Genomic DNA, 57,671 nt, shown 5'->3' with positions numbered 1-57,671 from the left:
ACCAGCCAGTGCCAATCACGGCAAAGAGTGCCAGGGTTATTGCCAGGGCGGTGCCCAGAGTGAGTTTCCAGCGTAGCGACCAGGTTTGCAACGTCGTGCCCTCTGATACAACAGCCCGATCCAACCACCGGGATCGGGCTTTCAGTTTCAGTATAGGCCGATAAACAGAGGATGCGCCTGAATTTTATGCATCGCTCCAAAGCACTGGCTCAGTCGGCTAACTGACCTCTGATCTCGTCCAGAATCGCCGGGTCATCTATGGTGGAAGGCACTTGCAGCTCTTCACCATTGACCATCTGACGCAGGGTCTTGCGCAGAATTTTTCCGGAACGGGTTTTCGGCAATCGTTCAACGATCAGCGACTGGTTAAAACAGGCCAGCGCCCCAATTTGCTGGCGAACCGCGGCGACCAGTTCCGCCTTCAGGGCGTCTTCATCGCCAACAAAGCCATCTTTCAGCACCACCATGGCCAGCGGCAATTCGCCTTTCAGCTCATCATAGACACCAAAGACTGCGCATTCGGCAACTGCCGGGTGCGCGGCGACAATTTCTTCCATCTCGCCGGTAGAAAGCCGGTGCCCGGCGACGTTGATCACATCGTCCAGTCGGCCCATCACGAACAGATAGCCCTCTTCGTCGCGGTAACCGCCGTCTCCTGAGAGATAGTAACCCGGGTATTGGGCCAGGTAGCCCGAAATGAAACGGTCGCTGTCGCGCCAGATGGTCGGCAGGCAGCCGGGCGGCATCGGCAACCGTATCGCCACCGCTCCCTGCTGGTTGGCACCGCACGGCTCGCCATAGGCATCGAGTATTTCGACTTGAAAGCCCGGCGTTGGCAAAGTCGCCGAACCGGCTTTGACCGGCATCTGCTCAATACCCACCGGGTTGCAGGCAATCGCCCAGCCCGTTTCGGTTTGCCACCAGTGGTCGAGTACCGGCAGGCCGGTTTTCTCAACCAGCCAGTCATAGGTAGGCGGGTCGAGACGCTCACCCGCGAGAAAGAGTTTTTGCAAACTGGAGGTGTCGTACTGGGCCATCAACGCGGCTTCGGGGTCTTCTTTTCTGACCGCCCTAAAGGCTGTCGGTGCGGTAAACAGTGCCGCCACTTTATGCTCGGCGACCACCCGCCAGAATGCTCCGGCATCCGGCGTCTTAACCGGTTTGCCCTCGTACAGCACCGTAGTGCAACCGAATATCAGCGGCGCATAGACGATGTAGGAATGTCCGACTACCCAGCCAACATCGGAAGCCGCCCAGAAAACGTCACCCGGCGTCATGCCATAAACCACTTCCATACTGTAATGCATGGCCACGGCATGACCGCCGTTATCGCGCACGACGCCCTTTGGCTTACCGGTGGTTCCGGAGGTGTACAGGACGTAGAGCGGGTCGGTGGCTTTTACCGGCACCGGGTCCGCCGGTTCGGCCATCGACAGGGCCTCGTCCCAGTCGAGGTCGCGCCCGGTTTGCATCTGTGCGACGGCTTGCGGACGCTGCAGAATCAGCGTTGCTGCTGGCTTGTGGTGTGCTTCAGAGAGGGCGGCATCCAGAATCGGCTTGTATTCGATCACCCGGTTGACCTCAATGCCGCACGAAGCAGAAATCACCACCGTCGGTTCGGCGTCATCGATGCGCACGGCCAGTTCATGGGCGGCAAAACCACCGAATACGACAGAATGCACAGCCCCAAGCCGGGCGCAGGCCAGCATGGCCATCACCGTTTCAGGCACCATGGGCATATAAATCACGACGCGATCGCCCTTGCCCACGCCCAACCCACGCAATACCCCGGCTACCCGGGCCGTAGCATCGCGCAATTCCAGGTAGGTAAAGCGTTTAACGCTCCCGGTTACCGGTGAATCATAAATCAGGGCCAACTGCTCACCCCGGCCCGCTTCGATCTGCGCATCCAGTGCGAGATAGGCGGTATTGAGTTCGCCATCTGCAAACCAGCGATACAATCCTTCTTTATCGAGGCTGGAACCCTGTGTCGGTTCTTTATACCAGGCGACGCGTTTGCTTTGCGTCAGCCAGAAGGCATCCGGGTCGGCCACACTGGCCTGGTATTCAGTAAAATAATCGAGAACAGCGGGCGTCTGGGACATGTGATCACCGTATTGTTTTGGCGTTCAGGTTTTGTGTTGGCGGGAAGTCGTGCGGACCACCGGGTAGGTCTATCCACCAGACCAGACACGTCGCGTTCTCACCACCGAACCTTTTGTACGAAAACTATGCGCTGATAAACCCCTTTGGCCCATTAGACATTGGGCGTAAAACAATCGGTAAAAAACCAGCAGAGAAACGCTCGAAGAAACTTGGAAGGAATTATTTTTTTGACACTTTATTTTGTTGCCGTTGGCTGCGGCCATAGACCATCAACCCCAGAGTACAGAGTGCAATGGCAGCCCACTGCAGAGTTCCGGGCCATTCACTCAAAACGGGTATCGCTAATAATGCTGCACTGGCCGGTACAAAGGCCATAAACAATGAACTGGTCATCGACCCCAATTCGCGAATCACGAAACCAAGCAGAAACAAGGCCAACACACTGACTATGATGCCCTGGTAAACGACCTGTAACAGCACATCGTTCAAGGGCGCTGCGGGAAGAACATGCGGCATCAGCCACCAGATGGGAATAAACATCAGGCCGTTGATCCAGGGCACCCAAACCAGAATATCGCGAGTACTGACCTGCCAGGCCTTTACGGCGGTCATGTAAATTGACATGACCCAGGCAGCAGCAAACAACAATAACAACCCGCTGACCGGAACCGAGTGATGCAGCAGTGTCGGCCCCACCATCAGGCCATTGGCAAGGACGACCAGGGCTACACCCAGCCAGGCACCGGCCCGAAAACGCTGCTTTAACAACAGGATGGCCAGCAAACCACTGATGACCGGCAAGCTGCCATTCACCAACACACCCGCCTGAGCTGCCGGGCTCAGTTTCAGGCCATAAAAGCTAAGCAGGGTATAGGGAAAACCACAGCCCAGTGCCACTACCAGAGCCCGCCCCCAGCGAACGCTGCGCCACGGGTAAGTCAGCGCCCAGGGCAGAGTGCACAGCGCTGCCGTTACATAACGCAACAGGGTAATGTCGGCCGGGGTCAGTACGGTTTGCACACCCAGTCGCGACATCACCAGCCAGCCGGACCAGATGGCAATCACGGCCAGGCCTCCCAACAGAGCGAGGCCGGTTTTGGGCGTGACCGGGGCAATTGGCTTTGCGTTGCTGGACGTCGACATTCAGATTCAACTAACCCTGTTTGAGTGCCCGGGAGATTACCGGTTTACCTCCTGGCAAGCTAGGGAGCCTGCCGCGCATACGGGTCCTTGTAGCGTGTTCTGGACACTGCGGCCCACATCGAATGCCTCAGAACCCCGGCGATGACCCGGCAAATTCTGTATGATCGGTCATCTTTATCGGCAGGCTAGCCAAACGCTTTGCCTGCAGCACAGCCCCAACAGACAGGTTCGCATGAAATCCACTCTTCAATTTTCCATTCTTCTGGCAGCCACCATGGCTCTGGGCCCGCTGGCCATTGACGCCTATTTGCCGGCTTTTCCGGTAATTGCCGATGATCTGGGCGTTAGCCAGAATCAGGTGTCACTGACGCTGAGTCTGTATGTGTTTGGCCTGGCGCTGGGCCTGATCATCGGCGGGCCGCTATCGGACCGTTACGGCCGGGCGCCGGTGTTACTGACCGGGCTTGGCATCTATGCCATCAGCGCCATTGCCATTGGCCAAAGTACCGACGTGCAATGGATGATCGTCTGGCGACTGATTCAAGCCTTCGGTGGCGGCTGGATTGCCGTCAGCGTACCCGCACTGGTGCGGGATACCGCTCGTGGGCGTGATGCGGCCCGGCTGTTTTCGCTGATTGCGCTGATCATGTTCATTGCGCCGGCTATTGCCCCCTCGCTCGGTTCCATTCTGCTGTGGATCGGCAGTTGGCCGCTGATTTTCTATTTCTTGTCGGTCTATGCCGTCGGGGTTGGGGTGCTGATGTGGTTCCGCCTGCTGCGCCACCAGCCTCGCAAGACCGGAGCCAAAGAGCCGGTGTCGAAATTACTGACCAATTACATGGCTGTACTGCGCCACCCCATGGCCTGGCGGCACGTGGTGATTCAGTCGCTGGCATTCAGCACCGTCATGCTGTTCGTGACTCACGCCTCCTTCATGTACCAGACCTGGTTTGGGCTGAACAATGCGCAGTTTTCCATTGCGTTCGCGTCGGGCGTGGTCTGTATGGGCGTACTGGGTACGCTGAACCGGCGCCTGCTGCTTAGCTATTCGCCGGTGCTGCTGTTGAAAATTGCGCTGATCACTCAGGCCGGTGCCTTGTTGGTGATGAATCTGTTTCTGGGCATTAACAGCCAGAGCCTCTGGGCTTTCCTGCCGATGATGATACTGGTAGGCGGCACCATCGGCGCCATTGCCCCCAATAACCAATCGGCCTATCTCGAACACTTTGGCCGGCTCAGCGGCACCGCCAGCGCGTTGATCGGCGCCTCCCAGTTTATTGTGGCCGGCACCGTCAGCACTGCCTCTACATGGATCGTCGATGGCTCTATTCAGCGCATTGCCCTGGCCATGTTTGTCTGCTCCCTGCTGGCAACCCTGAGTGGTTTGTCACTGGCCAACCACCCGGCCCCTTCAGAGGAGGCTGAAGCCTCTTAAAAACCGAGTTCCGGGGGTTCAATTTACTACATTGTCATGGGCCCGCGACGGATGACACGGCTGCTCTTGCGGGGGCGCCGTGAAAACACCGAAGCGTCGGACCGCCCTGTTGGCTTAACTTCGGCATCCATGCCTCAGATACCCCCGCAAAAGCAGCCCTGCCACCCTTCGCTAGTATGTTGCAAACCTAGTTAAACCAATTTGAAGCACTAGCCAATTGCCGTCAGACTAGAAATACCCCTGGCAATCAGATGAGTTCGCTTCATGACCTGGCAAACCGCACAACTGACGCCCCCTGCCGATCGCATTGATCTTGGCATTGGCCAACCCGACCCGGCCCTGTTACCGGCAGACCTGTTTAACAAGACCATCATTGACGCACCCGTTCTGGCCTATGGAACCGAGGCGGGCGACGAACGTTTTCGCCGTGCACTGGCCGCCTGGCTAAACAAGCGCCAGAGTCAGCCCGCGAGCCCCGATAACCTCATGGTGACCACGGGCTCCTCCAACGCGCTCGACATGATCTGCACCCGCTTCAGCCACCCCGGCGATACGGTTCTGGTGGAAGACCCAACCTATTTCATCGCCCGCAAACAACTGGCCGAGCATGGGCTCACTGCTGTTGCGGTACCGATGGATGATGACGGAGTCGATATTCTGGAGTTGGCGGCACTGATCGAACAGCACAAGCCTGCCTTCTTTTACACGGTTCCGACCTTTCACAACCCAACCGGGATTACCCAAAGCGCTGAGCGCAGAGCGCAACTGGTCGCGCTCGCGCGCGATACCGCTTGCCCGGTGGTCGCCGATGAGGTTTATCAGTATCTGTATTACGCCAAGCCACCGCCCGACCCACTGGCAAGCCTCGACGAGCGGGCGCCGGTTTTGTCGATTGGTTCGTTTTCCAAACTGCTGGCGCCGGGCCTGCGCCTCGGCTGGATCCAGGGGCAGCCGGAGATGCTGACCCGCCTGATTGGCAGCGCGCTGCTGTCGAGCGGCGGTGGCCTGGCACCGGTGACGTCCAGCCTTGTCCGGCCCTTGCTCGAAGACGGTCGTTTCGATCAGCACCTGGCACGGCTAACCGAGATTTATCGAAAGCGACTGGCAACACTGCTGCGGGGGCTTGAGGACAATCTGGGAGATCGGCTGGCCTGGAGGGCGCCTGAAGGGGGGTATTTTATCTGGACGCACTGGCACAACGGAGCCAATACCGACGCCATGCTGCCCCGGGCCCATAAAGCGGGTGTGGGCTATCAGCCCGGGAGCAAATTTTCAGACTCGCCCGACCAGGCCAGTGCCATGCGGTTGTGCTTCGCCTTTTACAATGAAGCACAACTGACGGAGGCTTGTGTCAGGCTGAGCCAGCTCTGAGGGGTTCCGTCTAACCCGCCTTTACAGCGGGCAGACTGCGCCGGTGCCCTTGAGGCCACAGTAGCCGTTCGGGTTTTTCAGCAAGTACTGCTGGTGGTATGTCTCGGCAAAATAGAACGTCGGTTTTGGGCCGATTTCGGTGGTAATAGCGCCTTTACCCTGGGCTTGCAGCGCCTGTTCAAAGACGTTGCGTGTCTGTTCAGCCACCGCGAGCTGCTCGTTCGAGCCGTAAATTGCTGAGCGGTACTGGGTGCCGATGTCGTTGCCCTGGCGCATGCCCTGCGTTGGGTCGTGTGCCTCCCAGAACGACTTCAGCAAAGCAGCCAGCGATACCTGGCCCGGGTCGTACACTACTCGCACCGCCTCGGTATGACCGGTCAGGCCCGAGCAGACTTCTTCATAGGTAGGGTTCGGCGTGAGGCCGCCCGCGTAACCTACGGCCGTGTTACGGACACCGGGCAGGGTCCAGAAATGGCGTTCAGCCCCCCAGAAGCACCCCATGGCGAGTATGATTTCCTCGCAACCTTCGGGTGTGTCACGCATGTCGATATCGAATACCGCATGTTGAAAGTCGACCGGCAACGGCATTTCCCGTCCGGGCAGCGCAGCGCTGGCGGCGGGCAGTTCAGTGGATCTGGCCATGGAGCTCTCCTTAATGATTGCACCCTAAATGAGCGCCAACTATAGTGAATTCAATGGGGGCTGATCACCCATTTACTTTTAGCTGCCTCAGCCGATAACCGGAAAGGTCCTGTCATCTGGAGACTTTGATGTCTGACAACCATAGACGCTTTCAACGCATTGAATTCAATGCACGCATCGAATTGCGCCTGGGTGACCCGGCCCAACCCGACCTCTACCCCGGCATCTTACGCGACATCAGCCTGAAAGGGGCTCTGGTTGTTCTCGGCGATACCGGCCATATTCCCGGGGTTAACGGCACCGGGCAGCTTGTGGTCCAGCTAGACCAAAGCGATGTCGTGCTGACCATGGAAGTCGAAGTTTCCTATTACCACGCTGAACGCCATGCCTGTGGCCTGAACATACTGTCCATGGATGTCGACACCGCTTCCCATCTGCGCCGGCTGGTAGAAGTCAACCTGGGCGACGATGCAGCCCTGCAACGGGAACTGAGCAATCTGATTGAAGTGATGGAAGCCGAACACGGCTGACAGTGTGAACTGATCCCTGTTTTTAGCCCCGCTACTTACAGCATTGCGTAATGTATGGCGTTTTATCGTTTCGTTCGTTGAAGTTTGCTCACCTCTGTGACAATTTCTGCGCCGCTCGCTGTCTGATCCCAATACGCCAGGTTAATCAACCTGCCACCCAACCTGGCTGGCAGGGTACCTGTGGTTCGATCAGATGTAGACGGCATTACTCACACAGGGAGAATACCCATGATAAAACCCATCACAATGGACTTGCGCCTGACTCTGGCCGCCACTCTCATCACCGGCGTCACGCTGGCCGGTTGTTCACAGGGCCCGGAAGACACGGCCTCGCAATCGTCATCCAGTGAACCGGCCGAATCGTCGCAAAGCCAGGCTTCCTCCGGTAAGGCTCACCCGGTTACCGGTGAGACACTTGCCGAGGAGCAAGTGTTTACTTACCGCGCGCTCGATGAATCATCGTCTCTGGACCCTCAGTTGGTCGAAGATGTGGATGGTTCCTACATCGTACGGGATTTGTTCGAAGGCCTGCTTAACTCCAATGAGCAAGGCGAATTGATTCCGGGTGTTGCCGAACGCTACGAGACCGAAGACAACCAGACCTGGACTTTCCACCTGCGCGATAACGCACAGTGGTCCGACGGCGAGCCAGTCACCGCGAACGACTTCGTCTACGCCTGGCGTCGCGCTGTCGACCCGGACCTGGCATCACCCTATGCCTGGTACATGAGCCTGATGGCGCTGGAAAACGTTGAAGCCATTCTCGAAGGCGAGTTACCCCCTTCCGAACTGGGCGTCGAAGCGATTGACGAATCCACTTTACGTGTCAGTCTGAGCCGGCCTCTGCCCTATTTCGCACAAATGGTCGTTCACGGCACGACCTTTCCCGCCCCGCAATGGGTCATCGAGGAACACGGTGATGACTGGACCAAACCCGGCAATCTGGTCGGCAATGGTGCCTTCGTACTGACTGAACATGTGGTCAATGAGCGGCTGGTGCGCGAACGCAACGAACGCTACTGGGACAACGAAAACAACCTGATGGACCGCGTCGTCACCCTGGTCATCAACGATGAAAACCAGGCCCTGAACCGCTACGATGCAGGCGAGCTCGATAAAACCGACGTTCCCGCTGGCCAGTATCCGCGTCTTGAGTCCGAGCTCCCGGATGAAGCCCACGTCTTCCCGCAGCTGTGCAACTATTACTACATATTCAATAACGAGGTTGAGCCGTTCGATGATCCGCGCGTGCGCCAGGCTCTGTCTTACGCCATCGACCGTAATGTCATTGTTAACAATGTCTTGCAGGGCGGCCAATACCCGGCCTACACCTTTACCCCGGCACTGACAGCCGGCTTTACCACGCCCGATGTGGAATGGGGCCAGTGGACGCAGGAAGAGCGGGATGCGCGTGCCGTTGAGTTGTTGGCAGAAGCCGGTTACGGCCCGGAAAATCCGCTGGAAACCAGCTTGCTGTACAACACCGATGAAGCCCACCGTAAAGTGGCCATCGCCGTCAGCAGCATGTGGCAGGAAAAGCTGGGCGTAACCGCCACTCTGGAAAACCAGGAATGGACCACCTTCCTGACCACACGCAGCGAAGGCGACTTCGACATTGCCCGTGGCGCCTGGTGTGGCGATTACAACGAAGCGTCCACCTTCCTGGACCTGATGCAATCTGACTCGGGTTACAACGATGCGGGCTACGCATCGGAAGAATACGACCGGTTGGCGGCCGAAGCCCAGACAGAACTGGACCCGGGCACCCAATATACTGCCATGGAAGAACTGATTGCCGCGGATATGCCCAACGCACCGGTCTACCACTACACCGAGGTGATCATGCTGAAGCCGGATGTCAAAGGCTGGCCCTTCGATGATATTCAGCAAAACATCTACAGCCGCAACCTCTATAAAGTTGCCAACTAAGTCGTAACGTGCCAACTGGTTACGCGCCGGGGCCCAGCCCCGGCTTTCTACCTTTCCAAACTCTGTTTCTAACTTCGTTCAACGGCCTGGAATTGCATAACCCAGCGTCGATAAACTCCCTTCACAACGGTCATTCCCAAGGCTGTGTCACAGATTCGCCAGTAAAGTGAACCATACAGTCATTTTTTTTGGCGCACTGATTGATGTTTGTTGCAGGATGTGAAAGTTTACATGCCTTGTTTCGCATCAGGCTAAGACCTGGAAACAGACACTGTTGTGAGCTATCCCTACCCGGGCACTGGCTTGTCATATGTCATCTACTAAAAAATAGAACGATTCAAAAGAGGGTTAATCATGAAAACTCTGCACAAAACGCTGGCAGCGGCGCTGGTTTCAGCTTCGCTGGCAGGCACTCCCGTACTTGCTGAAGACACCCACCCGGTTACCGGTGAACAATTGGCCGATGAGCAGGTATTCACTTACCGCGCACTGGACGAGTCCTCCTCCCTGGACCCGCAGGTCGTTGAAGACGTCGATGGCTCTTACATTGTTCGCGACCTCTTTGAAGGCCTGCTGAACTCCGACCCTGAAGGCAACATCGTACCGGGCGTCGCAGAGCGCTGGGAAACCGACGACAACCAGACCTGGACGTTCTACCTGCGTGATGACGCAAAATGGTCTGACGGCGAGCCGGTCACTGCGAACGACTTCGTTTACGCCTGGCGTCGCGCTGTAGACCCTGAACTGGCCTCTCCCTATGCCTGGTACATGAGCCTGATGGCGCTGGAAAACGTCGATGCCGTGCTCGAAGGCGAGATGGAAGACACCACTCTGGGTGTCGAAGCTGTCGATGAACATACCCTGAAAGTCAGCCTGACCCGCCCCATGCCCTACTTTGACCAGATGGTCACCCACGCCACCACCTTCCCATCGCCCCAGTGGGTGATTGAAGAGCACGGTGACGACTGGACCAAGCCCGGCAACCTGGTCGGTAACGGTGCTTTCATACTGACCGAGCACGTCATCAACGAGCGTCTGGTGCGTGAACGCAATGAGATGTACTGGGACAACGAAAACAACCTGATGGACAAGGTGGTCACCCTGGTCATCAACGATGAAAACCAGGCACTGAACCGCTACGACGCCGGCGAGCTGGACAAAACCGACATTCCTGCCGGCCAGTACCCTGCTCAGGAAGCCGAACGTCCGGATGAAGCCCACGTTTTCCCGCGTCTGTGTAACTACTACTACTCGTTCAACAACGAAGTAGCTCCGTTCGACGATGCCCGTGTTCGTAAGGCGTTGTCCTACGCGATCGACCGCAACGTCGTTGTCGACAACGTACTGCAAGGTGGCCAGTTCCCGGCTTACACATTTACCCCGGCTCTGACTGCAGGCTTCACCACGCCCGACGTCGATTGGGGACAGTGGACTCAGGCTCAGCGTGACGAGCGCGCCCGGGAACTGCTGGCTGAAGCGGGTTACGGCCCAGACAACCCACTGCGCACCACCCTGCTGTACAACACCGATGAAGCTCACCGCAAAGTCGCCATTGCAGTCACCGCAATGTGGAAGCAAAAGCTTGGCGTAGAAGCCACACTGGAAAATCAGGAATGGACAACCTTCCTGACGACTCGTGGTGAAGGGGATTTCGAGATTGCCCGTGGCGCCTGGTGTGGTGACTACAACGAAGCCTCTACCTTCCTCGACCTGATGCAGTCTGGCTCTGGCTACAACGATGCCAACTACGACTCAGCCGAGTACGATCGCCTGGCTGCCGAAGCCCAGACCATGTCTGACCCGAGCGCCAACTACACCAAGATGGAAGAATTGGCCGCGGAAGACATGCCTAATGCACCGGTTTACCACTACACCGGCATTATCATGGTCAAACCTGACCTGAAAGGCTGGCCTTATGAAGATGTTCAGCAAAACATCTACAGCCGCAACCTGTACAAAGTCGAGCAATAATCGACCCGTAACGTACAGAAAAACAGCGGCCTTCGGGCCGCTGACTATTGAGAACACCCTCCTGTACACTGAAACATTCCGCTGCTTCTCTTTTGTTATCAAAGGTTTACGGATTGTTACCGAATAAAGTCGGATTTCTGTTCCGGCTTGATCTTCAGGTTGGGTAGAATCGCCGGTCATCATTTTGCAGGCATCTTCACTATGTTCAATTTCGTGCTCCGCCGGATCGCTGTGGCGATACCGACCCTGCTCATTCTGGTCTCTATTTCATTCTTTCTGATGTTTTCCGCCCCTGGTGGCCCGTTCACTTCTGAACGCCCCATTCCTCAGGCCGTCATGGAGAACATTGAAGCCAAATACAATCTCGACAAACCGGTCTACCAGCAATTGGGGATCTACATCTGGAACATCGTGACCGATTTCGATTTTGGGCCCTCATTCCGGTACCAGGACAGAACCGTACTCGATCTGATTGAGAGTGGCTTCCCGGTCACCCTGACCTACGGTTTCTGGGCCTTTGTCTTTGCCGTCACCATTGGTGTGGGGCTCGGCGTTATCGCCGCACTGAAGCACAACACCGCCGCTGATTACACCGCCGTCAGCGTTGCCATTGTCGGCCAGGTACTGCCCAACTTTGTCATGGCGCCGATACTGGTCCTTATCTTCGTTCTCTGGCTCGGTTGGTTGCCGGGCGGCGGTTGGCAGGGTGGTCAGATCGAGTACATCATTTTGCCCGCCATTGCATTGGGCACCAGTTTCCTGGCCAGCATTGCCCGGATCACCCGATCCAGCATGCTCGAGGTACTGAACTCGAACTACATTCGCACCGCCCGCGCCAAAGGCCTGCCGTTCCGCTACATCGTCTGGCGTCATGCTCTGAAGCCTGCCATGTTGCCAGTCGTGTCCTATCTAGGCCCGGCTTTCGTGGGCATGATCACAGGCTCTGTCATCATCGATTCCTACTTCACCACCGGTGGCATCGGCGTGCATTTCATCAACGGCGCCCTAAACCGGGATTACGCCGTCATCATGGGGTTCACCATTCTGCTTGGCACCCTGACCATCGTTTTTAACATGCTGGTCGACATTCTTTACGCCTGGATTGACCCCAAGATTCGTTACTAAGGTTCACCATCATGCTGACGCACAAGAAAACCAACGTAGAAGAACTGGCCGAAAACCTCGGCAATGAGACCCCCGTGGGGCGCAGCCTCTGGCGCGATGCCATGCACCGTTTTTCCCGGAACAAAGCCGCTATGGCCGGCCTTGTTGTCATGCTGCTGATTGTACTGTTCGCCGCCATCGGCCCGTTTGTCGCCGCCTGGCATTATTCGGACATCGACTGGGGCTTGATGGGCAACGCCGCCAGCGCTGGCCAGCCCTCCATTGAAAACGGCCATTATTTCGGTGTAGACGATCTGGGCCGGGACTTGTTTGCCCGAACCGTCCAGGGTAGCCAGATTTCCCTGCTGGTCGGCACCATCGGTGCACTGATTGCCGTGGTTATTGGAACGCTTTACGGCGCCACAGCCGGCTACTTCGGCGGCCGGATTGACAGCATCATGATGCGCACGGTCGACATTCTGATGTCGATTCCTTACATGCTCTTCCTGATTCTGCTGCTGGTGATGTTCGGTCGTTCCATACTGCTGATCTTCATTGGCATTGGCGCCATTTCCTGGCTGGAGATGGCTCGGATTGTTCGCGGGCAGACGCTGTCGATCAAAAACAAGGAATACATTGAAGCCGCCGTTGCGTCCGGAGTAAGACCCTTCAAGATCGTCCTGCGCCACGTTGTACCCAACTTGCTGGGCGTGGTCATTGTGTACGCGACGCTGCTGGTTCCGCAGATGATTCTGACCGAATCGTTCATCTCCTTCCTCGGCCTGGGTGTGCAAGAGCCACAAACCTCCTGGGGCGCCCTGATCAATGATGGTGCCGGTACGATGCGTTACGGCACACTCTGGCAACTGATGTTCCCACTCGGTTTCTTCATCGCCACCCTATTAAGCTTTTTCTTTGTCGGTGACGGCCTGCGCGACGCGCTAGACCCGAAAGACCGTTGAGACACAGGAGCCACTGAATCATGAGTTTATTATCAGTCAATGACCTCGGCGTCAGCTTCGACACGCTCGACGGCCAGGTGAACGCCGTCAACGGCGTCAGTTTCGATTTGGCCAAGGGCGAAACCCTGGCCATTGTCGGGGAATCCGGTTCCGGTAAAAGCCAAACGGCGTTTTCCATCATGGGCCTGCTGGCCCGCAACGGCCACGCCAGCGGCAGCGTCAAATTCGACGGCATTGAAATCCTGAACCTGCCCGAACAGGGCATGAATCGCATTCGTGCCGATAAAATCGGCATGATCTTTCAGGACCCGATGACCTCACTGAACCCCTTTATGAAAGTCAGCAACCAGATGACCGAAGTGCTGATGCATCACAAAGGCATGTCCCGCAAAGATGCCCTCGAAGAATCCGTTAAAATGCTCGATGCGGTGCGCATTCCCGAGGCCCGCAACCGCATTCACATGTACCCGCATGAATTCTCCGGCGGCATGCGCCAGCGTGTCATGATCGCCATGTCGCTGCTGCTGCGCCCGCAATTACTGATTGCCGATGAACCAACCACGGCACTGGACGTCACCGTTCAGGCACAGATCATGAAATTGCTCAAAGACCTGCAAGGCGAGTTCAACACCGCCATTATTCTGATCACCCACGATTTGGGGGTGGTCGCCGGGTCCTGCGAAAATACATTGGTGATGTATGGCGGCCGGGTCATGGAATATGGCAGTACCGAAGCCCTGTTCGAGAACCCGAGCCATCCCTACACCAAGGGTCTGTTGCGCGCTATCCCGAGGCTCGACCAGGACGGCGAGGAGTTGCTGACCATACCGGGCAACCCGCCCAACATGCTCAAGTTGCCGCAAGGCTGTCCGTTCCAGCCACGATGCAGTTATGCCCATGATCGCTGCATTACCGAGGAACCGGCCCTCACCACCAACAACAGCCTGCAGCGTGAACGCGCCTGCCATGCCGATCCGGAGGCCCTGGTATGACCGAGCACATCCAAGCTGACCACCCAAACACCATTGCCACAGACGATTCGCGCAAGAAGCTGTTGTCGGTGCGTGACCTCAAAGTCTATTTCGACATCTTCCCCAAAGGGGCGATGCCGTGGACCAAGCCCCGCAAACTGAAAGCCGTCAACGGCGTCAGTTTTGATCTGTACGAAGGCGAAACGCTGGGCGTGGTTGGCGAGTCCGGTTGTGGCAAATCGACCCTGGCGCGGGCGGTCATCCGCATGCTGCCGGTTGAAGGCGGTGAAGTCGTCTGGCTGGGGCAGGACCTGGCGCCGCTCAAAGACAAGGCGATGCGCAACCATCGCAAAGACATCCAGATGATCTTTCAGGATCCGCTGGCGTCATTGAACCCGCGCATGACCATCGGCCAGATCATCGCCGAGCCTCTGCAAACCCACTACCCGGAACTGGGCAAAGCGGAAGTGAAAGAACGCGTCGCCGAGATGATGAAAACCGTCGGCTTGTTGCCCAACCAGATCAACCGTTACCCGCATGAATTCTCGGGCGGCCAGTGCCAGCGTATCGGCATTGCGCGGGCGCTGATTCTCAAGCCCAAACTGATCATTTGCGACGAACCTGTCTCCGCTCTGGATGTGTCCATTCAGGCGCAGGTCATCAACTTGCTGATGTCGTTGCAAAAGAAAATGGGGTTATCGCTGATCTTCATCGCGCACGACCTGAGCGTGGTCAAACACATCTCGACCCGCATCATGGTTCTGTATCTGGGCAATGTGATGGAAGTCGCCGACGCCGCCGATATTTATCGGCAGCCACGCCACCCCTACACCCAGGCACTGATTTCAGCGGTCCCGATTCCGGACCCGAAAATCGAGCGCAACAAAGAAGTGATTCTGATCGAGGGCGACTTGCCCAGCCCGATCAACCCGCCTTCAGGCTGCGTTTTTCGCACGCGTTGCCCGAAAGCCGATGCCAAATGCGCCGAGCACAAGCCAGAGCTGGTGTATTCCAAAGGCACGCATCAGGTGGCCTGTCACTATCACGACTGAGCAATAAACGCTCAACAAAAAGGGCTGGCGATGAGCCAGCCCTTTTTTGCATTCCTGAATCAACCGTTTAAAAGTTCAGCGGAACTTCCAAACCAATGTTAAAGGATGAGGCGTCGTAGGTTTCCGACTCGTAGTCGTAATCCAGGCTTGAGTACCCGACAACGATGAACTCCCACCCAGCGCGAAGCACCAGACCGGTTGAACTGTCAAAATCTACCGAATCGTCGTCGACGGTCAACTTGGGATTCAAGTGATGCGTCAGACCGCCTCCCACAAAAAAACCGGATCCCACGCCATAGCGTGCCGTCAATTCAACGGGAAACGCTGTTTTCGTCACATCGATGTTGGACGCCATGGAGGTCGAATACTTCCAGCCCACTACAGCACGCAAGTCCAAACCGGTCACAGGAGTTTCGACCAACACCCCGCCATTAAAGACCAGGCCATTACCGGCGTTGATATCCTGATCAGAACCATCCTCGTACTGAATCGTGATCAGCGTATCTCCGCCAAATTGCGCATCCAGGCCCAATAAGGGCGCCGCAGACCATTCTTCCGCTATTACTGACAAGGGACTCAATAACACCAACCCCAATACAGCTCCAGTAAATCGCATTCCCATCTCCAGTCAATTTTTCGAAAAGACATAGTAAACAATGGGTTATGCGTATTTCAATCAACGGGGGTGTTGGTTTGTGCCCGCTTCTGCAACAATCAATTGGTAATATTGCACTGTCTACAAACGCTCCATTGGTTACAATCGTGGCAATTGTATTCCGCTACATAACCAGTGGTGGCTGCCGGGTATGCTCAACTGGCGGCCACCACGAATAACAGGACTCCCCCATGCCCGAGTATCGCTCCAGAACCACCACCGCCGGTCGTAACATGGCTGGCGCCCGCGCCCTCTGGCGCGCCACCGGTATGAAAGACGACGACTTTCAGAAGCCCATCATCGCCGTTGCCAACAGCTTCACCCAGTTCGTACCGGGCCACGTTCACCTGAAAGACATGGGTCAGCTGGTGGCGCGGGAAATCGAAAAAGCCGGCGGTGTTGCCAAAGAATTCAACACCATCGCGGTCGATGACGGCATCGCCATGGGCCACGACGGTATGTTGTACAGTCTGCCTTCGCGCGAAATCATCGCCGATTCGGTGGAGTACATGGTCAACGCCCACTGTGCCGACGCCCTGGTGTGCATCTCCAACTGCGACAAAATTACCCCGGGAATGCTGAACGCGGCCATGCGTTTGAACATCCCTGTCATCTTCGTTTCGGGCGGCCCGATGGAAGCCGGAAAGACCAAACTGGCCGATCACGGGCTCGATCTGGTCGACGCCATGGTGATCGCCGCTGACGACAGCGCCGACGACGAGACTGTCGCCGAATACGAACGCAGCGCCTGCCCGACCTGTGGCTCCTGCTCCGGCATGTTCACCGCCAACTCCATGAACTGCCTGACCGAAGCCATTGGCCTTTCACTGCCCGGTAATGGCAGCACCCTGGCCACGCATTCCGACCGCCGCCGACTGTTTGAAGAGGCAGGCCACCGCATCGTCGAGATTGCCAAGCGCTACTACGAAGGCGAAGACGAGTCGGTATTGCCCCGCAACATTGCCAACTTTCAGGCGTTCGAAAATGCCATGGCACTCGACATTGCCATGGGAGGTTCAACCAACACCATTTTGCACCTGCTGGCGGCCGCTCAGGAAGGCGAGATCGACTTCTCGCTCAAAGACATCGACCGGCTCTCGCGTCAGATTCCTCAACTGTGCAAAGTGGCGCCAAACAACCCGAACTACCACATGGAAGACGTGCACAGGGCGGGTGGCGTCTACGGCATTCTCGGCGAGCTGGACCGTGCCGGTTTACTCCACTCGCAGTTGCCGACCATCCATTCCAAAACCATGGCCGATGCCCTGAACCAGTGGGACATCATGCGCACCGACGACTCGGCGGTTAAGCAGTTCTTCCGCGCGGGCCCTGCGGGCATACCCACCCAGGAAGCCTTCAGCCAATCAACCCGCTGGCCAACGCTCGATGGCGACCGCCAGAAGGGCTGCATTCGCAGTGCTGAAAACGCTTACAGCCAGGAAGGCGGCCTTGCCGTGCTGTACGGCAACATCGCCGAAGATGGTTGCGTGGTTAAAACCGCAGGCGTCGATGAGAGCATTCTGACCTTCACCGGCAAAGCCCGCATTTTCGAAAGCCAGGATTCAGCCGTCGCTGGCATTCTTGACGACCAGGTCAAGGCCGGTGATGTCGTGATCATCCGGTACGAAGGCCCCAAAGGTGGCCCGGGCATGCAGGAAATGCTGTATCCGACCAGTTATCTGAAATCCAAAGGGTTGGGCAAAGACTGCGCCTTGCTGACCGACGGTCGTTTCTCGGGTGGCACCAGCGGCCTGTCGATTGGCCACGCGTCGCCCGAAGCCGCCGCGGGAGGCGCCATTGCGCTGATTCAAGACGGTGACGACATCGTCATCGACATTCCCAACCGGTCCATCAACGTCGATGTGTCCGATGCCGTTCTGGCGGAACGCCGCGCCGACATGGCCAACCGGGGCGCCCAGGCCTGGAAACCCGCAGAGCCACGCAAGCGCAAGGTTACCGGCGCATTGAAGGCGTACGCCCTGCTGGCAACCAGCGCCGACAAAGGCGCGGTGCGCAACCTGGACATGCTGGAAGACTGACAACGGAATGACAACTCCCCTCGCACGCCGGTTGGGCCTTGGTCTGGCCGGCGTTTTTGTGTTGATACTGATCGCCATTGGGGTGCGGGCACTCAGCTGGGCGCCCGAACCCTGGCTCGTAGAGCAACTCAACGACGCCGGGTTCAACCTGCAAGCCGATACTTTCAGTGCGGGTGAGCACCAGGGCTTCAGCCGCACCTGGCACGACGTCGCCTACAGCAACGCCAACAATGACTGGGTCGCGTCGACAATTCAGGTCGACCTCAACCCGGTGTCGGTGTTAATCGGCCAACCTCAGATTGAGACCCTGCACATTACCGATGGGTTCTGGTTCAGCCGCAGCCCGGGCAATGCCGACGCGCTCACCGGCTTTACCCGCCTGCTTGATGCCCTCGCCCCACAACGGCTTGTCCTGAACGGCAGCAACCTGGTCCGTGGTAATCTGGAAATCACACAACTGGCCGCCGTGTTCGAACGCCGGGGAAGCAGCAACCGCTATAACGCCCAGGTCACCACCCAATGGGCCTACAACGCCATCCGCGCCCGGGCGACCGCTGAAGCCGTTGTGCAGTGGCACGACGCGGCCGTACGCATCAGCGAGGCCAAAGTCAGTTCCGAGTTCACCTCCGGCCCCTGGCCCGGAACCGCGACCGGTCAGTGGCGCGAGGCCCGCATCAGTGGTGCCCAACTGGCGATCGACTTCCTATCCTGGCACAGTGCCCGCCAGCCACTTGGCACCGAATTCCCGAATGGGCTTGAATGGGCGGGTGGTTTGGACTCTGTTCGTCACACGACCGACGGCTGGGCGTTTTCCGGCCTGGATTCAGCGCTGGCGTTCAGCGGTCGCGACCCCGATACCACTTATCGGCTGGGCACCCAGGGGCAGGACCTAACGCTCAACAACGGGCAATTGTCCGGCTCTTGGGCGATTTCACTGCGCTCAGAAACCCTCGGCGCAACGCCTTCCGACCTCACCGCCACCCTTCAAGGTGACGCAACAGTAAGCGACAATGACTGGCACTGGCAGGCACCCAAACTGCTACTGGGCATCACCCAAGACAACCAGCAACGCAGCCACAACCTCAGTGCCGCAAGCCTGGCGCTGACACCAGCCAACCAGCGGTGGACGCTGACCGATGGCGACTGGGTCATCCAAACCGCGAACGCGCCCGAACAGTCATACGGCTTTGGCGCACTCACCGGTGCCTGGCCTGGCCTGGGGCTCATTGGCGTGCCCGACTGGACAACCCCACTGAACGACGACCTGACCCTTTTACGCCGTAACCTGGAGTGGATAGATGCATTGCGACGCGAGCTGGTTTCAACACCAGGTTCTTGACTGGTATGACCACCACGGTCGTAAAACACTGCCGTGGCAACAGGCCAAAACGCCGTATCGGGTGTGGATTTCCGAGATCATGCTGCAGCAAACGCAGGTGGCCACCGTCATCCCGTACTTTGAGCGCTTCATGGAACGCTTTCCGACCGTCGAAGCCCTGGCCGATGCCCCACAAGACGAAGTCCTGCATCACTGGACCGGCCTCGGCTATTATGCCCGCGCCCGCAACCTGCACAAAGCCGCACACACGCTGGTGAACCGGCACAATGGCCAGTTTCCCGAAACGGTAGAGAGCGTCAGCGAACTGCCGGGCATTGGTCGATCCACCGCCGGGGCGATTCTAAGCCTGAGCCGGGGCACCTACGCCCCCATACTCGATGGCAACGTCAAACGGGTACTGAGCCGCTTCTTTGCCCTTGAAGGCTGGCCCGCCACCACCGCCAACCTGAAACAGCTGTGGGAATGGGCCGAACACCTGACCCCCGAAGCACGCGTCACCGACTTCAACCAGGTGATGATGGACCTGGGTGCCATGGTCTGCACCCGCAGCAAACCCGCCTGCGATACCTGCCCGCTACAAACGCAATGCAAAGCCTACCAGCAAGGCCGCACCGCCGAGCTACCCGCCAAAAAGCCGAAGAAAGACAAACCCACCCGAGACACCTGGCTGTTGATACTGAGCGCACCCAACGGGGAGGTCTACCTGGAAAAACGTCCCCAAAACGGCATCTGGGGCGGTTTGCACAGTTTCCCTCAGTTCGAAAGCCGAGATCAGGCCGAGCAACACCTGGCACTGGCCGGCCTGGATCCGGATATCGAAGACTGGGCACCGTTTCGACACACCTTCAGCCACTACCACCTCAACATTCACCCTCTGTTCGTACCCCTGATCAGCATCCCAGGCAGCGTGCACGAGGCTGCGAGCAATGCTGGCCTCTGGTACCATCCCGGCATCGCCAGCCAGGTTGGCCTCAGCGCCCCGGTGAAAGCCTTGCTGGGTCGGTTGTTCTGAACCAGCAACACTCAGCGTCGAAACTCGAACCTCGAACGAAGGACATCCAATGACCCGTACCGTACATTGCCGCAAATACGATCAGGAACTCGAAGGCCTGGAGAAAGCCCCCTACCCCGGCCCCAAAGGCCAGGACATCCACGACAACGTGTCCAAACGAGCCTGGGAAGAGTGGCAAGCCCACCAAACGCGCCTGATCAACGAAAAGCACCTCACCATGACCGACCCGGCCGCGCGCAAATACCTGATGGAGCAGATGGACCGATTCCTCAGCGGGCAAGACTATGACCAGGCCGAAGGCTACGTACCAGAGTGACCCGCAGCCAGCTCGCACTGCGCTGTTCATAATCTAGCCAAAACCCGGGAATCTTTAAAAAAATCAAAGATTTAAACCAAAAAAGGTTGACGCCAAAACGGAAAATTCGTTTAATACGCCTCGTTCGAGACGCACGGCACGCCGAGCACCACGAACATGCCCAGATAGCTCAGTCGGTAGAGCAGGGGACTGAAAATCCCCGTGTCGGTGGTTCGATTCCGCCTCTGGGCACCATCAAGATTTAGCAGAAAAGCCTGGCTTATGCCGGGCTTTTTTGTGCGTGGTAATAAATGATTCGAACTGCGTGTTAGTTATGAAGTCGCCCTTTCCTGCAATTCACCTTTTGAGTACCTTTGCCGCCCTAAACAACCTTCTCTGGGCACCTACCCCAGCTCATCATTAAAAAACAATCAAAAACTAACTTTTGATGGCCACCTAATGTGAGTCTCCAAAGGCCCTACCAGTGTGGAAGGCCAGGAACTGAGCATCCGGCTGACCATAGTCGACACCAGTGGAAAGACGGCGTGACCGACAACGCCTATAAGTGGTGGTAGCGCTGCGCCCGCTAACGTCTGACCAGCCGTATCGCTCTCTACAAAGGCGCCAAGGCCGACGTACCAGTGCTAGTGTGCAACCCCAACCTACTGAAAGACGACTTAACTAGAGCCTCCCACCGGGCCGACGACGGTACTTCACGCCTCCACTTCCCGCCCTGGTTGGGCATCTGGTTCTGGGATGAATGGCCAGCAGAATGGAACTGGGAATAAGTTACGGGCCAGGAATTAGGCTATCGACTTCGCGACTATTAACCCGGCTGCGTTGGGTATCCGGCGGATTACCTGGGGCAAACCGCAAGCCTGGACTAATGATACTCAACACAATCGCTTTGTTATTTTCCACCGAAAAAGTGAAGGTACTAAGTCACCTTACAATAGCAATATATTAGTACATTATTATGTTACGTATAACGCAAGACCATCTGGATGGAAAAAAAGTGACCCTGTTCAAATAGTAGTAATAGCAGCCAGCACTATATTCGCACAAGTCGCAATCGTCCTAGGCAGTGGCTTAATGAGTACAATTAAACTAAGCTTGGCTACAACACAAAAATAAAGTGCGGTTAGAGGTAATGCTCGATGAACCCGAGCGAAGAGTTTTACCGCAGACTTGCAGAAAATATGAGCGACTTAGTTGCGCTACATTCTCCAGATGGTCGTTATAAGTGGGTCAGCCCATCTTCTACAAGAACCCTGGGATATTCACCTGAAGAACTGATTGGTACGGACCCATACCTTTTATTTCATCCTGACGATCAATTCTCAATTCGTAATGATACACACGTTAAAGCACTAAAAGGCGATGGAAACATACTAATCCGTTATCGGATCCGCCATGCTGATGGGCATTACATTTGGTTTGAAACATTAACGCAGCCGATCAAAAACGAAGATGGTCTGGTTGTTGAACTACACACCACATCAAGAGATGTAACTGAGCAACAAGACCTGGAAGAAGTACTAAGTCGGAACGAAGCAGTATACAGGACCTCATTGGAGAGCTTGGTGGAAGGCATTGTTGTACTCAATGCTTCCGGTGAAATTGTTACGATAAACTCACAAGCAACCGTTATACTACCCTTTTTAGATGCAAAAAAATGTCAAGAATCACTTGAAGGATTGATAGATAAATTTATCTACCCAAGCGGTGATCGATGCCCCCCTTCAGAGTTTCCGAGCTCACTAACGCTAAAGACCGGGAAAAGTTATACTCAGGTTCTATTGGGCGTCCCATCCGCGCAGAACCAAAAGACGCAATGGATTTCATTTAACTCGCGACCAGTTTTGAGTGAAATACCGCCAACACCCGAATCTCCTGCTGTTATTATTTCTTGCTCAGATGTCACCGATCGAATTGAACGCGAAGACCTGCTTAAGCTGTGGTCAACTGTCTTTCAGTATAGCAGTGAGTCAATAGTAATCATCAATGAACTTGGTGTCATTATAGATCTGAACAAGTCATTTGAGCTTCTAACCAAAAGTGATCAATCCAGTTGGATCGGAAAATCTGCAGAAACCATTACCGTAAACAGCCCATCTGAGACTATTTTTGGATCTGAGATTTGGTCAGAGCTTGAAGAATCTGGGCAATGGACGGGAGAGTTTTGGCTTAGGGATAAAAAAGGTGCAATTCAAACCACCTGGGCATCTGTTACCCGCGTTTACCAAAGTGAAATTACGACTAATCACTTCATTCTGAGCATGAGTGATTTCAATGAGCGAAAGTCACAGGAAGAACTACTACGACACAACGCAGGCCATGATGCGTTAACAGGCTTACCAAACCGGCTACTATTAGCTGACCGGTTTAAGATTGCGATAAGTACTGCCAGCAGAAACAATCAGCGATTTGGTTGCTTTTTCCTCGATCTGGACAAATTTAAACCGGTAAATGACCTTTACGGACATGCAGTTGGAGACAGAGTGCTGCAGATCATTGCTCACCGAATGGAGTCCATAGTTCGATCTATCGACACAGTCACCAGGATTGGAGGTGATGAATTCATTCTAATAATCCAAGGGCTAAACACCGTTGACGAGTACATCAATCTAGCAGAGCGTCTCGTCAGAGAGATATCAATACCTATTGATATAGGTAGCTGCCTCTTATATGTAGGCGCCAGTGTTGGTATTGCAATATACCCTGATCATGGAAGTTCGATAGAGCAACTTTTGAGTGCGAGCGATGCTGCAATGTATGAGGCTAAGAGCAAAGACCTCGATATTTATACCGCGAAAGAGGTATAGAATTCAATCGGCCTTTAGTTAGCAAAGCACTATAAATTGGCACCGTAAAATCAAAAACTCACAGAGGACATCTTCAGGCGTCGATTGCAATTACTCTCATAAGATCTGATTTTCCCTTTAATCTTAGTATTTAGTATAAAACCCTTCCTGAGGGAGTCCAGCAAACTGTTGTGGCCCAATGATCCTGGACACCCAATAAGAGTGATGAACGATCACTCAACAGTGAGGTGTTACTTGAAGAGACGTTCATTCACAAGCGAATTCAAGCAAGGGGCTGGCAAGGCGATGGATGTCAACGTATCGGTTATGCGCCCCTGGGTTGATCAGTTACGGCTCGAACGAGGCGGCCAGACACCCCTCAGAGGCCGAGCTATTACGCCTGAACAACAGCGGATCCAGGAGCTGGAAGCCCAATTACGCAGGGTCGAGCGGCAGAAAGAGATACTAAAAAAGGCCACTGTAGATTCAATTGGCCACGTCCAACAACTAGTCGCCATCAGTTCCAATGCATTCTCAACACGCTTTACCACTGCGCCCTAAGTCATCTACTCTTAGGCTCGGAAGCAAACACCGGAACCCCACATCAATGGCCACCCCTTTCGCACAAGTGCGCAGCACTCCAGTCTCACTCGTTGCACTGGTTGTAGTCTGTGTTCTGTTCATTGCGGCACCCACCCGCGCTCAGGATATCCGCGTCGCTCAGGAGCATTCGGATACCGAACCGTTTGAATTGGTGATTTCCATACTGGAGCAATCGATTGCCGAGTACGGCGAGAATAGCCAGCTGCAATGGGTGGATACCACCTCGATGAACCAGCCCCGTGCGCTGCGCATGCTGGAATCCTGCTCGGCTGATTTTGACGTCTATTTCAGTGGTTATGATACCGGGCGTGAGCAGCGGCTGTTGCAGGTCAACTTCCCGCTGACCATGGGGCTATTGGGGTTGCGCGGCTTTGTCACCACCGCTGATCGCGCCGAAGCCCTTGAAGCCGATGTACAGCAGGCAGAAACCTGGTTGATTGGCTCTGGCCGTGGCTGGCCCGATACTCGCATCATGCTGGAGAACCAGTTTCGGGTAACGCAAGCCAACTACCAAAACCTGTGGGCGATGCTCGAGCAGGGCCGGTTTGATGTATTTCAACGCGGGCTCCAGGAAGCCCAGCTTGAAATTCGACAACGAAGCAATGATCTTCAGTTGTTGAACACGGTCGTTATGTTGTACCCGTTGGCAACGGTACTGTATGTGAACCCCTGTAAACCGGAATTGAAAGACCAACTGGAGTTCATCCTGCAGTCGGCCTACGAGAATGGGCTGGTGCAATCCATTATTCACCAGAATGCCGATGCAGCCCTTGCCATCAATCGACTGGCCGACCCTTCCGTTAGAATAATCGCGTTGAAGAACACAGACATGAGCGATGCCTTTGTCACCATGATCGATGCGTACTGGCTACCTGAAATCAGACAGCACCTGAGCCACTAGACCTCCCCCGCCCCTTAACCTCTGGGTGCTTGGTCGACCCACTGATTTCACCAGCGCGATAACAACTTCCCGCCCACAACACCCAACCCTGCCTCAATAACACGGCCATCCAACTTGCACGGTGGTACGCTCTTAGCATAGACTTGATAATTATTATCATTACCAATAGCATCATTGATACGATACAACCACACAAGGAACCCAGCATGAGCCCCACTCAGCCTCTGGCAATCGCCACGGCACTTGCCAGCCTGTATCTGGCGGGATGCAGCACTCTCACAGGGACAGCACACACACCCGCAACCCCCGAAACGGTCGTCAACCATTATGCAGACCTTGCCCTGGCGACCTATCAGGATGCGCTCACCACCGCACAGCGGTTGGATGTAGCGGTCGATGCCCTGCTCGACAACCCGACCGAACAAACCCTGGCCAGCGCGAAACAAGCCTGGCTTGCCGCACGGGCACCCTACCAGCAAAGTGAAGTGTTCCGTTTCGGCAATGCGATTGTCGATGACTGGGAAGGCCAACTTAACGCCTGGCCGCTGGACGAAGGCCTCATCGACTACGTCGAAACCACGAACTACCAATATGAACTGGGCAACGAAGGGGCATCCGCCAACCTGGTCGCGAACAGCCGGTTAACGGTCGGTGGTGAGGCGCTAACGGTCAATACGTTCACCCCTCAGGTACTGGCCGACCTGAACGAAATTGGTGGCTCTGAAGCGAACGTTGCCACGGGTTACCACGCCATCGAGTTCCTACTCTGGGGTCAGGATCTTAACGGGTTCGACGCCGGTAACGGCAATCGCCCGGCTACCGATTATGCCACCGGCACCGAGTGCACGAACGGCCATTGCGATCGTCGTAGGGCCTATCTCGATGCCGCGACAGACTTGTTGGTCGACGACCTGGAATGGATGACAGACCAGTGGTCACCAAACCTGGCCGGCAATTATCGCGCCTCTCTGGTCGCCGACGAGGCAACCACCGGCTTGCAAAAAATGCTGTTTGGTATGGGCTCACTGTCTTTGGGTGAATTGGCGGGCGAGCGCATGAAGGTGGCACTCGAAGCAAACTCACCGGAAGACGAGCACGATTGTTTCAGCGACAACACCCATAACTCGCATTATTACAACGGCCTGGGCGTCGTCAATGTCTATACCGGCACCTATCAGACCATCGACGGCAAACTCGTTGAAGGCCCGTCATTGTCGGACCTGGTCGCCGCCGATCAACCTGAACTGGATGCGACATTGCGCCAACAACTTGAAACGTCCATGGCAGCATTGGGTGCCATTAAATCGGCCGCTGAAGCCCCATCGAACCCAATGGCTTTCGATCAGATGATTGAGCCCGGTAACCAGGCTGGAAGCACGCTGATCAATACCGCCATTCAAGGGTTGGTTGCGCAAACCTATTCCATCGAGCAAGTCGCGCTGTCGGTCGGCGTGAATGATCTGCAACCCGATGATGCGGGTCACGCGTTCTAAAAAACAGCCTTAGCAAGAGTTAGGCCGGGGGTGTCACCACCCCCGGCCTTTTGTGGTTTTGTAATAACCGGGATTTTCCAGTGACCTTCCAATTCAAGACCCTGACCAGCCTGCTCCTTTCAAGCCTGCTCTCCGTGCCTGCAGTGGCCAGTGATTCACCGATACAAACCAACGCAGATTCAGGTGGGAGCGGCAGTGTTGCGCAGACCGATCACAATGCGTTTTCGTTGCCCAATGCCGCCATGTCCATGACGCGTCGTCTGGATTTCAGCGTCGGCAACAGTTTTTTCCGCAACCCCTGGGTTCAGGCCCCGGCCAGCACCGATGCCCGGGACGGGCTGGGGCCGTTGTTCAACACCAACAGCTGCCAGGGCTGTCACATCAAAGACGGGCGCGGCCATCCTCCACCCCCCGGCGATACTCCGGTATCCTTATTTTTGCGATTGTCGATTCCCGCCGACCCGGCAACCGATCAGGATCGGCTGATCACTCAGGGGCTCATTCCAGACCCGGTCTATGGCGGCCAGCTTCAAACCGCCTCCCTGCCCGGCCTGACCCCGGAGGCCGATCTGCGCATCACCCATTCTGAACAAGCGGTTACCCTGCAAGATGGCACCCGCGTAACGCTGAGGCAGCCGCACTATCACATTGACAATTTGGCCTATGGTGAGTTGTCTGACGACCTGATGACATCACCGCGGGTCGCCCCGCCGATGATCGGCCTGGGCTTATTGGCGGCCATACCGGAAGCCCGGCTGCGCGCCCTGGCCGACCCGGAAGACCGCGATCAAAACGGTATTTCCGGGCGCCTTAACCAGGTGTGGGATCGGGCCAGCCAAAGCACCCGGGTTGGCCGATTCGGCTGGAAAGCCGGCGAGCCCACCGTGCTTCAGCAAAGCATGGGGGCGTTCGCGGGTGATATGGGCCTAACATCCACCTTGCTCCCCAACACCGACTGCACGCCTTCCCAGGGGTGCCTGGGCTTTATTGACGGAGGCTCGCCCGAGGTGTCGGATGACATTGCTCGCTTCATCGAGTTCTATGCCAGCAGCCTGGCCGTTCCCAAACGACGGGCCATGGACGACCCGGCCGTTCAGCGCGGGGCACAACGCTTTAACGACGCAGGCTGTGCCGCCTGTCATACGCCCAATCATCAAACGGCACAGATTGAGCAGCGCCCCGAGCTAAGCAATCAGTCTATCTGGCCCTACTCGGATTTACTGCTGCACGACCTGGGTCCCGAATTGGCCGATAACCGGCCTGAGTTTCTCGCTACGGGTCAGGAATGGCGCACGCCACCTTTGTGGGGCATTGGCCTGGCACAGCACGTTAATCCTTTGGCCGGGTTCCTGCACGATGGCCGCGCCCGCACCTTGGAGGAAGCCATTTTATGGCATGGTGGCGAGGCCGAATCGGCTCGTAACGCGTATTCGTCGTGGCCGTCTTCTGACCGGTCTGACCTCATTCGGTTCCTGGAGTCACTCTAATGCGGCACTCATTATGTCGGGCAGTCCTTCTCAGCGCCCTGCTGAGCGCACAGACCCTATCGGTCGCCACCGCCGAACCACAGAATGAGCCTGCAGAGCAAAACGCTCGCGCGCTCTGGCATGAGAATATTGCCGTTGGCTACCAGGCTTTAGCAACATCGGCACAGGCGTTGAGTGATACGGCCACTCGCTACTGCGACGTACCAAGCGAGCACACTAGACAATCGCTTGAATCTCAGTGGCGCGAAGCTTTTTCCAACTGGCAAGCGGTTCGCTTTGTCGACTTCGGGCCGATTGAACTCGACAGCCGAGCCTGGCAATTGCAATTCTGGCCAGACCCGAAAAACCTGGTGGGCACCAAAGCCCGTCAATTGCTGTCGGCCGATGCACCGATAAATCGACAGCGCGTTACCGATTCTGGCGTCGCCGCTGAAGGGTTCCCGATGCTTGAGTACCTGCTGTTTGATGCGCCCTTCAATCAAACAGAACAGGCACTGCCCGGTGTTCGCAGTTGCGCCCTTCTTCAGGCCACGGCAACGGTGGTAAAAGACAACGCCACTGACCTGTCTGCAGACTGGCAGGCGCTGGCTGAACACTACCAGGCAACCGACAGCTACACGGCCACGACCGTCCGTTCGGCCATGACCGCTCTGGACATTCTGGTTCAGAAGCGGCTCGGCGAACCCATGGGGTTGGGCTCCTCACAACGCCGGTTGGTTTACGCGGGCGATGCCTGGCGCAGTGGTCAGTCGCTGGCCGCGGCAGAAGCCTCGTTGTCGGGCTTGCAACGCTATTTTTTACCGGGCCTGATCCGGGAACTGGAACACGCCGATCAGCTCGGCATCGCCAACGACCTCACTGACCAGTTTCAAGCAACACTGGCACGGTTTGATGCCCTGCCAGATGACCTGGCGTCTGTCCTTGAAGACGATCAACGCTATGCCCGGCTGCAAAACCTCTACATTTCCGTGCAGCAACTCGAACAAACGCTGACCCTTCAGGCGGCGGTTGCCCTGGGCATTCGCCAGGGTTTCAATTCAAGCGATGGCGATTAATGGCTTAATGGAAAAGACCCCACCGGCACCGATGAATCGACGAGCGTTGCTGACAGGCAGCGTTCATTGCCTGCTGGCAACTGGCCTGATGCCACTGAGCTGGGCCACTGCTTTGCCCGACGCCATTGCAGCGCTGGGTGCGGTACGCCTGCCTGAGGGCGGCTATGCGTTAGCGGCGGTGAATCACCAGGCAGAAACCGTTTGGGCGACACCTTTTACTGCGCGCTGCCACGGTGGCTGTACCTCACCTAACGGCAATGACGTGGTGTTGTTTGAAAGACGACCGGGGTGGTCTTTTCAGGTACTCAACAGTGCAACCGGTGAGATTCAGCAGTCGCGTTTGCCGGAAGCCGAAGAACATTTTTACGGCCATGGCGTGTTCAGCCCCGATGGCCGATTCCTGTACGCAACGGCCAGTCACTATGCATCGGGCCAGGGCCGCATCGCCGTATTCGATGCCCACGAAAACTACCGCCGGACAGACACCTGGGCACTCGACGGCATCGGCCCCCATCAACTCGAAGTCAGCCCGAATGGTACTCAACTGATCGTCGCACTCGGGGGCATACGAACTCATCCGGATTACGATCGCGTTAAATTGAATCTCGACAAGATGGACCCGGCGTTGCTGTTTCTCGACCGCCTCACCGGGCAAGAACTGTCGCGCCATCGCCCCTCCGATGCACAACTGAGCTGTCGACACCTGGCTGTATCGAATGATGCGGTCACCTACGTGGCTTGCCAGTACCAGGGGCCTGAATGGCAACAGCCACCGTTAATCGGCAAACACCACAACGGCCAATGGACAGAGATGACGTTGCCGGCCCCGCTGCAATCCAGACTGAACCATTATCTCGCCAGTATCGCCGTGCAACCCGCGTCCGACATCGTTGTGGTCACCGCACCACATGGTGGCTTGGTGGTGGTACTGGATGGCCGCAGCGGGCGCGTTATTCGAGGAATTGACCTGTACGATGCGTCAGGCGTCAAACCCACCGACGACGGCGGGTTCCTGGTCAGCAGTGGCACCGGTGACTGGGTGTGGCTGGACCCGAATTCGGACTACGCGATCGGTGCCCGGGGCACTTCGGCCTGGGCGTGGGATAACCACTTATTCTGAGCGAGCCGTGGTACATCGACAAAGGTTTCACCAAACGGATGCGCCACCCAGCGCCCAGTCACAGGCGCCGGTATCACCCGCGCTCCAACTACTGAGCGGTGGGCCACTGCAACATTCCCCCTCGAACATTGGCCACTTTGTCGTGACCCGCTTCTTTTAAAATGCCAATCGCCAAAGACGACCGTTTACCGGAGCGGCACAGAGTGACGACAGGTTTGTCAGTTGGCACTTCACCAACGCGATCGCGTAACTGATCGAGCGGAATATGCAGTAGATTATCCAGCGCCTTCAACTCCGGCTCGACGGATTCGTTCTCGTCTCGCACGTCCAGAATCATGACGGAGGGCTGGTTCTGAATTACCCACTCGGGTTCCACTTCGGGGAAACCGGCCAGGGTCATGCGCAGGTCAGCCCAGTCCTGTTCTTCCGGGAGCTTGCCATCTTCGGGTTTTCCCGAACGCAGGTTGTTCGGTAAGGCTTCATCGATTTTTTTCGGATGTGGCAGCTGCATCGCGTTCATATAGCCGACAAAGTCATGCTCATTAGAGTCGCCGCCGACGCGAGCGTTAAACTCTTTCTCCTCGGCGACCGAAGTACAGGTACGGCCGTTGTAGTCGTGTGCCGGGTAAATGGTGCAGTCGTCGGGCAGCGTGAATATCTGCTCGTTGATCGACTGGTACAGTCTGGCCGGGTCGCCCTGTTGAAAATCACTGCGACCGCAGCCGCGAATCAACAAAGCGTCGCCGGTAAAGGCCTTGCTCTTGTCTTCCAGCACAAACGTCATGCAACCGCTGGTATGGCCGGGTGTCGAGCGAGCCTGCAACGATAGGTTGGCCACGCCGAAAGACTGGCCGTCTTTAATCGGGATGTCTACGTTCTCAGCTTGTACAGCTTCTCCCGAGGCAATCAGGCAACCCGACTTTTGCTTCAACACCCAGGCGGCGGTGATGTGGTCGGCATGGGCATGGGTATCGACCACCAGTTTCAAGTTGAGCTTCAATTCCCGAACCAGCGCCAGGTCGCGCTGCACTTGCTCGAATACGGGGTCGATCAACATGGCTTCGCGGGAAGTTTCATCGCCCAGCAAATAGGTATAGGTCGAAGAGGTCGCGTCATAAAGCTGTCTGAAAATCATAAAAACTCCTTCACCTGAGGCTTATTACATTAGAATTACATAATATAGTGAAAACGTGCTTTTTCAACCTCTGTGTTGGTCACAGTAACAGCCAGCGCCGTCCAGGTACGGTAAACTGCAGGTCTTCGGCACTGTGAGAGGCAACCTCATGAAAACCCGTATTAAAGACGCCCTAACAACCCCGGCCCGGGGCAAGCCCCGCGCGACCCATGCCAGCGCATTGCACATTCTGGTGCGTGATGAAAAAAAGGCACAGGAAGTGCTCGGTAAACTGAAGCAGGGAGCCGACTTCGACAAACTGGCGCGGCAGCATTCGACGTGCCCGTCGGGCAAACGCGGTGGCGACCTGGGCGAGTTCAAGCGCGGGGCCATGGTTCCCGCCTTCGATAAGGCCGTGTTCAATGGTAAGCCCGGCGAGCTGCTTGGGCCGGTTAAAACCAAGTTTGGTTACCATGTCATCAAAGTGCTGTACCTGAAGTAATGACGGGCCGAGGGGTCTACCGCAACTGGCTGTCTTTACTGCCGCGGCGGTTATACAGGCTGTGCCCGGCGTTTTCCTCATCCTGTTCGGCCTGGCAGTTCACGCAAAAACGCACGCCAGGCACGGCCTTGCGCCGGGCCTCGGGGATGGGCGCGTCGCACTCGTCGCAGAACTCGGCACTGTCGCCTGTCGGCATTTGGTTGCGCACGCGTTCAATGGCATCGTTCACGGTGGATTCGATCTGTTCGTTTACCGCGCCGTCTCCTGCCCAGCCACTGGCCATAATGCACCGCTCCGGTTGTTGAGTAGACTGTTAAGGTAGGTGGTTGGCGTCAGATATCAAGGCGCTTTGCAGAACCCGCCGACCTGCGGGCACGCCTGCTTACTGCATGAGCCCTGCCAATCCGTCGTACATCAGCTTGCCGCCTGCCGCGACCAACAGCACATAGCATATCCAGTAAAACCAGCCTTCGTTGATCCGGTGATGCATGTACATACCCAGACGAACGCCAATGGGTGCCAGTATCACCAGTGCCAGCGATGTCATCAGGTTACTGCTGTCGAGCAGGCCGATCCATGCGTAAGGCACCAGTTTCACGTAGTTCACAACGGTAAAAAAGATCACCGTGGTACCGACGAATAACGTCTTGTTCATCTGCTGGGGCAGCAAATACATGTTAATGGGTGGGCCACCAGCGTGAACGCTGAAACTGGTCAGACCGGCGATTGCGCCATAGATCCAACCAGCGATTTTGCTGGCAGGCTTGGCTTGCTGCACCTTGCCGCGCAGTTGCTGCAGCACCCAGTTCAGCGCAAACACCAGGGCGATCACCCCAACAACCAGCTTGATGTGATCATCGGACAAATACTGATAAGTCGCGGCCCCCACACCGATCCCGACCAGCGATGCCGGCAGAATGATGCGCAGGTTGGGCTTGTCGTAAACACCCCGGAACCCCCAGACCGCGAACAGATCCATGACACACAGGATGGGCAGCATGATGGCCGCAGCCTGGCTGGGTGAGATGACCAGCGCCATCATCGGTACCGCGACAATGCCCAGGCCACCCCCCATTCCCCCTTTGGAAATGCCATACAACAGCGTTGCGGGAATGGCGAGAAAATAGAAAATCGGGTCTGTAATCATGGGGGCCTGACAGCGTTGAATGCATAGAGGCGTCCATCATACGCAGACCCTCCGCCAGCCGCGAGCAACACGGCGTTTCGGTCAACGGCGGTTCGTTTGTGCGTTCAGCTCCGATGCAGGCCGCGCATTGACATATGGTTTTTCATATATATGATCTAACGCACTTAACGTTTGCTGAGCCCCGACCATGAGCCAGAAACAACGCGTTCTCTTTATTTGCACCGCCAACTCAGCCCGCTCATTAATGGCCGAAGCCCTAATGCGGGATATGGCCGGCGACCGCTACCAGGTGTTCAGCGCCGGGCTCGAACCCAGCCAGGCGGACATGCGGGCGCTGCGAGCCCTGAAGGGCGCGGGTATTTCGACAGCAGGGCTGCGTTCCAAAGCCTTGGGGGATGTGCTCGATGACCCGTTCGACATCGTCATTACCCTGTGCAACAAGGCCACCCAGGAATGCCAGTCGGTGCAAGGCACCCGGCAAACCCTGGCCTGGGACTTTGAAGACCCGGTGACACGGGCCGGGCTGCGCCCGTTTGAAACCACCCTGACTGAACTGAGCGAACGCCTCAAGATGTTCCTGCTGATTCAGGGCAAGCCTTTTCGTGCCCGCCCGCATAGCCTGACGCCGCTGGCGTTCTACAAAAACCTGGCCGAAGACACCCGCTTGCGCACCCTGCTGCTGATTCACAGCCAGCAGGAACTCTGTGTCTGCGAACTGACCGAAGCGCTGCAGGAAAGCCAGCCGAAAATTTCGCGCCATCTGGCGCAACTGCGCAAAAGTGGCCTGCTGCAGGACCGTCGCGACAGCCAGTGGGTGTTCTATTCCATCAACCCGAATGTGCCCGACTGGTGCCTTACCGTGCTCGACGAAACTCTGGCCGCTAATGCGGGCTGGATCGAGGAAGACACCCAGCGTTTGAACGCCATGGGCGACCGTCCCGAACGCACGGCCAAATGCTGTGCGCCTGCTTCGGCAACACCCATTGACGCTAAGGAAACCAAACACTAATGGGCATTTTTGAACGCTTCATGTCGCTCTGGGTAGCGCTGGCCATTCTGGCGGGTGCCGTACTTGGCTGGTTGTTTCCCGGCGCTTTTACCAGCATCGCCCAAATCGAATTCGCACACGTTAACCTCGTCATCGCCGTTTTCATCTGGCTGATGATCTACCCGATGATGGTGCAGATCGATTTTTCATCGCTGCGACAGGTGTCCGATCAGCCCAAAGGGCTGGTGCTGACACTGGTGGTCAACTGGCTGATAAAACCGTTCACCATGCTGGGCATGGGCTGGCTGTTTTTCCGGGTGATCTTCGCGCCCTGGGTTGATCCGGCCACCGCCACTGAATACATCGCGGGCATGGTGTTGCTGGGCGTGGCGCCCTGCACCGCAATGGTGTTTGTCTGGAGTCAGCTGACTCGCGGCAACCCCAATTACACCCTGGTTCAGGTGTCGGTTAACGATGTCATCATGATTGTGGCCTTTGCACCACTGGCGGCTTTTTTATTGGGTGTTACCGACATACAGGTGCCCTGGCCGACACTGCTGTTGTCGGTCGTGCTCTATGTTGTGCTGCCGCTTCTGGCCGGTGTCATGACCCGTCACTGGCTGAACCGGCGCGGAGACGCCAACCATCTGGCGTCGTTCCTGGCGGCCATAAAACCCTGGTCCATCCTCGGTTTGCTGGCCACAGTCACCCTGTTATTTGGTTTACAGGCGCAAACGCTGCTTGAACAGCCATTGGCCATTGGCATGATAGCCATCCCGTTAACACTTCAGACATACGGCATCTTTATCATCGCGTTTATCGGTGCCTGTTGGCTGCGCTTGCCGCACGCCATTGCAGCCCCGGCTTGCCTGATCGGGTCGTCCAATTTTTTCGAGTTGGCCGTTGCGGTGGCCATTTCCCTCTTTGGTCTGCATTCCGGTGCGGCCCTGGCTACGGTGGTGGGCGTATTGGTAGAAGTGCCCGTCATGTTGTCACTGGTTGCCATTGCCAACCGCACCCAACCCTGGATGGACCGTCGCGCGGCAGCACGACCCGCAGCGTCCTGACCTTACCCTGTTTGTTTATCCTGGAGACACGGCATGACACTTAAAATCGGTATCAATGGGTTCGGCCGTATTGGCCGCCTGGCATTGCGGGCAGCGTTCGACTGGCCCGAAGTGACCTTTGTGAAAATCAACGATCCGGCAGGTGACGCCGCTACCCATGCGCACCTGTTGAATTTCGATTCGGTTCATGGAATCTGGCAACACACCGCCACTTCCGATGGCAAACTTATTCATATTGGTGATCAGCGTATTGAAGTGAGCCAGTCCAAAACCATCACCGATACCGACTGGTCGGGTTGTGATGTGGTCATCGAAGCTTCCGGCAAAATGCGCGACACGGTATTGTTGAATGGCTATCTGGAACAAGGCGTTAAGCGCGTTGTCGTCACCGCACCGGTTAAACACCCCGATGTATTAAACGTCGTCATGGGCGTCAACGATGATCGGTACGACCCGGCCCGGCACCGTATCGTGACCGCCGCCTCCTGCACCACTAACTGCCTGGCGCCAGTAGTAAAGGTAATTCACGAAAACCTGGGCATAAAGCACGGCTCAATCACCACCATTCACGACCTGACCAATACCCAGAGCATTCTCGACACCCCGCACAAAGATCTGCGCCGGGCACGGGCGTGCGGCAGCAGCCTGATTCCGACCACGACCGGTTCAGCCACCGCCATCATCGAGATTTTCCCCGAGCTCAAGGGCCGGTTAAACGGTCACGCTGTCCGTGTGCCGCTGGCAAACGCTTCACTGACTGACTGTGTGTTTGAAGTTGAACGTGCGACCACGGCCGAAGCAGTCAACGAATTGCTTAAAGCGGCCGCCGCAGGCGAACTTAAAGACATTCTGGGTTACGAAGAGCGACCGCTCGTCTCGGTCGACTACAAGACTGATCCGCGCTCCAGCATCATCGATGCGCTGTCGACCCTGGTCGTCAACGACACCCAGGTAAAACTCTATGCCTGGTACGACAACGAGTGGGGCTACGCCAACCGCACGGTTGAACTGGCCCGCAAGGTTGGATTGAGCGATCAATGATACGGCTGCGCGATCTGTCGGCCGGAGTGCGCCAGTACCTGGTCGTCACCGGCAATTACTGGGCGTTCACTCTAACCGACGGCGCTCTGCGCATGCTGGTGGTGCTGCACTTTCACAGCCTGGGTTATTCACCTCTGCAGATCGCGCTGCTGTTTTTGTTTTACGAGTTTTTCGGCATTGTCACCAATCTGGTCGGCGGCTGGTTCGGTGCCCGGCTTGGGTTGAATACCACCATGAACCTGGGGCTCGGCTTACAGATCATTGCGTTAACGATGCTGCTGGTACCAGCCGCCTGGTTAACCGTACCGTGGGTGATGGCGGCTCAGGCACTGTCTGGCATCGCCAAAGACCTGAACAAGATGAGCGCCAAGAGCTCGATAAAACTCCTGGTCCCGAATGATCAGCAAAGTCAGTTGTATCACTGGGTAGCACTGCTCACAGGCTCAAAGAACGCGTTGAAAGGCGTTGGCTTTTTTATGGGTGGTGCCTTGCTCGCCTGGCTGGGCTTTCGCGGCGCGGCCGGGGCCATGGCCATCGCGCTGGCGCTGGTGTTTGCACTGAGCTTGCGTCTGCTCACCCAGGATCTGGGCAAGGCAAAGAACAAACCCAAGTTCAGCCGCCTATTTTCAAAAAGCCCGTCAATCAATGTGCTGTCCGCCGCCCGCCTGTTTTTGTTCGGTGCGCGCGATGTCTGGTTTGTGGTGGCACTGCCGGTTTTTCTAAGCCAGGTTCTTGGCTGGCCCCACTTGCAGGTTGGTAGCTTTATGGCCTTATGGGTCATCGGCTACGGCGTGGTTCAGTCTCAGGCACCGCGTATTACCGGTAAGCGTTCGGGGCGAGTGCCGGGGCGCAATTCAGTCATTGCCTGGGCTTTGTTCCTGGCAATTATTCCCGCGGGCATTGCCATTGGGCTGATGACGATGGACAACGTAACGACCGTTCTGATTGGCGGTTTGCTGGTGTTCGGCGTGCTGTTCGCCGTGAACTCTTCGTTGCACAGCTACCTGATTGTCAGCTTCGCCGATGCCGACGGCGTGTCATTGGATGTGGGTTTTTATTACATGGCCAACGCGGCCGGTCGCTTGTTGGGTACGGTTCTGTCGGGGTGGCTGTATCAGGCTTATGGGCTGGAGATGTGTCTGTGGGTATCTGCGGGGTTTGTTGCTTTGGCGGCGTTAATATCTGTGTGGTTGCCATTGGTCAGCAAACCACAGCTGTAACGGCACTGCCGCCCTCTCCCGGCCAACAAAAAGGGCCTGGGAGAGGGGACACTTCGGTTTACTGCACACCCATACTGCGCAGGTACTCTTCATAATTACCGGTAAAGTCGGTAATGCCAGACGGCTGCATATCCAGAATGCGCGTCGCCAGTGACGACACAAATTCACGGTCGTGGCTGACGAAGACCAGTGTGCCCGGGTAATTTTCGAGTGCCAGGTTCAATGCCTCGATGGATTCCATATCGAGGTGGTTGGTCGGCTCATCCATCAGCATCACATTCGGCTTGGTCAGTGTCAGCTTGCCGAACAGCATACGGCCCTGCTCACCACCAGATACAACCTTGACTGACTTGCCGATCTCATCGCCTGAGAACAACATACGACCCAGCGCACCGCGTACGGCCTGTTCACCCTGGTTAGTCCACTGCGACATCCATTCAAACAAGGTCGCGTCGCGGGCAAAATCTTCGGTGTGGTCCTGGGCAAAGTAGCCCACGTCGGCACTGTCGGTCCATTTAACCTCACCGGCCTGGGGTGTCAGCTTGCCTGCCATCACGTTAAGCAGTGTTGTTTTGCCGATGCCGTTCGGGCCGATGATGGCAATGCGTTCACCGGCTTCGACTTTAACGCTCAGCTTCTTGAACAACGGAGCGTCGGCTTCATAACCGAAGGTCAGGTCGGTCAGGGTAACGGCCTGGCGATGCAGTTTCTTTTCCTGATCAAAGCGAATGAACGGGCTGACTCGGCTTGAAGGCTTCACTTCAGCCAGCTGGATCTTATCGATCTGTTTGGCGCGCGAGGTCGCCTGCTTGGCCTTGGAAGCGTTGGCTGAGAAACGGCTGACGAAGGTTTGCAGTTCAGCAATTTGCGCTTTCTTCTTCGCGTTGTCTGACAGCAACTGCTCACGAGATTGAGTGGCGGCGGTCATGTATTCATCGTAATTGCCCGGGAACAGGCGCAGCTCACCGTAATCCAGATCGGCCATGTGCGTGCACACACTGTTCAGGAAGTGACGGTCGTGCGAGATGATGATCATGGTGCTGTTACGCGCCACCAGAATGCTTTCCAGCCAGCGAATGGTGTTGATGTCCAGGTGGTTGGTCGGCTCATCGAGCAGCAGGACGTCAGGGTCGGAAAACAGTGCCTGCGCCAGTAAGACACGCAATTTCCAACCGGGTGCCAGGGCACTCATCGGGCCGTTGTGCTGCTCCAGCGGTATATCCAACCCGAGCAACAGTTCCCCGGCACGGGAATCGGCGGTGTAACCATCCATTTCAGCGAAAGCGACTTCAAGCTCGGCCACGGCCATGCCATCGTCTTCGCTCATTTCCGGCAATGAGTAAATGCGCTCACGCTCGGCTTTCACGCGAGACAGTTCGGTGTGCCCCATGATGACGGTGTCGATGACGGTCTGATCTTCAAAGGCGAATTGATCCTGCCGCAACTTACCCAAGCGGGTATTGGGTGCGAGCATCACCTGTCCGTTGGTTGGCTCCAAATCGCCGCCCAGAATTTTCATGAACGTCGACTTACCGCAGCCATTGGCACCAATCAGGCCGTAGCGGTTGCCGTTGCCGAATTTGACAGAGACATTTTCGAACAGGGGTTTGGCCCCGAACTGCATGGTGATGTTAGCGGTAGAGATCAAAGCGAAAACCTATCGACAGTGGCGCATGGCAACAGGCCTGCGCGAAATGGGCGAGCATTGTACAGTTTTCATGCGTCAATAGGCAGGGGGAGCCGGCAGCATTTGTGTAACCCGTTCAGAACAAGGTGGAAACAGCCGTACATTAAAAAAGGCGCCGAAGCGCCCTTTTCGTATAACCGGATGTTACTCAGCCTTTACGGCCTTCAATGCTCAGTTTGCCCGGGCCCATGGCGACGATGAACAGGAAGCCGCCAGCGATGGCAAAGTTCTTGAACAGAGAGATCATCTGCATCTGATCAGACGGATCAAAATGGAAGATCACACCGGAGACCACACAGAAGCCGGCCAGTAACAAGGCACCGATGCGTGCCTGAAAGCCAACCAGTACGGCCAGACCGCCCAGTATTTCAACCAGAATGGTCGGGTAGATGAGAATGCCGGGCACGCCCATCATCTCCATGTAACCTTGAGTACCTTCGATTCCGCCGAGTTTCTGAAAACCACTCATGATGAACATGAACGAGATAAGGACGCGGCCGCCGAGCATGGCCAGTGGAGATAATGCATTCATAGTGTTGCTCCTGATTGGGTCTATGTGAGTGTCCTGTGGCCACTGGCCACGAGATGACGCTACTGTAGGTCAGCCCCCGGTTCAGGTATATCTAAAGAATTCGAGCTAGTTGATTAAGAAAACTGAAGACCCGGCTTCAGCATCAGCCGCCAAAGAGCACTGTCGCATTCTGGCTGACTTGCTCCTGAAACACCTCGGGCTTCAACCCACGAGCTTCAGCCAGTCGACTGACCGTCGAAGGCCAGTCCAGCAACGGGTTATCCAACCCCTCTGGTTGAAACGAATGGCTGCCGGACAGGTGCTGCACCGCTATACGCTGATCCGGGGCGTCGGTTTCCACCAAAACCCGCTCGGCGGGTATACGAGCCAAAGCGTCCAATGTTTTGGCCGACTGAAAAATCACACTGCCCGCACCCAGATAAAACCCCCGGTCCACATAGGCCATAGCCTGAACGTAAGGCCCGACAAAGCCGTGCACCACGCCAACTACCGACGGGAAGCGTTTCAAACCTTGCAGTATCCGGTCATGGGCTTTAACAGAATGGATGATCACCGGCAGGTTTCGGTCACGGGCGATGGCCAACTGGGCCAGAAACCAGTCGAACTGATGTTGTGCAGAGGGTGATTCAGGATGGTGCTTAAAAAAATCGAGGCCGATTTCTCCAATGGCAACACAGTCGCTATGCCGATCCAGCCAGGATACCAGGGTGCGGGTGTCGGCAGGTTTTTCCGGTAAAAACCAGGGGTGATGCCCGGCTGCCAGTGACACCCGGGGGTCTTCGCTAAATTGCCGGTGAGCCTGTTGCCACTGGTCGGGGCCGGTACCCGGCACTAACCAGTGGTCCAGGCCCGCCGATTGCGCACTGGCCATGCAGTGGCCGGGGTCATCCAGAAAATCCAAATGACAGTGACTGTCAAACCCGGCCATGCCTTCACCTTATCGGTCAGTAATAGCTGTAGCGATCCCGCAACTCTCGCAAGCGCGCTTCGGCGCCGGCCAAGTCCCGGATAACATCGTCACGCTGCTGCTCAAGCGTACCCTGACGTTCTTTCAACAAGGCGATTTCTTCGTAAATGACCCGACGTTGCTCTTCTGGCGTGCCCGATCCAAACAGCGCAGCTTCTTTTTCCAGCAGCTGTTGCTCTATGCGAGCCTGCTCTGCCTCATTGCTGCGTTGCTTACCCTCCAGATTGCTGACTTCGCTGGCAACCTGATAAATCTGCCGGCCGGCTTCGTAGCCATCCAGAAACTCAGGCTCCAGTGACGGCGGGCAGATGCCGTTGTACTGGTAGCCACTGCGCGCGCGGTTAAACCCGTTTCTGGGTGTGCAGAAAACCAAGAGGCCTTCGTCGTGACCATCCTGATAATCGCGCAGGTCTGGCGTTATACCATGCTTGGCACATGCTTCACGGTGTGCCCCTATGCGTGTCTCAGGTTGCCCGTTCGCCCCGTCTTCATAACCGATGGAATACCAGTCAGCGGTCAAACATTCGTCTTCACTGAGCGTGGCACATCCGGATAAGACCGTCACCGCAACAAGAACCAATACACCCCAATATTTCATATCTGTTTCCTAAGCAGAGAGCCGACCAACAGGATGGTAATCCTGGTCAAACCAAGGTTTCTACAATCGCTAGCGTTGAGTGCTAACCGTGTAAAGCGTATGTAATAGTTTCGCACAGTTAGCTGAATCCGTCATGAACAGCACACTGTTCGTCGGGTGTTATCCGGCGTGGCGCCTTGAATAGGCGCCTTTCGGAATGCTGTGCGGACGCCATTCTGGTCGGTGACGCTTGGGTTGGTGCAGTAAGTCTTTGATCGATACCCAGTCGATATCCGGATAGTCGCCCGGGTCTAGACTTTCAAAAAAGGCCAGCGTTTCCGGATAGGGGTGACAAATGACCGTGACCGACCCGTTCAGACGCGCCATATCAAGAGCCAGTTGCCACTGTTGCTCAATAAATGCAGGTGTGGGTTCGTGGTCCAGAAATACCTGGCGCCGGTTCCAGGGTACGCCCATCTGCTCGGCCATACGCCAGCCCTGGGTGTTGGACACCGTTACACTGTCGAAATAGAACCAGTCACGCGCCAGCAATTCGGTCATCACCCAGCCCATGGCCTCGGCATCCCGCGTTAACCGGCTGCCCATGTGGTTGCTGAGCCCCTCCGCGAAGGGCACGGCGTCCATGCCCATCGAGAGGTTGGCCAGCAATTGCTGGTCGCCATCGTCCCGGGTCAGCCCCAGGGGGCCCAGCGGAAAATTGCTCTCATTGGACATGGGAGCATGCACAATCACCGTTTTCCCGGCGTCCACCGTCGACTCTGCCAAGGGAATGGTATAGGGCAACCCCGGCATGATGGCGATGGTTTGAATAAAGGGAATCTGAATGGCAGCCAGACCTGACTGCCACTGGTTACCCAGGTCATCGACCACCACGGCCACTTTGCTGCGGTCCGTGGCGGAAGCGATGCCTGTGACAAGCGTGAGCAAGGCGCACAGACTCAAACGCAGAGCCTGGCGCCCCATCGAGTTAACGCGAGGCATTCAGGACGCGCATGCCTTTCAATAACGTCACGGCCTGGTACAACTGGTAGTCGTTAATGAGGTCATTGCCTGCCCCACTATCCGCCTCTGTTGATTCTTCGGCCTCTTCGTCGCCAGCCTCTTCATTCTCACCGAGCAAATGACCGGCAAGATTGGCTTCAGAGTAATAGGGATTACCGTTTTCCTGGGTCAGCTTACCGGGGTTGACGATAATATCCGGCTCAATACCCTGCGCCTGAATGGAGCGGCCATTGGGTGTGAAATACCGGGCCGTCGTCAGTTTGATCGCATGGTTGTCATTCAGCGGTAAAATCGTTTGAACCGACCCTTTGCCAAAGCTGCGGGTACCCATGATCACGCCGCGGCGATGATCCTGTACGGCACCGGCTACAATTTCCGAGGCCGATGCAGACCCACCGTTAATTAACACCACCAGGTTCACGCCATCGCTCGGGTCGTCTGAATTGGCTTCAAACTCGCTGGCCGAATTAGGCAGCCGGCCTTCGGTGTAGACAATCAGACCCTGGCTGATCAGGGCATCGACGACATCGACTGACGCCTGCAACACGCCACCCGGGTTATTGCGTAAATCGAGTACCAGACCGTCGAGCGCGCCTTCGTTTTCGTCACGCAGGGACTCCATGGCTTCGACAAAATCGCGACCAGTACGTTCCTGGAACTGGGATATCCGGACATAACCAACGCCCGGTTCAATCATCCGGTTGCGAATGCTGGTGACTTGAATAATGTCGCGGGTAATTTCGAATTCCAGCGGCTGGTTTTCGCCTTCACGGGCGACGGTGAGGGTGACATCGGTGCCCGGGCGTCCGCGCATCAGGTTAACGGCATCGCTAATGGTCATGCCTTTAACCGGTGTGTCATCAATCAGGGTGATCAGGTCGCCGGATTGCATGCCAGCACGGTAGGCCGGCGTATCGTCGATGGGGGCCACAACGCGCACAAAGCCCGTCTCGTCGAGCGAGATCTCAATACCCAGACCGCCAAACTCGCCGCGAGTGCTTTCGCGCAGGTCTTCAAAGTCTTCGGGGGTCAGGTAGTCGGAATGCGGGTCTAGGCCCGACAACATGCCTTCGATGGCGTTTTCGATCAGTTCGCTGTCTTCAACATCTTCAACGTAAGCCTGTTTGATGCGCTCCAGAACCTGCGAGAACATTCGAACGTCGTCGACCGGGAGGCGTGTTTCCACCCGCTCGGCATGAACGCTGCTCGCGATACCGATGGAAACGCCAACGACCAGGGCGGTAATCGCGCTCAACCAGGGACTGCGGATCAACTTCATAACGGTTCCTTTCACATCTGTGTTGGGTTGTACTCTATTGGTTTGCCTGGTCATGAACACTGGTCTATCTCATTAATGCCCTGGGACCCAAGCTGTAAGTCTAGCGTTTTTCCAGCCAATTGGCCGGATTTTCAGGTCGGCCATTGCGACGCACTTCAAAATACAGGCCACTTTCGTCAAATCCACCCGAGGCTCCGGCTTCTGCCAGTGTGTCTCCGGCTTCCACCCACTCGCCTACGGTACGCAGCAACGTCTGGTTCCGACCATACAAGGTCATCAGCCCATCGCCGTGGTCGAGAATGACCAGCAGACCAAAGCCATTCAACCAGTCGGAAAACACCACGCGGCCATGGTGCACCGCATTTACATCGGTACCGGTGTCTGCTGCCAGCCACCAGCCCTGCCATTTCAAACCCGAGTTATCTTGCGCTGTGTCGTACCGGGCCCGCAGCGTGCCCTCCAGCGGCCAGGGCAGACTGCCTCTGACATCGCCCATGTCGATATCGGCCGGAAACTCCAGATTCATGTCCGTCAGTTCCGCCTGCATCCGCTCTATTAATTGCGTCAGCTGAGTTTGCTCTTCCTGCTTGCGCTCCAGCGACTGCTCAGTTTGCTCCGCTTCAGCCTGCAAATTAACCAGGATTTGCGCCCGCCGGTTCTTTTGCGTTGCCGCTTCCGCCTGCGCTTGCGCCAATTCATCCCGGTCGCGGCGTAGCTGTTCTGCCAGCCGGGTCTGTTCCTGAATGACCACGTTCAATCGATTGGACTGTTCAATCCACTGTTGCAATTGCGCGTTCTGTTGCCGGTTCAGAATCGCAAAATATTGCATCTGCCGGGCCAGATCTTCGGGCCGCTCACCAGACAACAGCAGTTTGATCAGCGGCTGGTTATTCTGCTTGTAGGCGAGACGTAAAATCTCAGCCATGGCGTCCCGTTGATCATCCAGCTGTTGTTCCAGCTGGCTCTGCTCGGCCTCCAACTCGGTGCGCCGACTGACCGCCTGGCTCAAACGCCCGGCCAGATCATTCAATTGCCGGTTCAGCTCGCCAAGACGCCGCTCAGTTTGCTCCAGTGCCTGGCGCTGCTCCGATACCTCTTCACGGTTTCGACTTAGCTGCTGCTGCAAATCACCAATCTGGGATTGCAGTTGTTCCAAATCCTGCTCGCGCAAGCTGAGATCATCTTCGGCAACCGAAAAGCCCACCAGACTGCAGAGTAAAAGCCAGAGCAAGGTGCGTTGAAACGCAGTCAGTTGAAACACAGATTCGGCGAACTCATTCAGGTTGGGGTGGGCCCCATCCATACCGGGGGCGGTGTCTGAGGGGCAGGCTACCGCATGCGGTGGCTCGTTTAAAGTGGCGCCGCAGGCGCGGCTCACTCATTTCGTTGTCTTTACGCCTGTTAGCAGCCGGCCCGGTAGCGGCTGGCTGCTAACAAAGTCAGGTTTTAACCGCGCTGAATCAGACTGGCACCGGTCATTTCCGCCGGAATATCCAGCTGCATCATGGTCAGCAGCGTTGGTGCAATATCGGCCAGGCGCCCTTCTTTCAGGCTCACCCCGTCGGTCTGGTTACTGACAAACACCAGGGGAACCGGGAAAATGGTGTGACTTGTGACAGCGCCCCCGGTTTGGGGATCGACCATCAGTTCAACATTACCGTGATCAGCGGTAATGAGGCACTCGCCGCCCACCTTGAGAGCAGCCGCCGTAACCCGCTCCAGCGCGACATCCAACGCCTCGACCGCCTTAATGGCCGCCTCCATCTTGCCGGTATGGCCTACCATATCGCCATTGGCGTAGTTACAGATCACCAGGTCGTATTTGCCCGATTCAATCGCTTCTACCAGCCGGTCGGTCACCTCGGGTGCACTCATTTCAGGTTGCAAATCGTAGGTGGCCACTTTAGGCGACGGCACCAGAATCCGATCTTCACCCCGGTACTCATCTTCACGACCGCCGCTGAAGAAAAAGGTCACGTGCGCGTATTTTTCAGTCTCGGCGATGCGCAACTGGTTCTTGCCCTGCTGCTCCATGACCTCGCCCAGGGTATTCACCAGATTCTCCGGTGGGTAGGCCACCGGTGCATCGATGTCACCGGCGTATTCGGTCAGGGTGGTAAAGGTTGCCAGTGCCGGGCGTACCGAGCGGTCGAGCGTGCTGTCGAGGTTATCGTCAGTGAAGGCGCGGGTCAGTTCACGCGCCCGGTCCGGACGAAAGTTCATGAAGATGACGGCATCGCCATCCTGCAGGGTTACCGGCGAAGTGCCATCAGCTCTGATCGAGGTGGCGGGACAAAATTCGTCGTCCTTATCCTGCTCGTAAGCCGCATGCAGCGCATCCATTGGCGTGGAAGCGACAATGTCGGCGCTGCCCCGGGTCAGCAGGTCGTAGGCCGCCTGAACCCGCTCCCAACGGTTATCACGGTCCATCGCGTAGTACCGGCCGATCATCGAAACAATGCCACCTACGCCCAGTTTTTCCAGCTTGGCTTCCAACGCTTCAATCGAAGCCAGAGCCGAGCGAGGCGGGGTATCCCGACCATCCAGAAACGCATGCACATACACCTGCTTGGCACCGCGCTTGACGGCAAGGTCGACCATGGCGTGAAAATGGTCTTCATGGGCATGAACGCCACCGGGCGACAACAGTCCCAGTAAGTGAACCGCTTTACTTTCCTGGACCGCGCTGTCAACGGCGCTGGTCAGAGCCGGATTCTCGAAGAAGTCACCGTCTTCAATGGCCTTGGTTACCCGGGTCAGTTGCTGGTACACAATGCGCCCGCTGCCCAGGTTCATGTGGCCTACTTCGGAGTTACCCATTTGCCCGTCGGGCAGGCCAACATCCATGCCCGAGGTATGAATCAGACTGTGGGGGTAGTCATTCCACAACCGCTTCCAGGTCGGCGCGTTGGCCTTTTCAATCGCATTCGATGCGGACGTTTCGCTGTACCCGAAGCCATCCAGGATCAACAGGACTGCCGGTTTAGCAGGTGCCATGATTCAACCTCCCGATTAAAATGTAGGAAAATTACAATTCGGTAAGTGTACTGGCTCACCAGGCGTCTGGCGAATATTTTGGTGAATCGGGCTGATAATCCGTTGCCATGAAAAAACCGGCCTCCTCTATAGGCATGTCCGGGCGCTGGTGTATACTGCCGCGCTCACTTTTTCATCGAACTGCAGAGCCCGAATCATGTTGGAGCAAATTTTTGAATTCGTTATCAATCACTGGATCCTGGCGTCCATCTGGGTTGCCCTGCTGGTCCTGCTGATTGTGACCGAAGGGAGCAAGGGTGGTTCGGCGGTCTCACCGCAACAGGCCACCCTGCTGATCAACACCCAGGATGCGAAAGTACTGGATGTGCGCTCGAAAGACGATTTTCGCAAGGGCCACCTACCCAATGCCATTAACATCCCGGCCCGCGATGTGGAGCGTCGGCTTTCCGAACTTGAAGCCTATAAAGACACCCCCATCATCGTCGTATGCAAAACCGGTACGTCATCCGGCGCCAGTGGTGCCCTGTTGGCTAAAGCCGGCTTTACCCAGTTGCATAAATTACGGGGCGGCATTATGGAATGGCAAAACAGCAGCATGCCGCTGGTTAAGTCCTGAATACGGAGTCTTCTGACCATGTCCAGTGTTTCGCCTGTTACGCTCTATACCACCGCCTGGTGCCCGTTTTGCGTGCGCGCCAAGCAATTGCTGGATCACAAGGGCAGCGCCTATCACGAGATAAGCGTTGATGGTCAGCCGGAACTGCGTCAGGAAATGATGCAACGCAGTGGCCAGCGCACCGTGCCACAGATCTGGGTGGGCGAGCACCACATCGGTGGTTGCGATGAGTTGTATGCCCTGGAACGTGCGGGTCGGCTCGATGCACTGTTAGCAGAGGCCAGCTAGGGTTAGCACAGGCCAGCCAGGCCGGGTGATGCGAGGTTACCAATCCACCACCCGCGCCAATTTTCACCCCTACTATTAATGAAAAACGGATTTTTTTGGAGTCCCCATGACCGAACAACAAAAACCCCAGTTTGCCATCCAGCGCATTTACACCCGCGACGTTTCGTTTGAGTCGCCCAATGCGCCCGCCATTTTTCGCGAAGAATGGAAACCTCAGATCAAACTGGACCTGAACACCCGCACGCGCACACTGGACGAAAATGTCGTCGAAGTTGTGCTAATCATCACTGTTGAAGCCAAGATTGGCGAGAAAACTGCCTTTTTGACTGAAGTTCAACAAGCCGGTGTATTTACCGTCTCCGGTTTTCCGGATGAAACCCGCGACCAGATGATTGGCGCCTACTGCCCATCCGTTCTGTTCCCGTACGCCCGCGAAGCAGTTGATACTGCCGTCACCAAAGGCAGCTTCCCGGCACTGATGCTGGCACCGGTCAACTTTGACGCGCTTTACCTGCAAAACAAGAAAGGTAAAGACGAGACCGCCGAGCAACCGGCAACCAACTAAGCACACCCGGTTAGGCAGGGTCGAATTCAACCACAGAATCCGGCCCAGCCCTCTTAAGCACTGGCGATCAACATCCGGCTCTAGTAAGGTGCCAGTCTGACATCATGGTTTATGACGGTGGGGGCATCCTGTGGATCAGGATCTGGTAGCGTCGCTGTTGGCCTCGGCTTTTGAGCAAAGCAGTACTGCTCAATGGCTTTGTGACAGTCAGGGTCTTATTCTCAAGTCCAACCAGGCCATGATCAACTGGCTGGCGACTGATTCGTCTCGCCTGACTGAAACCACCCTGTCATCCTGGTTACCCGATGTTCTGCCGGCTCACCTGAGCCAGATGAGCAACCGGACCGTGCGCTCGCTCACGCTGTTTCTCCCCAACGACAAGACCACCCCGGTAAAGGCAACCTTTCAACCCATCAAAGCCGCTTCAGCCCGGCACTTCTGGGTCAGCCTGCTGCCTGCCACCGATACGCGGGATCCGGATTTACCCCTGCAAACCCTGTTCGACAGCAGTCAGGACAGCATTGCCTACAGCCTGCTCGACGGTACCATTCTGCTGGCCAACCCCGCCTTTCTGTCGATGCTTGACCGCAGTGTAATGGACGTTATCGGCCACAATTATCGTGAATTCACACCGGAAAATTTTGTCAGCCTCGAGGAAAGCCGCATCCGCGAGCAATTGCTGAGCAACAACGTCAGCGAAGTGTATGACAAACGGTTTTTGCGACCGGATGGCACCCCGGTCGACATGTCTATACGGCTGGCCCTGGTGCGCGACGATCAGGGCGAACCACTCGGCGTCTGGTCTGTCAGTCGCGATGTCTCCATGCGAAACCAGCTGATCGAAAGCCTGGCCAACAGCGAGCGTCGTTTCAGATCTTTGTTTCGCACCAGCATGGACGCCATCGGCCTGTGGACACCCGATCACCAGCTGCAGTTTGCCAATAACGCCTACCTGACCATGACCGGTTACACCCAGAGTGAGCTGAGCCAACTGACTTTCCATGAAATGACGCCACCGGGCTGGGAAGACATCGACACAGAGATTGCGCAACAGGTTGAGGAACGCGGCTATTCCGATGTGTTCGAAAAAGAGCTGCTGCACCGGGATGGCACCATCATTCCCGTATCCATCAGAGCGACAGCTGTTCGCGACCGGGACGGCAGCATTTCGGGCAGTTGGGTTATTATCCGCGATATTCGCGCTTACAAGCGCGTGCTGAATGCGCTGGAACACAGCCAGAACATGCTTGAGCAAACCAACCGCATGGCGCGTGTCGGCGGCTGGGAATACAATGCCCAAACGTATCAGTTCACCCTCACAGACGAGTCGTTCCGGATACTGGCGATCCCCCGCACCTTCAACACCAGCCTGACCAACATTCAGAAATTATTCAGCGAAGAGTCGCAACAGCAATTATTCGAGCAGATCGGGCATACACTGGACGGCGGCCTTGCCTCCGACCTGGAAATCCCGCTCGATGGGTTCGAACCGCCCCGCTGGCTGCGCATTACCGCCCAGCCAGCTATAGATACCCAGGGCGTTACCTATGTGGTCGGCGCCGTGCAGGACATTACCGAGTTTAAAAACCGCCAGCAAAGCCTGGAGCAAGACCGGGACGAGTTTCAGCGCATGGCCTTTCACGACTCCCTGACGCAATTGCCCAACCGCCTGTTGCTGGAAGACCGTTTCCGCCAACTGAACTTTCAGGCCAACCGGAGCAATGGCCGTGTTGCCGTTATTGTCATCGACCTCGATGACTTCAAAGACATTAACGACCGCCACGGCCACCCGGCTGGCGACGCCCTGCTGCGTGCCATAGCCAGTCGGCTCACCCAAACCGTTCGCCAGAGCGATACAGTGGCCCGGCTCGGCGGCGATGAATTCATTATTCTCGCCGCTCTGGACGACGCCGAAGAGGCGTCACTGGTTGCCAGCAAGGTCCATCAGCAACTGCAAAAACCCATCGACTGGGACGGCACCCAACTCCATTGCAGCTGTTCGCTGGGGGTGGCGCTCTATCCGGAACAGGGTGACGACTTCAGCACCCTATATCAGGCGGCTGACCTGGCGATGTACAAAGCCAAGACCACCGGCAAAAACCGGATGGAAGTCTCCGATCAGTAAGCCCCGAGAAACCGCCACTCATGTCCCAGGCTGGCACCGGAATGAAACGCATGTTTCAATAGTGTTTTAACCATTCCGGAACAGGCCTGTGACCGAGTCTGCATTGCTCGCCGAGCGCATCCAGCACCACTGGCACGAATTGCCCGCTGCCGAGCGTCGGGTTGCCCAGTTTGTCGCAGCCCAGGCAAGGCTGGCCGCCACCTATTCCCTGACCGAACTCAGTCAGATTCACGCCGTCAGCAAAGCCACCGTCAGCCGGTTGTTTCGCCGCCTCGGGTACGATGATTTCAACCAGGCGCGGGAAGCCATGCGCCAGCAACCGAACCCGGGCAGCCCATTGGCCCGGCCGATCACACAGGCCGATGATCTCTACCATCACGTACAGCAGGAAACCAGCAACCTCACGGGCTGGTTGTCTGAAACCAGCCTGCAACACAGTGCCGACATCATCGACCTGCTGTTTACCGCACGAACGCTGTACTGCCTGGGCCAGCGCAACAACTTCCCGCTGGCGCTTCACGCCCACACCCAGTGGACACAGTTACGCGCAGACACCCGCCTGATCCCGCAGCCAGGTCAGTCCCTGTCTGAACACCTGGTGCAGCTCGACCCGAAAGACGTGGTTGTCGTGTTTGGCTTTCGGCGACGGTACCGGGGCTTTCAACAGCTGCTTAAAGCCCTGCTGCGCAGCGGTGCCCAAACGGTACTGATTACCGAGCCCGATTTCCCGACCCAGGCACAGCTAACCGCCCACATTCAATTGTCGATTGAAAGCCAGGGCCCCTTTGCGAGCTATGCAGCCCCGGTCAGCTGGATCGCTCATGCCTCCAATGGGATGATGCAGCATTTTCCGGAAGCCACCCGCCAACGCATAGAGCAGATAGAGCAGCAGTATCAGGACCTGGGCGAGCTGGAGCCCTGACGGCACTCATCCGCGGTGACGCTCAGGATGCACATGAGCAACAGCACAACCAGTTAGAAACATATGTTTCATTTTATCTTAAGAGAAACAGATGTTACATTAAGCCGACAATAACCTTCCGGAGCCGCGCCCCATGCCATCGCCAGCCCATTCCCGACTGTCGCCCCCACCCCGCCTACTGATGGGTCCCGGCCCGATCAATGCCTACCCGCGTGTACTCAACGCTCTGTCCACGCAGCTGATTGGCCAGTACGACCCGGTTATGACGGGATACATGAACGACGTAATGGCGCTGTACCGTCAGGTGTTTGAAACCGGCAACCAGTGGACATTGATGGTCGACGGCACCGCCCGAGCCGGCATAGAAGCGGTCATGGTTTCGGTGATCGAACCCGGCGATAAAGTACTGGTGCCCATTTTCGGCCGTTTCGGGCACCTGCTGACCGAAATTGCCGAACGGGCTGGCGCCGAGGTACATACTCTTGAAGTACCCTGGGGGGAAGTGTTCGAACCGGAGGTGATCGAGGAAGCACTGGCGCGAATCCGGCCCAAACTGCTGGCTACGGTGCAGGGTGATACCTCCACCACCATGCTGCAGCCACTGGAACACCTGGGCAGCCTGTGCCGGAAATACGACACCCTGTTCTACTGCGATGCGACCGCGTCAATCGGCGGTAACCCACTGAAAGTCGACGAATGGGGGCTCGATGCGGTGTCGGTAGGCCTGCAGAAATGCCTGGGCGGCCCGTCCGGTATTGCGCCCATTACCCTGAGCGACCGCTTTGTTAAAACCATAAGACGTCGCCACCACATCGAAGCGGGCATCCGTACCGAAGACGATACCGACGCCCTGGGCCCGCGCATTCGCTCCAACTACTTCGACCTGCCGATGATTCTCGACTACTGGAGCGAGAAACGCCTCAACCACCACACCGAAGCCACCAGCATGTTGTATTGCGCACGCGAATGCGGCCAGGTGTTGCTGGAAGAAGGGCTCGACGCCAGCATTGCCCGGCACCGGGTACAGGGCGATGCCATGCTAGCCGGGCTGATCGCCATGAACCTCAAGCCCTTCGGCGACCTGCGCCATAAAATGAACAACGTCTGCGCCGTCTACATACCTGAGGGTGTCGACGGCGAGGCCGTGCGCAGCACCCTGCTGAACGATTACAACATCGAAATCGGCACCAGTTTCGGCCCGTTAAAAGGTAAAGTCTGGCGCCTGGGCACCATGGGCTACAACGCCCGTACCGATGCCGTGCTGGTCACCCTCGCCGCGCTGGAAAACACCCTGCGCCGCGCCGGACACACCCTGACCGCAGGCGCCGCCACAGACGCTGCATACCAAGTCTACCAAAACGCAGAACAAGGAATGACACCATGAACACCCTGGGCGAACGCGCACTATCATGGTGCGATGAGCTTGCCGAACTGACCCAAACACCCGGCCTGATGGATCGCCGCTACCTGACACGCGAACATCGCCTGGCCAACGACAAGGTCGCTGGCTGGATGCAGGACATTGGCCTGCAAAGCTGGCAGGACGAAGCCGGCAACCAATGGGGCCGGCTACCCGCCGCCAACCCCGAAGCACCAACGGTCGTCATTGGCTCTCACCTCGACACCGTCCCCAACGGTGGTATTTACGACGGCATCCTGGGTGTTGTGCTACCGCTACTGGTTATTGAATCCCTGAAAAAAGACGGCATCACGCTGCCGTTTCATCTCGATCTGGTCGGTTTCGGCGACGAAGAAGGCACTCGCTTTGGCGCCACCCTGCTCGGCAGCCGGGCCATCGCTGGCACCTGGGACGCCAAATGGGAAACGCTGAACGACGCCAACGGTGAAAGCCTGCCCGAAGCCTTTGAAGCCTTTGGCCTGAACTACAACGAGGTCAGCAAAGCGGCTCGCACTGCCACGCCGCCCATCGCCTTTCTGGAAATGCACATCGAGCAGGGCCCGGTGCTGGAATCGGAAGACTTGCCAGTCGGCATCGTCACCGCCATCGCCGGCGCACGACGCTTCAACATCGAACTGACCGGCATGGCCGGCCATGCTGGCACGGTCCCGATGCACTTGCGTCAGGATGCGCTGGCCGCAGCGGCTGAAATCACCCTCGTCGTCGAACGCGTCGCGCGCGAGCATGGCGTCGTGGCGACCGTAGGCCGCATGAGTGCACAACCGGGCGCGGTCAACGTTATCGCCGGGCAAGCCAGCTTCAGCCTCGACATTCGCAGCGAGCAGGACAGCGAACGCGACGCCGCCCTAACCATGATCTGGGACACCGCCAGAGTCGCCTGTCACGAGCGCGGCATCCAGATGCAATGGCAGGAAACCCACGCTGCCCCGGCCGTCAGCTGCGCCGACCACCTGCAACTGGCCCTGGCCAGCGCCATCGAAGCGGAAGGCATTCGCCCCCGCTACCTGGTCAGCGGCGCCGGCCACGACGCCATGGCCATGGCCGCGCTCTGCCCCGTCGCCATGCTGTTCATGCGTTGCGAAAAAGGCATCAGCCACCACCCCGATGAAGCGGTCACCGCCGAAGACGTCGACGTCACTGGCAAGGTGTTGCGCGGCTGGATAGAGGAATTGGCCAGGGAGCCGGCACGGGTCGGCTAGTGCCATGAGTTAGAAATTCGCGGCTAAATTTCCCTTTGTGGCTGCATGTGCAATGGTGCCAATCGGAGCATCAGGTACGTCTACTGGAGGTACGTCGTGAACCCATCCATGGGGACTCGGAGACAACATCCATGTTGTCTAACGACCTCCAGTAGACGCACCTGATGCTCCTTGGAGTACTTGAGGTTAAATCAAAACGAATTTCGAACTCATGGCACCAGCCTGAAATGTCCACCAACCAAAGGGGTGCAGGGTGATGTCATGCAGCAGCGGGCAGGACGCCCGCGTCCCGGTCAGCGGCACAGGGATGTGCCTCTGAACGCGGGCGAAATGACATCGGCCTGCACCCCGGGCTCATGGCAACAAATGGTATTCAACAGGAAGCAAAAAGAACCACCGAAGCAAATTGCCCGAACCACCCAATCACATTCAACGGCCTGGTGAGTAAACCCCAACGTTAGTGAAGCCAGCGTCCTGCAAATGCATGGCGTGCAGCTTGCTCATGACGCCCTTGTCGCAATACAACAAATATTGCTGGTCTTGATCCAATTCGGCGAATTTGCGATTCAGGCTGTAGAAGGGAATTTGCACGACGGTCGCGTCGGTGGTGGGCAGGGGTGCATCGTCGGCTTCCGTCGGGTGGCGCACATCGATGACGACCGCCCGGTTCGCGTCCGACACCGTGTTAATGCCCATCGACAGGTCATCCTGGGAATGCCAGGTCAGGGTTTCAATGCTTTCACGCGTTGCGTTGGCGATTGCCTCATCGAGCACGGCCCAGTCAAAATCAGCTTCTGCCGCCTGAACATCGGCACGCTTGCAGGCTGCATTGGGTTTGCGTGAAATCACACCGCAGAACTCTGGCATCTTTTCCGCATAGGTGGCCGTGCCAATGGCGCGGGCCTGATCGATGATGTCTGGCTTGCCGGTCACTATCAGCGGGCGCAGCACCAACAAGTCCGTTACCTCATCGATGTGACTCAGGTTCGGCAGCGTCTGGCTGGAGACCTGTGCCAGTGCTTCACCGGTTACCACGGCGGGAATGCCCAGATCGGTTGCAACGCTCTCTGCTGCACGCATCATCATGCGTTTCAGCACCACACCCATGTAGCGATCCGGTACCTGGGTCAGGATGGCCTCAACCACCGCCTCGAACGGTACCGATACAAACAATACCCGATGCGAGCTGCCGTACTTTTTCCAAAGGTAATAACTGACTTCTTTCACGCCATTTTCGTGCGCCGAGCCGCCCAGATTAAAAAACAAAAAGTGGCTTTTCACGCCGCGCCGGATCATCTGGTGTGCCGCTACGGTAGAATCAAACCCGCCGGACATCAGCGTCATCACCTCTTCCTGCGTGCCCAGCGGGTAGCCTCCCAAACCGGGGCGCTGTTGCTGCACCACAAAGAGGCGGTCGTGTTTGATTTCCAGCTTAACCACAACGTCCGGATCTTTCAGGCGAACGCCAGCGGCTTCGGTACGCTGGTTCAGACCGCCACCTACATAGCGCTCGAGTTCAACCGAGGTAAAGTCGTGATTACCATTGCGCTTAACCCGCACGCAGAAGGTTTTACCCGCCAGCTCCTGACCCCAAACGGATTCGGTGTTGGCCAGAATCTGGTCGAAGTCACCGAGCTCAAATTGCAGTACCGAGCTGACCTGAGCGATACCGGGAATGCACTCCAGCGCCACCGCGACAGCCTGGTTTACTTCCTCAGTCGTTGCCTCGGGGGTACGCACTATGATGCTGTCCCAGTCGTTACGGACCACCACCTCCGGACAGATACGACGCAAGACATTGCGCATGTTCTGCGCCAGGCTTTTAACCATCAGCTTGCGTACGGGCCGCGTCTTAATGGTGATTTCCGGAAACAACTTGGTTACAAACTTCATAACTGATCAAAGATCACTCAGCAGGAAAGGGCGCGGGATTATACCTGCCCGCCCGTCGTTTTTCACGCCGGGTTACAAACCGTTGCGGACAAGCTGCAGAGCCACTTACTCAAAAAAAATGCGCTCCGCCCTGTTTTCCGGCACGATTTGATCAAAACGCACCAAATCAGTGCCCTACCACAGTGCAGTGATCGGAATTGCGCACCACTACAGTGCACCAAAAACCTTTGAAACGGCCCTGGACCCGCTGGAAACCCCGATACCCTGGCGCTCAATTGGGCTGGCACAGGCCTTGCTAAACCAGTGCACACAGTTAGTGCTCAGATTCCAACGGCTTTCCAGCCTGGCCTAACAGGTGCCCTGGCATCAACCAGGTGGTTAGCCGGTGAAAACAGCAGACGATTGTGCGATGCTGCTGTCGTCACCTGAACTTGTCACACTGAATCAAAGCTCACCGGCCATCGGCCGTTTAACTTGGAGACGTACCATGTCAGAACATACGATGAAACTGATTGCAGAATGCGAAGCACGTTGGGTCGATATGCGCTTTACAGACAGCAAAGGTAAAGAGCAGCATGTCACCATTCCTGCTTCGGAAGTTGACGACAGCTTTTTCACTGAAGGCAAAATGTTCGACGGCTCTTCTATTTCTGGCTGGAAAGGCATCAACGAGTCAGACATGATTCTGCTGCCTGACGACTCTTCTTCCATGATCGATCCGTTCTTTGAAGACGCCACGGTTATTGTGCGTTGTGACATCGTTGAACCCTCAACCGGTGAAGGCTACAACCGTGACCCGCGCTCAGTTGCCAAGCGTGCTGAAGCCTACCTGGCCTCTACCGGCCTGGGCGACACCGCCCTGTTTGGCCCGGAACCCGAGTTCTTCGTGTTTGACGACGTAAAATGGGGTTCTAATATTTCCGGATCTTTCTACAAAATCGATTCCGAAGAAGCGGCCTGGTCTTCAGAGCGCGTTTTCGAAGACGGTAACCTCGGTCACCGCCCGAAGGTCAAAGGCGGCTACTTCCCGGTCCCTCCGGTAGACAGCCTGCACGATCTGCGTGCTGCCATGTGCGATGCCATGGAATCCATGGGTCTGGAAATTGAAGTACACCACCACGAAGTCGGCACTGCCGGTCAGTGCGAGATCGGTGTTGGCGCCAACACCCTGACCAAGAAAGCGGACGAAGTTCAGGTCCTGAAATACTGCGTACACAACGTTGCTCATGCCTATGGCAAGACCGCTACCTTCATGCCCAAGCCTCTGGTTGGCGACAACGGCAGCGGCATGCACGTTCACATGTCTTTCTCCAAAGACGGTGTGAACCAGTTTGCCGGCGACGAATACGCAGGCATGAGCGAAATGGCGCTGTTCTACATTGGCGGCATCATCAAGCACGCCCGTGCATTGAACGCTTTCGCCAATGCGTCAACCAACTCGTACAAGCGCCTGGTTCCTGGCTTTGAAGCACCAGTGATGCTGGCTTACTCTGCTCGCAACCGTTCTGCATCGATCCGTATTCCATACGTATCTTCGCCGAAGGCCAAGCGTATCGAAGTCCGTTTCGGTGACCCGACAGCAAACCCGTACCTGATGTTCTCTGCCTTCCTGATGGCAGGCCTCGACGGCATCAAGAACAAGATCCACCCTGGCGATTCTGCCGACAAGGATCTGTACGACCTGCCGCCGGAAGAGCAGAACGATTACCCAACCGTGTGCAGCAGCCTGACTCAGGCACTGGACGCGCTGGACCAGGATCGCGACTTCCTGAAAGCCGGTGGTGTATTCGACGACGACATGATCGATGCCTACATCGCGCTCAAGCGTGAAGACGTCGTCACTCTGGACATGACCACTCACCCTGTTGAGTTCGACATGTACTACTCTGTCTAATAACTTGCACTCTGGGTGTCAGACTGGCTGACTCAGCCGGTCTGACACACCAGACAAGCAAGAGAGTCAAAAAAAAAGCCGACCCCTGGGTCGGCTTTTTCTGTTTTAGCTCAGCGGATGTTCATCCAGCCAATGCCGGGCAATGGCTTCCCGGGTGGTCACCCATACGTTGTCGTGCGCCAGTACATGATCAATAAAGCGTCTTAATGCAGCCAGCCGGGCCGGCCGGCCCACCAATCGACAGTGCAGCCCAATACTCAGCATCTTCGGGGCTGTCTCGCCTTCCTCGTACAGCACATCGAATGCATCGCGCAGGTGACTGAAGAACTGATCCCCGCTATTGAAACCCTGAGGCGTTGCAAAGCGCATGTCATTGGTATCCAGCGTATAGGGAACCATCAGCAAAGGGCGGCTGTAGTTCAGGTCGTAGTACGGCAGGTCATCGGCATAGCTGTCGGCGCAATAGAGCATGTCGTCGCGCTCGGCAATCAGCTTGAGGGTATTCGGCGAGGTTCGACCGAGATACCAGCCTGCTGGCGTGGAACCGGTCATGGCGCGGTGAATATCCAGCGCCCGCTCCAGGTGCTCT

At 56.7% G+C, this 57,671-nt stretch carries 50 protein-coding genes, 1 tRNA gene and 2 pseudogenes (2 of these 53 running past the window's edge); 35 read left to right on the top strand and 18 right to left on the bottom strand.

All coding sequences use genetic code 11. The annotated features are described in order from the left end of the window. The 3 genes from ACHUE7_RS11630 to ACHUE7_RS11620 form a co-directional block, all read right to left on the bottom strand. A protein-coding gene (locus ACHUE7_RS11630) for a methyl-accepting chemotaxis protein (RefSeq protein ID WP_394170108.1) crosses the window boundary here: on the bottom strand, positions 1-91 show its start. 2,045 nt of this gene lie to the left of the window's left edge; only the first 91 of its 2,136 coding nucleotides appear in the window; the start codon lies at positions 89-91; its stop codon lies off the left edge, out of view. A gap of 118 nt (positions 92-209) precedes the next feature. Next, the gene (locus ACHUE7_RS11625) at positions 210-2,105 is read right to left on the bottom strand and encodes a propionyl-CoA synthetase (RefSeq protein WP_394170107.1); all 1,896 of its coding nucleotides are present in this window, start codon (positions 2,103-2,105) and stop codon (positions 210-212) included. Between the two features lie 220 nt (positions 2,106-2,325). Continuing rightward, positions 2,326-3,249 carry a DMT family transporter gene (locus ACHUE7_RS11620; RefSeq protein ID WP_394170106.1) on the bottom strand — a complete coding sequence of 308 codons (924 nt, stop codon included), beginning with the start codon at positions 3,247-3,249 and terminating at the stop codon, positions 2,326-2,328. A 160-nt stretch (positions 3,250-3,409) separates the two neighbouring features. Here ACHUE7_RS11620 and ACHUE7_RS11615 point away from each other — a divergent pair. Further along, positions 3,410-4,576: pseudogene (locus ACHUE7_RS11615) on the top strand (multidrug effflux MFS transporter); the annotation flags it as partial. A 372-nt stretch (positions 4,577-4,948) separates the two neighbouring features. Further along, positions 4,949-6,055, top strand: coding sequence for an aminotransferase-like domain-containing protein (locus ACHUE7_RS11610; RefSeq protein ID WP_394170105.1), 1,107 nt, complete (start codon positions 4,949-4,951; stop codon positions 6,053-6,055). Between the two features lie 21 nt (positions 6,056-6,076). On the opposite strand, the gene msrA is transcribed toward ACHUE7_RS11610, so the two are convergent. Further along, positions 6,077-6,697, bottom strand: coding sequence for a peptide-methionine (S)-S-oxide reductase MsrA (msrA, locus tag ACHUE7_RS11605; RefSeq protein ID WP_394170104.1), 621 nt, complete (start codon positions 6,695-6,697; stop codon positions 6,077-6,079). A 128-nt stretch (positions 6,698-6,825) separates the two neighbouring features. Here msrA and ACHUE7_RS11600 point away from each other — a divergent pair, with 128 nt between their 5' ends. The 7 genes from ACHUE7_RS11600 (at position 6,826) to oppF (ending at position 15,216) form a co-directional block, all read left to right on the top strand. Next, on the top strand, positions 6,826-7,227 hold the full coding sequence (locus tag ACHUE7_RS11600; protein ID WP_213677181.1) for a PilZ domain-containing protein: 402 nt from the start codon (positions 6,826-6,828) through the stop codon (positions 7,225-7,227). A gap of 228 nt (positions 7,228-7,455) precedes the next feature. Beyond that, complete coding sequence (locus ACHUE7_RS11595; RefSeq protein WP_394170103.1) at positions 7,456-9,156, top strand: peptide ABC transporter substrate-binding protein; 1,701 nt, start codon at positions 7,456-7,458, stop codon at positions 9,154-9,156. Positions 9,157-9,510: 354 nt separating this feature from the next. Then, positions 9,511-11,127, top strand: coding sequence for a peptide ABC transporter substrate-binding protein (locus tag ACHUE7_RS11590; RefSeq protein ID WP_394170102.1), 1,617 nt, complete (start codon positions 9,511-9,513; stop codon positions 11,125-11,127). 201 nt (positions 11,128-11,328) lie between these two features. Next, entirely contained in the window at positions 11,329-12,252 is a 924-nt protein-coding gene (gene oppB / locus ACHUE7_RS11585) for an oligopeptide ABC transporter permease OppB (RefSeq protein ID WP_127556093.1), read from the top strand. Between the two features lie 11 nt (positions 12,253-12,263). Next, complete coding sequence (locus ACHUE7_RS11580) at positions 12,264-13,193, top strand: ABC transporter permease subunit (RefSeq protein ID WP_348477510.1); 930 nt, start codon at positions 12,264-12,266, stop codon at positions 13,191-13,193. Positions 13,194-13,213: 20 nt separating this feature from the next. Next, on the top strand, positions 13,214-14,185 hold the full coding sequence (locus ACHUE7_RS11575; protein WP_394170101.1) for an oligopeptide/dipeptide ABC transporter ATP-binding protein: 972 nt from the start codon (positions 13,214-13,216) through the stop codon (positions 14,183-14,185). After that, positions 14,182-15,216, top strand: a complete 1,035-nt coding sequence (gene oppF / locus ACHUE7_RS11570; protein ID WP_394170100.1) for a murein tripeptide/oligopeptide ABC transporter ATP binding protein OppF — start codon at positions 14,182-14,184, stop codon at positions 15,214-15,216. The genes ACHUE7_RS11575 and oppF overlap by 4 nt, the downstream gene beginning before the upstream one ends. Positions 15,217-15,283: 67 nt before the next feature. On the opposite strand, the gene ACHUE7_RS11565 is transcribed toward oppF, so the two are convergent. Next, complete coding sequence (locus ACHUE7_RS11565) at positions 15,284-15,832, bottom strand: outer membrane beta-barrel protein (protein WP_394170099.1); 549 nt, start codon at positions 15,830-15,832, stop codon at positions 15,284-15,286. Between the two features lie 230 nt (positions 15,833-16,062). On the opposite strand from ACHUE7_RS11565, the gene ilvD reads away from it, so the two are divergent. From ilvD to ACHUE7_RS11500, 13 genes and pseudogenes are all read left to right on the top strand, one after another. Further along, on the top strand, positions 16,063-17,910 hold the full coding sequence (gene ilvD, locus ACHUE7_RS11560; RefSeq protein WP_394170098.1) for a dihydroxy-acid dehydratase: 1,848 nt from the start codon (positions 16,063-16,065) through the stop codon (positions 17,908-17,910). Between the two features lie 7 nt (positions 17,911-17,917). Next, positions 17,918-19,249 (top strand): AsmA family protein, encoded by a 1,332-nt coding sequence (locus ACHUE7_RS11555; protein ID WP_394170097.1) that lies wholly within the window; start codon positions 17,918-17,920, stop codon positions 19,247-19,249. Next, complete coding sequence (gene mutY / locus ACHUE7_RS11550; RefSeq protein ID WP_394170096.1) at positions 19,209-20,261, top strand: A/G-specific adenine glycosylase; 1,053 nt, start codon at positions 19,209-19,211, stop codon at positions 20,259-20,261. Before ACHUE7_RS11555 ends, mutY begins: the two co-directional genes overlap by 41 nt. Before the next feature lie 49 nt (positions 20,262-20,310). Next, the gene (locus ACHUE7_RS11545; protein WP_394170095.1) at positions 20,311-20,577 is read left to right on the top strand and encodes an oxidative damage protection protein; all 267 of its coding nucleotides are present in this window, start codon (positions 20,311-20,313) and stop codon (positions 20,575-20,577) included. A gap of 158 nt (positions 20,578-20,735) precedes the next feature. Next, positions 20,736-20,811 (top strand) — tRNA-Phe (locus ACHUE7_RS11540). A 338-nt stretch (positions 20,812-21,149) separates the two neighbouring features. Continuing rightward, positions 21,150-21,344, top strand: a complete 195-nt coding sequence (locus tag ACHUE7_RS11535) for a terminase gpA endonuclease subunit (RefSeq protein ID WP_394170592.1) — start codon at positions 21,150-21,152, stop codon at positions 21,342-21,344. Positions 21,345-21,713: 369 nt separating this feature from the next. Beyond that, positions 21,714-23,381, top strand: a complete 1,668-nt coding sequence (locus ACHUE7_RS11530; protein WP_394170094.1) for a diguanylate cyclase domain-containing protein — start codon at positions 21,714-21,716, stop codon at positions 23,379-23,381. Positions 23,382-23,585: 204 nt separating this feature from the next. Continuing rightward, positions 23,586-23,834: pseudogene (locus ACHUE7_RS11525) on the top strand (transposase); the annotation flags it as partial. A 133-nt stretch (positions 23,835-23,967) separates the two neighbouring features. Then, positions 23,968-24,864 carry a hypothetical protein gene (locus ACHUE7_RS11520; RefSeq protein WP_394170093.1) on the top strand — a complete coding sequence of 299 codons (897 nt, stop codon included), beginning with the start codon at positions 23,968-23,970 and terminating at the stop codon, positions 24,862-24,864. Positions 24,865-25,070: 206 nt separating this feature from the next. Then, positions 25,071-26,357: an imelysin family protein gene (locus ACHUE7_RS11515; protein ID WP_394170092.1), complete on the top strand. Its 1,287-nt coding sequence runs from the start codon at positions 25,071-25,073 to the stop codon at positions 26,355-26,357. Between the two features lie 80 nt (positions 26,358-26,437). Next, the gene (locus tag ACHUE7_RS11510) at positions 26,438-27,844 is read left to right on the top strand and encodes a di-heme oxidoreductase family protein (RefSeq protein WP_394170091.1); all 1,407 of its coding nucleotides are present in this window, start codon (positions 26,438-26,440) and stop codon (positions 27,842-27,844) included. After that, positions 27,844-28,899 carry an imelysin family protein gene (locus tag ACHUE7_RS11505; protein WP_394170090.1) on the top strand — a complete coding sequence of 352 codons (1,056 nt, stop codon included), beginning with the start codon at positions 27,844-27,846 and terminating at the stop codon, positions 28,897-28,899. Before ACHUE7_RS11510 ends, ACHUE7_RS11505 begins: the two co-directional genes overlap by 1 nt. Positions 28,900-28,906: 7 nt before the next feature. Beyond that, a complete protein-coding gene (locus ACHUE7_RS11500) occupies positions 28,907-30,019 on the top strand; it encodes a DUF1513 domain-containing protein (RefSeq protein WP_394170089.1) in 1,113 nt (370 codons plus the stop codon). Positions 30,020-30,107: 88 nt separating this feature from the next. Here the strand turns inward: ACHUE7_RS11500 and ACHUE7_RS11495 are convergent, their stop codons facing one another. Next, positions 30,108-31,154 carry an MBL fold metallo-hydrolase gene (locus tag ACHUE7_RS11495; protein ID WP_394170088.1) on the bottom strand — a complete coding sequence of 349 codons (1,047 nt, stop codon included), beginning with the start codon at positions 31,152-31,154 and terminating at the stop codon, positions 30,108-30,110. A 148-nt stretch (positions 31,155-31,302) separates the two neighbouring features. On the opposite strand from ACHUE7_RS11495, the gene ppiC reads away from it, so the two are divergent. Further along, complete coding sequence (gene ppiC, locus ACHUE7_RS11490; RefSeq protein ID WP_394170087.1) at positions 31,303-31,635, top strand: peptidylprolyl isomerase PpiC; 333 nt, start codon at positions 31,303-31,305, stop codon at positions 31,633-31,635. A gap of 16 nt (positions 31,636-31,651) precedes the next feature. On the opposite strand, the gene ACHUE7_RS11485 is transcribed toward ppiC, so the two are convergent. Next, positions 31,652-31,918: a DksA/TraR family C4-type zinc finger protein gene (locus ACHUE7_RS11485; protein ID WP_394170086.1), complete on the bottom strand. Its 267-nt coding sequence runs from the start codon at positions 31,916-31,918 to the stop codon at positions 31,652-31,654. A gap of 99 nt (positions 31,919-32,017) precedes the next feature. After that, complete coding sequence (locus tag ACHUE7_RS11480) at positions 32,018-32,782, bottom strand: sulfite exporter TauE/SafE family protein (protein WP_394170085.1); 765 nt, start codon at positions 32,780-32,782, stop codon at positions 32,018-32,020. 187 nt (positions 32,783-32,969) lie between these two features. Between ACHUE7_RS11480 and ACHUE7_RS11475 the strand changes: the two genes are divergently transcribed. From ACHUE7_RS11475 to arsJ, 4 genes are read left to right on the top strand one after another with little or no spacing between them, the layout of a single operon-like run. After that, the gene (locus ACHUE7_RS11475) at positions 32,970-33,791 is read left to right on the top strand and encodes a metalloregulator ArsR/SmtB family transcription factor (protein ID WP_394170084.1); all 822 of its coding nucleotides are present in this window, start codon (positions 32,970-32,972) and stop codon (positions 33,789-33,791) included. Then, a complete protein-coding gene (gene arsB, locus ACHUE7_RS11470) occupies positions 33,791-34,837 on the top strand; it encodes an ACR3 family arsenite efflux transporter (RefSeq protein ID WP_394170083.1) in 1,047 nt (348 codons plus the stop codon). Before ACHUE7_RS11475 ends, arsB begins: the two co-directional genes overlap by 1 nt. A gap of 33 nt (positions 34,838-34,870) precedes the next feature. Next, positions 34,871-35,878, top strand: a complete 1,008-nt coding sequence (locus tag ACHUE7_RS11465; RefSeq protein ID WP_394170082.1) for an ArsJ-associated glyceraldehyde-3-phosphate dehydrogenase — start codon at positions 34,871-34,873, stop codon at positions 35,876-35,878. After that, entirely contained in the window at positions 35,875-37,098 is a 1,224-nt protein-coding gene (arsJ, locus tag ACHUE7_RS11460; protein ID WP_394170081.1) for an organoarsenical effux MFS transporter ArsJ, read from the top strand. The genes ACHUE7_RS11465 and arsJ overlap by 4 nt, the downstream gene beginning before the upstream one ends. Before the next feature lie 58 nt (positions 37,099-37,156). Here the strand turns inward: arsJ and ACHUE7_RS11455 are convergent, their stop codons facing one another. From ACHUE7_RS11455 to gpmI, 8 genes are all read right to left on the bottom strand, one after another. After that, positions 37,157-38,746, bottom strand: coding sequence for an ABC-F family ATPase (locus ACHUE7_RS11455; RefSeq protein ID WP_348477533.1), 1,590 nt, complete (start codon positions 38,744-38,746; stop codon positions 37,157-37,159). Positions 38,747-38,933: 187 nt separating this feature from the next. After that, positions 38,934-39,317, bottom strand: coding sequence for a DoxX family protein (locus ACHUE7_RS11450; RefSeq protein WP_394170080.1), 384 nt, complete (start codon positions 39,315-39,317; stop codon positions 38,934-38,936). 142 nt (positions 39,318-39,459) lie between these two features. Further along, positions 39,460-40,245, bottom strand: a complete 786-nt coding sequence (locus tag ACHUE7_RS11445) for a TatD family hydrolase (protein ID WP_394170079.1) — start codon at positions 40,243-40,245, stop codon at positions 39,460-39,462. Positions 40,246-40,261: 16 nt separating this feature from the next. Continuing rightward, positions 40,262-40,882, bottom strand: a complete 621-nt coding sequence (locus tag ACHUE7_RS11440; protein ID WP_394170078.1) for a DUF2799 domain-containing protein — start codon at positions 40,880-40,882, stop codon at positions 40,262-40,264. A gap of 159 nt (positions 40,883-41,041) precedes the next feature. After that, positions 41,042-41,863 (bottom strand): divergent polysaccharide deacetylase family protein, encoded by an 822-nt coding sequence (locus tag ACHUE7_RS11435; protein ID WP_394170077.1) that lies wholly within the window; start codon positions 41,861-41,863, stop codon positions 41,042-41,044. Beyond that, on the bottom strand, positions 41,850-43,163 hold the full coding sequence (locus tag ACHUE7_RS11430) for a S41 family peptidase (RefSeq protein WP_394170076.1): 1,314 nt from the start codon (positions 43,161-43,163) through the stop codon (positions 41,850-41,852). Before ACHUE7_RS11430 ends, ACHUE7_RS11435 begins: the two co-directional genes overlap by 14 nt. 100 nt (positions 43,164-43,263) lie before the next feature. Further along, positions 43,264-44,541 carry a murein hydrolase activator EnvC family protein gene (locus ACHUE7_RS11425; RefSeq protein ID WP_394170075.1) on the bottom strand — a complete coding sequence of 426 codons (1,278 nt, stop codon included), beginning with the start codon at positions 44,539-44,541 and terminating at the stop codon, positions 43,264-43,266. Positions 44,542-44,609: 68 nt separating this feature from the next. Then, a complete protein-coding gene (gene gpmI, locus ACHUE7_RS11420) occupies positions 44,610-46,160 on the bottom strand; it encodes a 2,3-bisphosphoglycerate-independent phosphoglycerate mutase (protein ID WP_394170074.1) in 1,551 nt (516 codons plus the stop codon). 196 nt (positions 46,161-46,356) lie between these two features. Between gpmI and ACHUE7_RS11415 the strand changes: the two genes are divergently transcribed. The 7 genes from ACHUE7_RS11415 (at position 46,357) to ACHUE7_RS11385 (ending at position 53,295) form a co-directional block, all read left to right on the top strand. After that, a complete protein-coding gene (locus ACHUE7_RS11415) occupies positions 46,357-46,776 on the top strand; it encodes a rhodanese-like domain-containing protein (RefSeq protein ID WP_127556120.1) in 420 nt (139 codons plus the stop codon). An 18-nt stretch (positions 46,777-46,794) separates the two neighbouring features. Then, entirely contained in the window at positions 46,795-47,064 is a 270-nt protein-coding gene (gene grxC, locus ACHUE7_RS11410) for a glutaredoxin 3 (protein WP_394170073.1), read from the top strand. Between the two features lie 106 nt (positions 47,065-47,170). After that, the gene (gene secB, locus ACHUE7_RS11405; protein ID WP_213677154.1) at positions 47,171-47,629 is read left to right on the top strand and encodes a protein-export chaperone SecB; all 459 of its coding nucleotides are present in this window, start codon (positions 47,171-47,173) and stop codon (positions 47,627-47,629) included. A 130-nt stretch (positions 47,630-47,759) separates the two neighbouring features. Further along, positions 47,760-49,754, top strand: a complete 1,995-nt coding sequence (locus tag ACHUE7_RS11400; RefSeq protein WP_394170072.1) for a diguanylate cyclase domain-containing protein — start codon at positions 47,760-47,762, stop codon at positions 49,752-49,754. 88 nt (positions 49,755-49,842) lie between these two features. Beyond that, on the top strand, positions 49,843-50,676 hold the full coding sequence (locus ACHUE7_RS11395; RefSeq protein ID WP_394170071.1) for a MurR/RpiR family transcriptional regulator: 834 nt from the start codon (positions 49,843-49,845) through the stop codon (positions 50,674-50,676). Positions 50,677-50,809: 133 nt separating this feature from the next. Next, on the top strand, positions 50,810-52,060 hold the full coding sequence (locus ACHUE7_RS11390; RefSeq protein WP_394170070.1) for a pyridoxal-phosphate-dependent aminotransferase family protein: 1,251 nt from the start codon (positions 50,810-50,812) through the stop codon (positions 52,058-52,060). Continuing rightward, positions 52,057-53,295: an allantoate amidohydrolase gene (locus ACHUE7_RS11385; RefSeq protein ID WP_394170069.1), complete on the top strand. Its 1,239-nt coding sequence runs from the start codon at positions 52,057-52,059 to the stop codon at positions 53,293-53,295. Before ACHUE7_RS11390 ends, ACHUE7_RS11385 begins: the two co-directional genes overlap by 4 nt. Positions 53,296-53,724: 429 nt before the next feature. On the opposite strand, the gene thiI is transcribed toward ACHUE7_RS11385, so the two are convergent. Beyond that, positions 53,725-55,188: a tRNA uracil 4-sulfurtransferase ThiI gene (thiI, locus tag ACHUE7_RS11380; RefSeq protein ID WP_394170068.1), complete on the bottom strand. Its 1,464-nt coding sequence runs from the start codon at positions 55,186-55,188 to the stop codon at positions 53,725-53,727. Between the two features lie 487 nt (positions 55,189-55,675). On the opposite strand from thiI, the gene glnA reads away from it, so the two are divergent. Further along, on the top strand, positions 55,676-57,082 hold the full coding sequence (glnA, locus tag ACHUE7_RS11375) for a glutamate--ammonia ligase (protein ID WP_394170067.1): 1,407 nt from the start codon (positions 55,676-55,678) through the stop codon (positions 57,080-57,082). A gap of 105 nt (positions 57,083-57,187) precedes the next feature. Here glnA and puuE read toward each other — a convergent pair whose 3' ends face one another. Continuing rightward, positions 57,188-57,671, bottom strand: the 3' portion of a protein-coding gene (puuE, locus tag ACHUE7_RS11370; protein WP_394170066.1) for an allantoinase PuuE. 437 nt of this gene lie beyond the right edge of the window; only the last 484 of its 921 coding nucleotides appear in the window; its start codon lies beyond the right edge, outside the window; the stop codon is at positions 57,188-57,190.

The sequence above is a fragment of the Saccharospirillum alexandrii genome (assembly GCF_043641555.1).
Taxonomy (GTDB): Bacteria; Pseudomonadota; Gammaproteobacteria; order Pseudomonadales; family Natronospirillaceae; genus Saccharospirillum; species Saccharospirillum alexandrii_A.
This window is presented reverse-complemented; position numbering and strand designations above follow the sequence as displayed.

Coding starts and splice junctions, on each gene's coding strand:
- ACHUE7_RS11480 (WP_394170085.1), bottom strand. CDS start 32,782: ATGATTACAGACCCGATTTTCTATTTTCTCGCCATTCCCGCAACGCTG.
- ACHUE7_RS11435 (WP_394170077.1), bottom strand. CDS start 41,863: ATGCCTCGCGTTAACTCGATGGGGCGCCAGGCTCTGCGTTTGAGTCTG.
- ACHUE7_RS11505 (WP_394170090.1), top strand. CDS start 27,844: ATGCGGCACTCATTATGTCGGGCAGTCCTTCTCAGCGCCCTGCTGAGC.
- ACHUE7_RS11520 (WP_394170093.1), top strand. CDS start 23,968: ATGGCCACCCCTTTCGCACAAGTGCGCAGCACTCCAGTCTCACTCGTT.
- ACHUE7_RS11545 (WP_394170095.1), top strand. CDS start 20,311: ATGACCCGTACCGTACATTGCCGCAAATACGATCAGGAACTCGAAGGC.
- ACHUE7_RS11515 (WP_394170092.1), top strand. CDS start 25,071: ATGAGCCCCACTCAGCCTCTGGCAATCGCCACGGCACTTGCCAGCCTG.
- ACHUE7_RS11445 (WP_394170079.1), bottom strand. CDS start 40,245: ATGGCCGGGTTTGACAGTCACTGTCATTTGGATTTTCTGGATGACCCC.
- ACHUE7_RS11610 (WP_394170105.1), top strand. CDS start 4,949: ATGACCTGGCAAACCGCACAACTGACGCCCCCTGCCGATCGCATTGAT.
- ACHUE7_RS11485 (WP_394170086.1), bottom strand. CDS start 31,918: ATGGCCAGTGGCTGGGCAGGAGACGGCGCGGTAAACGAACAGATCGAA.
- ACHUE7_RS11555 (WP_394170097.1), top strand. CDS start 17,918: ATGACAACTCCCCTCGCACGCCGGTTGGGCCTTGGTCTGGCCGGCGTT.
- thiI (WP_394170068.1), bottom strand. CDS start 55,188: ATGAAGTTTGTAACCAAGTTGTTTCCGGAAATCACCATTAAGACGCGG.
- ACHUE7_RS11600 (WP_213677181.1), top strand. CDS start 6,826: ATGTCTGACAACCATAGACGCTTTCAACGCATTGAATTCAATGCACGC.
- ACHUE7_RS11385 (WP_394170069.1), top strand. CDS start 52,057: ATGAACACCCTGGGCGAACGCGCACTATCATGGTGCGATGAGCTTGCC.
- ACHUE7_RS11620 (WP_394170106.1), bottom strand. CDS start 3,249: ATGTCGACGTCCAGCAACGCAAAGCCAATTGCCCCGGTCACGCCCAAA.
- arsJ (WP_394170081.1), top strand. CDS start 35,875: ATGATACGGCTGCGCGATCTGTCGGCCGGAGTGCGCCAGTACCTGGTC.
- ACHUE7_RS11500 (WP_394170089.1), top strand. CDS start 28,907: ATGGAAAAGACCCCACCGGCACCGATGAATCGACGAGCGTTGCTGACA.
- ilvD (WP_394170098.1), top strand. CDS start 16,063: ATGCCCGAGTATCGCTCCAGAACCACCACCGCCGGTCGTAACATGGCT.
- ACHUE7_RS11430 (WP_394170076.1), bottom strand. CDS start 43,163: ATGAAGTTGATCCGCAGTCCCTGGTTGAGCGCGATTACCGCCCTGGTC.
- ppiC (WP_394170087.1), top strand. CDS start 31,303: ATGAAAACCCGTATTAAAGACGCCCTAACAACCCCGGCCCGGGGCAAG.
- ACHUE7_RS11590 (WP_394170102.1), top strand. CDS start 9,511: ATGAAAACTCTGCACAAAACGCTGGCAGCGGCGCTGGTTTCAGCTTCG.
- mutY (WP_394170096.1), top strand. CDS start 19,209: ATGCATTGCGACGCGAGCTGGTTTCAACACCAGGTTCTTGACTGGTAT.
- ACHUE7_RS11415 (WP_127556120.1), top strand. CDS start 46,357: ATGTTGGAGCAAATTTTTGAATTCGTTATCAATCACTGGATCCTGGCG.
- grxC (WP_394170073.1), top strand. CDS start 46,795: ATGTCCAGTGTTTCGCCTGTTACGCTCTATACCACCGCCTGGTGCCCG.
- ACHUE7_RS11530 (WP_394170094.1), top strand. CDS start 21,714: ATGAACCCGAGCGAAGAGTTTTACCGCAGACTTGCAGAAAATATGAGC.
- arsB (WP_394170083.1), top strand. CDS start 33,791: ATGGGCATTTTTGAACGCTTCATGTCGCTCTGGGTAGCGCTGGCCATT.
- ACHUE7_RS11625 (WP_394170107.1), bottom strand. CDS start 2,105: ATGTCCCAGACGCCCGCTGTTCTCGATTATTTTACTGAATACCAGGCC.
- secB (WP_213677154.1), top strand. CDS start 47,171: ATGACCGAACAACAAAAACCCCAGTTTGCCATCCAGCGCATTTACACC.
- ACHUE7_RS11595 (WP_394170103.1), top strand. CDS start 7,456: ATGATAAAACCCATCACAATGGACTTGCGCCTGACTCTGGCCGCCACT.
- ACHUE7_RS11575 (WP_394170101.1), top strand. CDS start 13,214: ATGAGTTTATTATCAGTCAATGACCTCGGCGTCAGCTTCGACACGCTC.
- oppF (WP_394170100.1), top strand. CDS start 14,182: ATGACCGAGCACATCCAAGCTGACCACCCAAACACCATTGCCACAGAC.
- msrA (WP_394170104.1), bottom strand. CDS start 6,697: ATGGCCAGATCCACTGAACTGCCCGCCGCCAGCGCTGCGCTGCCCGGA.
- ACHUE7_RS11450 (WP_394170080.1), bottom strand. CDS start 39,317: ATGAATGCATTATCTCCACTGGCCATGCTCGGCGGCCGCGTCCTTATC.
- ACHUE7_RS11580 (WP_348477510.1), top strand. CDS start 12,264: ATGCTGACGCACAAGAAAACCAACGTAGAAGAACTGGCCGAAAACCTC.
- gpmI (WP_394170074.1), bottom strand. CDS start 46,160: ATGGCACCTGCTAAACCGGCAGTCCTGTTGATCCTGGATGGCTTCGGG.
- ACHUE7_RS11440 (WP_394170078.1), bottom strand. CDS start 40,882: ATGAAATATTGGGGTGTATTGGTTCTTGTTGCGGTGACGGTCTTATCC.
- ACHUE7_RS11495 (WP_394170088.1), bottom strand. CDS start 31,154: ATGATTTTCAGACAGCTTTATGACGCGACCTCTTCGACCTATACCTAT.
- glnA (WP_394170067.1), top strand. CDS start 55,676: ATGTCAGAACATACGATGAAACTGATTGCAGAATGCGAAGCACGTTGG.
- ACHUE7_RS11475 (WP_394170084.1), top strand. CDS start 32,970: ATGAGCCAGAAACAACGCGTTCTCTTTATTTGCACCGCCAACTCAGCC.
- ACHUE7_RS11465 (WP_394170082.1), top strand. CDS start 34,871: ATGACACTTAAAATCGGTATCAATGGGTTCGGCCGTATTGGCCGCCTG.
- oppB (WP_127556093.1), top strand. CDS start 11,329: ATGTTCAATTTCGTGCTCCGCCGGATCGCTGTGGCGATACCGACCCTG.
- ACHUE7_RS11565 (WP_394170099.1), bottom strand. CDS start 15,832: ATGCGATTTACTGGAGCTGTATTGGGGTTGGTGTTATTGAGTCCCTTG.
- ACHUE7_RS11390 (WP_394170070.1), top strand. CDS start 50,810: ATGCCATCGCCAGCCCATTCCCGACTGTCGCCCCCACCCCGCCTACTG.